Below are 57,671 nucleotides of genomic sequence, written 5' to 3' on the forward strand. Positions count from 1 at the left end.
ATCCGGCTAAGGAGAAGTGTACTTTGTATAATAGTAAAATCGGTGGTATGCCTTATTTGCCTATAGATTTTCCATATCCGACAGAGTCGTTGGAAGAGGAACAGGAGAGGCCTTTACGCCTTTTAGCCCAGGTCAATTTTGAAGAGATGCCTCCGTTAGAAGGTTTTCCCACGACGGGAATGTTGCAATTTTATATTAGTGACGGAGGAATGTACGGGTTAAACTTTGAGGAGTTGACCCTTCAAAAAGGATTTCGGGTTATTTATCATGAAAAGGTCGATAAAGAAGCGGAGTTGATTTCTGCACTTCCTTCAAATGAGGGGAAAGAGAATAAAGAAATGTTTCCGGTATCCGATGAGTTGAAATTAAATTTTGAGTTAAGCGAGATGCCTATGGGGGGCGGAGATTTTCGTTTTGATAAATTAGTCTTGGAGGCTTATAATGAAGTCCATCCCGCCAACCGTGTCTCTTCTTTAGAGCGGATATCCGAAGAGATTACGGATGGAGTATACGATCAGTTGGAAGGTGGCGGGCATCACATTGGCGGTTACCCGATGTTCACGCAAATAGATCCTCGAGAATACCATGAAAATTTACAAGGACATACCGTATTGTTGTTTCAATTGGATTCGGAAAAAACAAAAGATTATTCGATTCTTTGGGGAGATTCGGGGGTTTGTCATTTCTTCATAAAACCTGAAGATTTGGCCGGACATGATTTTTCTAATGTTTTATATAATTGGGATTGTTATTAAAAAAGTACCCCGGAAATGGTATCATTTCCGGGGTACTTTTTTAATAGGTAATAATGGAAGTTTGTTTTTTACCATCCATCCAGACGGTCAGCGGCTCTTTGAAACGAACTCGTCTGGCGTAGGTTAATTCGTGAATGACATCCTGTCGTTCGAGTATGTCGAAACGAATGAATGAATCGGGAGATTCGAAAGGAATAGCAAAATAACCGATATTCATGGAGGTAACATTATGAAAAAAGTGAGACCCTAAAGAAGCATCCAGCGGAAAATCAGGAAGCCCTTGTTCCACGATTACTTTGGCATTAGCGATATCGGACCATTGGACCGGAATTCCCGTGAGCGGATCTCGCGTACCCCAGCGTCCCGGACCGATCAGTATAAATTTTTCTTCTTCCCGTGCAATTTCGGCATTGAGTTGTTTTATCTCTTCTGCCATTTCCCGGGTTTTAAGTCTGTCAAATTTTTGGGGATCAACGTAGACAATATCCCGGATATACTGTAATTTTCCGTTTCCCATGCCTTTGTTGGCCTTGAGAAGAATCTTTTTCTGGTCGATATGGAGTGAATCTATATCGATAGAGTATTCGTTTTTAATGAGCGGTTTAATTTGCAATAAATAGAATACCGGTATACTTTCTTCTATATTTAAAGAAAATTCAATTTCAACAGGCGATCCCATGGCCTGCGAGAAAATGTCCAGCAGGATTTGTAGGGTTGAGGCTAATGGAATATAATCGTATTGTAGGATCTTGGCAAAATCAATGATTCGGGGACCTTTTTCATTCAGATCGAAGACGATGCGGTCGTTCATGAAATCGTAAACCGAGGCGCTATATTCCAAAGTACCGTCCTGTTCAGCCTCTTTTAAATCGTAGGCCTTAATTGCGGCATTTTCACCATCCCGGAGTAAATCGTATTCCTGGTGTTTCATGTCGATAGCGTAAAAATAATTTTGGGAACTACGAATTTTGTCCTGAGTGGAAGCTAATTGCAATTTTGGGAAAGCGGGAGAGAAGCGATGGGTCTTTTCGCCTCCGACCACGTAAGCTCCGAGTCCTATGGCTGTAACGGCAAAACCGTCTTCCGGTTGGATATAGGAAAAAGGATAGAAGTTATAGGATTGAGCTACTCCGCTGATATCTGGATAATAACGTCCGTTGTGTTCATTTCCGATGACCTCCTGTATGATGACACCCATCTTTTCTTCTTCTATCATGCTGTCAATGGCTTTAAAATATGCCCGCGATTCATCGGAAAAGACAGAGGCGTAAACTAATTTGATGGCATCTTCCAGCTCTTCCAACCTGCGTTCAAAATCCGGGTTATTATTGGGGATCAAATAAGTCGCGTATACACCGGCAAAAGGCTGGCTTAAAGAGTCCTCGAACAGACCGGAAGACCGGACGGCCAACGGCTTGGTCATGACTTGAAGATACTGGCGTAGTTTTTCTTTCAATGGTAAAGAGAGTGTTGCCTGTTGAAATGCCTTTTTCAGATGGTCGTATTCGTTGTCTATATAAGTTTCTTTATATAAATCGTTTAACTCTAAAAAATTATCAAATTCTTCCACTCCGATAATGGCTGTTTTGGGAATGGCGATTTTTAGGTTGGGAATTAATTTTTTAAGGTATACATTTTCTATAAAGTTGGATAAAAACGCTAATCCGCGTCCTTTACCTCCAAGGGAGCCGAGTCCGAGCCGGGTAATATACCGATTGGAATTAACTAATTCCGGCCGGAACGGAATAATACGCCCCCTTATTTTTTTTAGCTTGGAAGATTCAAAGACATTGGCAATGAATTGACGGATTTCGTCGGTGTTTTTGAAGTATTCAAAACTATACCGTCGCAATTTTTGGGCAAGATTGATTTCTCCCCTGGCCATTAACCACGTGGATATGCCGTTGCGAATGGAGTGATATTCTAAAGATTCATCCGGTATGGTGGTTAATTTTTTTCGAAACTCTTTGATTGAAGTAGCCTTATCTATCGGGTGACCGGATTTGTCGCGAAAAATGAAATTTCCGAACCCGAGTCGGGTTTTGATAAATGTTTTTATCTCTTGTGCCAGCGTGAGCGAATTTTTATTGATGAATTCCGCGTGAATTTTTTCCGCCCGTTTGGCGTTTTCCGCTTCGTGACTTTGAAGAAGGCAGGGAATCTTGTATCCTAATCGTTGAACGTATTTAATCAATTCAACACCTGCGTCTTCGTCTTCGATACCATTTTTGGCGTAACGAACATCCGAAATGACACCGATGATGTTATTTTTATATTTGTCAATGATCTCTATCGCGTCTTCATAAGTGCTGACTAAGATAACCTTGGGACGTACCCGAATCTTCAAAATAAGTCCCAGTTCGTCGTCCGATGGTTCATCCGCGATGATTTTTTGCGTCTGAGTCATGATTTCGGTATAGAGCAGGGGTAAATAACGAGAGTAATATTTAACGGAGTCCTCCACAACCAATATAACTCTAACATCCCCTAAACGGGTATCTGCCTCCAGATTTAATTTGTCTTCCAGATACTTTGCCATAGCCAGAAAGACTTTTGTCGAACCATTCCAAACAAATAACCGTTCGATGGATTCGTGTACCTCTTTTTCGATGCGATGAAAGTAAGCAAGGTCTCCGTTATTGTTGACCAGCATTAATTGTTTGATGTGTGGATGTGCTGTTTTAATGTTACGGCTGATTGCCAGTGGAGTTTGTTTATCCAGGCCGGCCATGATGATAATAAGATCGTAATGTCGTTCCGTTAACTTTTTTAAGGCCTCCGCCTCACTCGCTACAGAAGTGAAACGGGGAGCCGTAAATAAATTTAATTGCAGATATTCTCCGAATATTTTGTCTGAAAATTGTCCTTCCCGTTCGATTGTGTAGGCATCGTAATAATTTGCTACCAGTAAAATTTCTTTTACTTTAAAGGGCATAAGTTCTTGAAAAATATCTCTATCGTTTTTTTTGCGTTTATATATGCGATTTAAATCTATTTTCTCCATAGTAAATTTATTTTGTCTGCTTTTACGTTTAAGTAGACTTTTCTGTTTTTTTAATTGAGGCGCTAAATATAAAAAAAATTTTAGTAAATTGCAGCCGTTTATTATATCCGCTGTGTTGGGAGTTTATGAACAGAAGTTATTTTTGCTTTAAATGCATAGTATACTTTTCCAGGTGGAATCGTAAAGGGTATGCTATTTTTGCCTCTTTGAGAAAAGAGGTAAGGATTGCGATGTTATCGATAGAAATTTGCAAAATGGCATTAGAAAAATCTTCTTTGAAAGGGATCATTGTTGATTTATCCGAAGTCTCGAAGAAAATCATGATAAACGATCGGAGAGAGAATCCGGATGGCGGACCAGAACAGGTATACGAAATACTATCATCGCGTGTCGGGATAGAGTTTCCTGTAGAAAATAGGAATGAAAATTTAATATAGGTGGGTATGCTTGTTGTAAACAATAGGTATACCTTTTTTGTATATAGATATGTTAGTAGATAGGTTAAAAGAGAAAATTTTTAAAGGACAGTCGATTACCGGGGAAGAGGCGTTGGAGTTATCCCTGACAAAGGATAAAAAGATCCTGTATAAGGCTGCGGGAGAGATTCGGGATCGTTTTGTCGGAAATTATTTTGATACTTGTTCTATCATCAATGCGCGTTCTGGACGCTGTTCGGAAAATTGTAAGTGGTGTGCTCAATCGGCAGTTTTTCGGACAAAAGTGGATGAGTATGATTTAATTGATGAAAAGAGCTGTATCGAATTAGCTCGTTTGAATGCCACTTATCGGGTGAACAAATTTTCTTTTGTTACGAGTGGAAGGGCTCTTTCCGATAAAAATATAGATCGTTTGTGTGAGTATGCCAGAAAGATTAAGCAGGAGATGAATATTAATTTATGCGCCTCTATGGGATTGTTGAACAAGGCGCAATTACTTAAATTAAAAGAGGCAGGTATAGCACGTTACCATTGTAATCTGGAGTCTTCGCGTCGTTATTTTCAGCATTTGTGTTCTTCTCATACGACCGATGAAAAAATAGCGACCATTCGTGCGGCTCAAGAGGTGGGTATGGAAGTTTGTTCCGGAGGAATTATAGGGATGGGAGAGACAATGGAAGATCGCATCGATCTGGCTTTGATGATTCGGGATTTAGGGATTAAGTCAATTCCTATTAACGTGTTGAATCCTATTCCTGGAACTCCTTTGGAGAAAACAGCACCTTTGGAGGACGATGAAGTGTTAACAACGATAGCGGTATTTCGTTTTATTCATCCGGATGCCTTTTTGAGGTTTGCCGGTGGTAGAAATTTAATAGCACATATAGAAAAAGAAGCAATAGAAGCCGGAATTAATTCGGCAATTGTCGGGGACCTATTGACTACGGTGGGATCAAAGGTTATGGAAGATATGGAAAAAGTAGAGAAAATGGGGTTTATCACAAAAAAGTAAAATCAAAAAATGGAAGGTTATGGAAAATTTTATTGAGACAATGACGACGGAGGCGATGCTTCGCTTTGATCGGGAACATTTGTGGCATCCTTACACCTCTACGGTAAATCCGCTTCCGGTGTATCCGGTAAAACGAGCTGAGGGCGTGTACATTGAATTGGAAGACGGAACCCGGTTAATCGACGGTATGTCTTCTTGGTGGTGTGAGGTACACGGGTATAATCATCCGAGGATTAATGCTGCCATTGAAAAGCAGTTAAAAAATATGTCACATGTGATGTTTGGCGGTTTGACGCATCGTCCGGCCGTGGAGTTGGCTGCCAAATTAGTAAAACTAACCCCTTACGGGATAGAAAAGGTCTTTTTCTGTGATTCCGGTTCCGTGGCCGTAGAGGTAGCAATGAAGATGGCTCTTCAATATTGGTACGCTCAGGGACGGGAAGAGAAACGACATTTTTTGACTATTACCAAAGGATATCATGGAGATACATGGAATGCGATGTCTGTTTGTGATCCCGTTACGGGAATGCACAGTATATTCCGGGGAACTTTGCCCATTCATTATTTCGTCTCTTCTCCTCGTGTACGATACGGGCAACCTTGTCGTGATGCGGATATAGAAGAGTTCAAACAATGTTTACGAAATAATCACAATCGTATTGCGGCTGTGATTCTGGAGCCTATTGTACAGGGTGCCGGAGGTATGTGGTTTTACTCCGCCGAATACCTTTGGAAGGTCAAAGAGTTGTGTAAGCAATATGACGTACTTTTGATTTGCGATGAGATTGCGACCGGTTTCGGAAGGACCGGAAAAATGTGGGGATGTGATCACGCGGGTATCGTACCGGATATCATGTGTGTAGGGAAAGCGATCACCGGAGGATACATGAGTTTTGCTGCCACAATGACGACGGAAAAAGTGGCCACGGGCATATGCTCAAAAAATCCGGGAGTGTTTATGCATGGACCTACTTTTATGGGAAATCCTTTAGCTTGTGCCGCGGCCAATGCTTCTTTGGATTTGATCATGAGCTATGATATCGACACGATGATCGGTCTGATCGAGAGGCAGATGCGGACCGAATTGGCTCCGGCTGCATATTATAGCAATGTCGCCGATGTGAGAGTGTTGGGAGCCATAGGGGTTATCGAGTTAAGGGAGCCTGTGGATATGGCCTATATTCAATCTGCATTTGTACGGGAAGGTGTATGGGTACGTCCTTTCGGTAAATTGGTATATATTATGCCTCCTTACATCATTCGTCCGGAAGAACTTTCTCGTTTGACACAGGCTTTGTTACGGGTTCTTTCTAACTTAAAATGACATGAACAGGGAGCGTTATATTAATAAATTAAGTAAAATAAAAGAGTCCGGAAATTATCGGGAATTGAAAGAGATTCAGCATAACGGTTTTTTGATCCATCATGATGGACGTGAAATGTTGAATCTCTCCTCTAACGATTATTTGGGACTCTCTTCAGATCCGTATTTGTATGAAGAATTTCGTCAGGAGACAGATGTGAAATTATTATCGTACAGTGCCGTATCCTCCCGTTTGTTATCGGGTAATCACGAATACTACGGGTTATTGGAGAACGATTTACAGGAATTGTACGGTAAAGAGGCTGCATTGGTATTTAATTCCGGATATCATGCAAACATAGGAATATTACCGGCATTGGCTGGTAAAAAGGATTTAATTGTTGCCGACAAGCTCGTACACGCGAGTATTATTGACGGATTGCGGCTGAGTGAGGCGGAAATGTTGCGTTACCGGCATCTGGATTATGAACATTTACGAGAAATTCTGTTTAATCACAGGGAAAAATACGATAATGTATTTGTTGTGACGGAGTCCGTTTTCAGTATGGATGGAGATGTATGCGATTTACAGGAATTATGTGATTTGAAAAAAGAGTATGATGCTTTTTTATACGTTGACGAAGCTCATGCCGTGGGAGTTCGAGGAACAAATGGTTTGGGATGTTGCGAAGAACAGGGATGTATAGAAGATATTGACTTTATCGTCGGAACATTCGGTAAAGCTTTTGCTTCCTACGGTGCTTTTGTGGTTTGCGATGAACTTTTCCGTGAGTTTTTGATCAATACGCAGAGAAGTTTGATTTTTACGACGGCATTGCCGCCGATAAACGTGGCTTGGACCCGTTTTATTTTAAATCATATGCCTGATTTTTATTCCAGGCGTTTGAAGTTAATGACGATTTCGGAACGATTGAGAAATACCTTGAAAGACAGAGGATTTGAGACACGGGGAGATTCTCATATCGTACCTTTTTTGTGTGGAAGTAACGAGAATAGCGTTTATATGTCGGAGCAATTCCGGGATAATGGTTTCTTTGTATTACCGGTACGATATCCTACCGTACCCAAAAACGAAGCCCGGATACGATTTTCTTTAAATGCGGCTATTCCGGAGGAGGATTACGAGTGCTTATTTGAATTTATTGAAGTGAGTTGTTGAAGAATGCGGAGGATTTGGTTAAAAAAGAACAGCGGCAAGCGGATAATCCTTTTTTTTAGCGGATGGGGCTTGGACGAAAGGGCCGTGAACCATATGACCGGAGGTTCGGATGTGTTGATGTTTTACGATTACCGGAATATAAAGGATGAGGAAGCTCCGATCTTAGATAATTATGAAAGTATAGATGTGATTGCCTGGTCTATGGGCGTATGGGCTGCTTCAATCTTGCTTCCCTTGTGGAGTTTACCCGTGAGTAAAAGTACGGCAATAAACGGAACGGAACGGCCTGTAGATGATCTGTACGGTATCCCTTTTCATGTATATCGGCTCACGGAAAGGGGGATGGATGAACGGGGAAGGGACAAATTTTTTGTTCGAATGCTATCAGGAACAGAGGAACGTATACGGTTTAAACAACATCATCCGGATAGGGATTTGGAGGAACAATTGGACGAGTTGAAAGCCATCCGGGAACAATCAGATATATTAAAAGGAGAAATTTCCTGGAATAAGGTGTATATTTCGGAAAATGATATTATATTTCCGGTGACAAATCAAGAGAATTGGTGGGAAGGTCGAAGTGAGATAAAAAAAATAAAAGGGGGGCATTACCCTTTCTATGTATTTGAAAACTGGGATTTAATAATATAAATATGGCTGTAAATAAACACGAGGTTGAGCAACGTTTTCGTCGTAGCATGACTACTTATAACGCTAACGCAATGGTACAAAAGGCGATGGCGGTGCAATTAAACCGAATGGTTATGTCCAGTTTGGATTATATTCCCAAAAATATATTGGAGGTGGGGTGTGGAACGGGGTTGTTCACGGAAGAGTTAAGACGTTCCTTTAAGGAAGATGAGATCTATATTAACGATATAGTCGAGGAGGTTTGTTGCCGGACAGCTCGTTTGTATCAGGTCATATCTTCTCATTGTTTGCCGGGAGATATTGAGGAGATTCCATTGCCGGGACGATTTGATTTGATCGTTTCCGCTGCAACCTTTCAATGGTTGAACGAACCTAAAGCGACTTTCAGAAGATTGTCCGAACATTTAAGGGAGGACGGTTTGATGATTTTCAGTACTTTTGGGAAGTATAATTTACGGGAAATTCGATTGACAACGGGAGGCGGATTGAAATACCGGACACAGGAAGAGTTGATGGGACTTTTGGAGCCCTATTTTAAAATTGAACAAATCCGGGAAGAGTTCAGGTTGATGGAATTTGACGATCCCCTGGCCTTGTTACAGCACCTGAAGAAGACAGGAGTAAATGTATCCGGGGATAAGCGGGTGTGGACCAAGGGGAAAGTTCAGGAATTTATTGACGAATATAATGCCCGTTTCGCTATGGATGGGAAAGTTACCTTAACTTATCATCCTTTGTATCTGGTATGTAGAAAGAAACCGAGGATAATGAATACTTATGGCGTTGCCAGTTGGTAAATATAGATTCACGATATGATATATTTTGTAAGCGGTATTGATACGGATGCCGGAAAATCGATTGTAACGGGATTATTAGCCCGTTCGTTACAGAGAAGAGGAGTTCGGGTGGTAACCCAAAAGTTTATACAAACAGGTTGTATCGGAATTTCTGAAGATATTTTAAAACATCGGGAGATTATGGAAATTGATCCTCTCGATGTAGATCGGGACGGAACGACTTGTCCCTACGTGATGACTTATCCAGCTTCCCCTCATTTGGCGGCGGAGATTGATCATGTGATTCTGGATACGGATCGAATAGCGGAATCCTCCCGTAAATTGAGCGAGCTACACGATATCGTATTGTTGGAAGGGGCCGGAGGACTTTATGTTCCGGTTACCAGAGACTATTTTACCATTGATTATATTCAGGAAAAGAAGCTTCCTTTGATTTTGGTTGCTTCTTCCAAATTGGGCAGCATAAATCATACTTTGATGAGTTTGGAATTATGTCGTCAACGGGGGATAGAGCTTGCCATGTTGATATATAATCGATTTCCGAACGATAGCGAGTGGATTACGAATGATTCCATAACGATTTTTCAGCGTTATTTGCAGGATTTCTTCCCTTCTTGTAGCCTGGTGGAGGTTCCTGTTATACGTGGGAAAGAATATTCCGATATAGAGGTCGGTCCCTTACTGTCGAAATGAAAAAATTGGAACTTTTATCTCCCGCGAAAAATTTGGAGGTCGCTTTGGCGGCCATTCAAAATGGAGCCGATGCCGTATATATCGGAGGACCTGCTTTCGGGGCACGAAAGGCGGTTGGAAATTCTATTGAAGATATTACCCGGCTGGTCTCCATCGCTCATCGTTTTTATTGCCGGGTGTTTGTAACGATGAATACTATCCTCTATGATGAGGAGTTATTGGAGGCGGAGAAACTGATAAAGATATTATATCGGATAGGTGTAGATGCCATTATCGTGCAAGATCCCGGTATTTTGAAACTGGATATTCCTCCTATTGCTTTACACGCGAGTACCCAAATGCATAATTACGAGTTAGAACGAATTAAATTTTTGGATAAACTCGGATTTCAAAGAATCGTATTAGCCAGAGAGTTGTCGCTGGAAGAGATTAAAAAAATCAGGCAGGAGGTAAGAGCCGAATTGGAGTACTTCGTGCATGGCGCCTTGTGTGTCAGTTTGAGCGGCCAATGTTATATGTCGCATTATCTTTTGGGACGTTCCGCTAATCGGGGAGAATGTGCTCAAGCCTGTCGTATGAAGTGGAACGTGGAAGATGCTTCGGGCAAACTTTTGCTGAAAGAGAAACATGTGTTGTCTTTAAAAGATCTGAATCTTTCCGATCGATTAGTTGAGCTTGCCGAGGTTGGTATCGATTCGTTTAAAATAGAGGGGCGACTGAAAGATACCCCGTATGTTGCTAATGTGACAAACTACTACTCTTCGCTGTTAAATAAAATAGTAGAACGGAAAGAAGGTTATACCCGGGTGGGCTCCGGCAGGGTATCGGCTAATTTTGAGGCTGATCCGGAAAGAAGTTTCAACCGGGGATATTCGGAATATTTTTATACCGGGAGACAGACCGGTTTAGTTAATATGGATACGCCGAAATCCATGGGAAAAAAAGTGGCGGAAGTAAGATGTGCCAGGGGAAACCGATTGCAGGTAAACGCCTTCGAAGAGCTTCATAATGCTGATGGGGTGTGTTATTTGGAGAATGGAGAATTACGCGGTATTAAAATTAATACGGTAGAAGGAGAGTGGTTGAATTGTAATGAAAAAGTGAACGTTTCTCCCGGTACACAATTGTATCGTAATTATGATCATCAGTTTGTTGCCCGTTTGGAAAAAGGGAGTGCCGTTCGGAAGATAGGAGTAAGGATTGACGTGTACGCGGAAGATCGAAAACTGATTTTATCCGCTACGGATGAGGATCAGGTCCGTGTTACCCTAATAAGTAAAGAGCGTTTTGACGAAGCAAGGCAACCGCAGCAAGTTGAAAGAACTTGTCAACAATTGAAGAAGTGCGGAGATACTGATTTCCGATGCGATACGGTTGAATACCACGGAAAAGAGGTATTGTTTGTACCTTCTGCCGTGTTGAACGCTTATCGCCGTCAGTTGTTGGAGAATATGCAAGAGAAACGCGAGGAGTTAAGGGAGAAATGGGTGCAGGAACCTTTGGACGGCAAGTTAATATACACGGGGATATCTGATTGGAGATTGAATGTTGTCAATAAACTTTCGCTGGAATTTTACCGGGAACATGGGATAGAGATTCCGGAAAAGGGATTCGAGCTTCGAAAAGATTATCGCGGGAAAGAGGTAATGACCACCCGTTACTGCCTTCTATTTGAGTTGGGTTTATGTCGTAAAACGGATAGGGGCAAGGAGATAAAGTTTCCGTTATACCTTTCTAATAATTTAGGACGTTTCCAATTGGAATTTGATTGCCAATCATGTGTAATGAAGGTGATTGCCTTGAAATAAAAAGTCCTTTATTCTTTGGCGGAAAAGATGTTTTCAAATATTGAATCCATAACTTATTTATCTCTTATTCGACCTTGATTATAAGGTGTTTGGGGGTAAATGTTCTTGTTTTATGCAAGGGCTATTTTTTTCTTATTTTTTCCCTATATTTGTCCTGTAAAACTATTTTATGAAGACTTTGTTTATTCGAGGGATCATAGGTGTTGTCGTTTTCTTTTGTTTATGCGCTTGTCATGATGAAGAGATAAAGCCGCAAAGGGAGAGGACTGTTTTGGTATATATAGCCGGAGACAATAATCTTTCCTATTTCTCATCCCGGAATATGGAGGGGATGATGAAAGGAATGAAGGAAGATTACGGGAATCTGATAGTTTATTGGGATCAGCCGAATGTTACTCCTAAGTTGCTTGAATTGAAGGCGATGAAAAACGGTTCTGTGAATCAGCGGATAGTAAAGGAGTATGGGGAGGAAAATTCAGCCTCGCCGGCTGTTCTGGCACGGGTTATTCGTGAAACACAAAAATTGTTTCCGGCCAAATCATACGGACTGGTTCTTTGGTCACACGGAACAGGCTGGTTTCCAGAGAGTCCATCCGTGAAAGCTCGGAGTTTCGGAGAGGATCATGGTTCCGAAATGGATATTAAAGAGTTGGCAGCCGTTATTCCCGATAAGTTTTTTCATTATATCATTTTCGATGCTTGCCTGATGGGAGCCGTAGAAGTTTTTTATGAATTGAGAAATAAGGCGGATTATGTTATAGCTTCTCCGACATTAGTCCCAGCGGAAGGGCTCCCTTACGAACAGGTTGTTCCTTATTTTTGGGGAGACGATTCGGATTTGGAAAAAATTTGTAAAGCTTATTACGATTTCAATAATACCACGACAGAAACGGCTACGATCGCTTTAATAAAGACTTCCGAGTTAGATGCCTTATATCTCCTTTGCCAAGAGATTTTGCAGGGAAAATTATCTGAAATACAGGCAAAGGATAAAAGTAGCGTATACCAGCATTACGTACCACTTGCGGTTATAAATTATACTTTTTATGATTTCGCCGATTTTATCCGTCAGGTAGCTACTCCGGAAGAGATGGTTAAATTCAATGCCCAACTAAAAAAGGTGGTCCGTTATTGTGCGGCCACACCGTATTTCTGGGATTTGGTTCCCGTGGATAAGGACAAATTTAGTGGTATTAGTACCTATATTCCTTTTCCGGATTGGCCCGGGTTAAATAATTATTACTTCACCTTGTCATGGTCCGGAGTATACGGATTGTAATTCTATTTTTTATCCAGAACCTTTTGGGCAATCGAATAGAACATCCCGGCACCGGATTCGATGAGTTCATCCGGAAAGTCGTATTGTGGTGAGTGAAGTGGAGGACAATCTTTTCCTGCTCCTAACCCGAACATCGCTCCTTTATATTGCTGGGTAAAGAGACCGAAATCTTCTCCCCAGCTAAAAGGAACATTCATTTCCCGATAGGGTAATCCGTTGTTTGCTGCTGCTTTTCTTATGTGTTGAACGGCTTGCGGATCGTTTTCATTGGCGGAAAAAGATTCCAACCACTTTATATCCGAACTTAAACCTGGGGTCTCTGAAGCTTCTATTTCAACCAGTTTCTCTAATTTTTGCATGTGCTGACGGAGTTGCTGATCGGTTTTGGCACGCAAGGTTACCCGGATGACTCCCGTGCCGGCTGCGACCCCGTAAGCTTCCTCCCCGATATGGATCTCTACTAAGGTGGACAGGAAGTAATCCTCTTTCTCTATATCGTATCGATTCCATCCTGTAAGGGTTTCGATTATTTTAAAAGAGGCATTGACGGGGCTTATTGCTTTTAAAGGCTCTGCTGCATGAGCTGTTTTACCGGAGAGCGTGATGGCCGCACTAATAACCGAACAGGTGAAACTACCCGGTTTACATAATACGGTAGAGGTGGGAAATCCAGGAATATTGTGGAGAGCAAAGGCGTATTGAATATTGTATTGGGAAAGTACCAAATCGGCTAAAATAGCAGATGATCCGCTACCGGTTTCCTCCGCCGGTTGAAATAGAAGCAATACTCGTCCTTGTTTCATCGGTTTTTCGAAAAGCATTTGTGCCAATCGTAACAAAATGGCCGTATGGCCGTCGTGACCGCATTTGTGGGATACTCCGGTACGAAGCGAGCCGTAAGGAACAATATCGTTCGGTTCGTCAATAGCAACGGCATCTATATCGGCCCGAAACAAAAGGGTCGGTCCCTCTTCGGAAAAGAAGTATTCGGCCAGTAGTCCGTGTCCCCCGATGGAACGGATGATTTTGGTCGGATGAAACGGACGAAGGGAAGCTTCGATAAAACGAGCTGTTTCTCGTTCCTGACCGGATAATTCCGGGTGTTGATGTAATTGGTGCCGTATCGAATCAAAAGAGAGAGTCTGCATACATTTATTTATTTTATAAGTATAAATCAGTATCTGAAACCAAGCAATCAAATAGAGTTTTTATGATAGAATAAAGAATGATTTTATAACTGTAATATGCTTATTATCACTATATTAATGTGTTTAAAATAATTCTGCCCGCAAAGATAAATATAATATTATAAACCCAAAAACTATTCGGTGTTTTATCTTGTTCGGTTTGTTGCTAAAGGAGGATAATAGATTCCGAGGTAGAGTGGGTGTCTCCGTCGATGGAGAAATTGATTTGTCCGGAAAAATATTGAAACCGATTTACTCTGATTTGGATATATATTTTATAATTTTGAACTAAAATACCTAAGTATAAATATCATTTCAAATTCGATTGTTTTTAACCGGATGCGAATGTATAAATCGGATCGAATATGATTCAAAGAGATTATCTATTGCGACAAATGGAGACATTTTTCAAGGCACTCGATGAAAGATTCAGAGGGAAGAACAAGAATGAATATGAAGATATCTCTGTTATTTTAAATGAATTTTACTCTACCTATTTTAGTGTTGACCGGGAACAAATTATGGGGGAGGGTGAGCATGTTATTACGCGTTGTATTTTGCATGATCCTGTGGAAAAAGCAGAGATGCTTGCGGAATTGCTATTTAAAGATGCTGCTTTTACAATAGATCCTCGTCGGAAAAGATATCTGTTTCGGTTAGTATTGAAGCTTTATGACTCGATCGAATGCCGATCGAGAACCTATTCTTCTCAAAGAGAAAAGAAAAGAAAGGAGATAGTCGATTTTTTATCGGATGAATGAGCATGAATTTAAACGATCTTTGCAACGGATCGTTTTTTATTCGGTACGGGTTTATCGTTAGGTTATTGACATTTGTGTATATTTATGCTCTGAATGGAAGTATATACGAACGTTTTATAGGTAATTGTTATGGGATCATTGATCGCCTGGGGATATTGGGGACTGTTTATCGGTTCATTTTTAGCATCGACAATCATTCCGATGAGTGCGGATGTCTTGTTGGTAGGCGTACTTTCTTTGGGAGGGAATACATGGATCTGTTTGGTAATTGCCACTATCGGTAATTGGTTGGGAGGTTTAACGTCCTATTGGTTAGGGTGGCTTGGGCGTTGGGATTGGTTGGAACGCTGGTTTAAGGTAAAACGGGAGCAATTGGAGAAACAGAAGAAAAGGATTGATCGGTATGGGGTTTGGTTGGCTTTGTTCACGTGGCTTCCCATTGTGGGAGATCTTTTTGCTATCGCTCTTGGTTTTTATAGAATTCGCCCCAAAATGTCGGCTCTCTACATGCTGGTCGGGCGTTTTGTCCGCTTTCTTGTTTGGACTCTTTTATATATTCAATATGCCGACCGATTTATCGAGTGGATTCGATAATATAACTTCCTTCCTTTCACTTGCGTTATAACGTGAAAAAGAAATTTTCATGAATTCGCTTCTTGATTTAGGATATTTAGGCTTATTTATCGGTTCGTTCATTTCAGCTACGGTCATTCCTATGGGAGCGGATGCTCTATTGCTGGGAATGCTGGCAGCCGGGGGAAAGCCTTGGTGGTGTTTAGCTATTGCTACTGTCGGAAATTGGCTGGGAGGTACCTTAACTTATTGGCTGGGATATGCCGGAAAATGGAGGTGGATACAGCGTTGGTTCAAAGTAACTCCTGAAAAATTGGAACGGCAAAAAAACAGAATTGAAAAGTATAAAAGTGTTATGGCCCTTTTGGTATGGATTCCTGTTTTAGGAGATATTTTTGCGTTAGCTCTTGGTTTTTATCGTATTAATGCCGTAAAATCATTTATTTTTATGTTTTTCGGAAGGTTGATACGATTTTTGTTTTGGATGGTGTTATACTTGCTTTGGACAGATAAGTTCGTAAAATTCATTTCTCATTTATAAATATGGTACGATCTCCGGTGATGAGGATATTGATGAAATACAATTATAGATACGTAAATACAAAAACCGCCCCTATTTCAATGAATAAGGGCGGTTTTTGTTTTTCAATGATTGCTCTCAATTCTCAACACGAATCATATTGTAGTGATGAGATTCGTCTGCGGGCAAAATGAATCCGTTGAAGTGATGTGTCTGTGGAACGGAATTAACACCGCTTGCATTCACTCCGGTTGTTCCTTCGCTTACGGTAACACTTGCAACATTACTGTTTTTGTCCAGTATGACTGTTACCTCTGCTGCAAAAGGATGGTTCACGTAAAATTTATATATCCATTTCCCTTTTTTGTCTTGCTTTTTTTCAATTTTTTTAATCGGTCCGTCTTTTATGAGTTCTACGTAGTCGTTATCTACGCCGTAAGCTAAATTAGCTATTAATCTTTTACCGGACGAACCGACTACATTGGGGCGATTGCGTAAGGTTAAACGTTTCCCCTGAGAGTTGTATACCTCTTTCGTTTCGAAGGCCCAGTCGTTTTCTTCCAATGCTTTCAAAGCTTTGTCATGGGCATTTTTAGCTAATGCAGCTTCTGCTGCTTTTTTTTCTGCCCTGATTTCACGTTTACTCTTTTTCTGAGTTTGCGCTTCTGCCATTGTTGGTAATAGTACTGCAATAGCAATTAGGATAAAAAATAATTTTTTCATAATCATTGGTTTATAAATTACACATATATTATTCTACCAGCTCCCGCTGGCTCCACCTCCTCCAAAAGATCCTCCTCCGAATCCCCCAAAGGATCCACTTCCGCTGTTAAATGATCCGAAACCTCCGCTGTTGCTACCAAACGGGAGACCTCCGATAAAAAACGGCCCGGAAGAGTGTCCGGGAGAAAATCCTTTACGTCGTCGGATAAAAAGAAATAAAATAATAAAAAAGAAAAGGGGAATAAATACCAGAAACGAACCTTCCGATTGTCGCTCGTATTCTTCTGCCGTAAACTCTCCTTTTGTCAAATCCATCAATACATTGGTCGCTTTATTTATCCCCAGGTAATAATTTCCTTGTTGAAAGGAGGGGATTATTTCATTTCGGATAATACGTGAAGCCGTAACATCCGGGATGACTCCTTCTAACCCGTAACCGACGGATATGGCGACCTGTCCTTTTTCATTTCCTTTTCGGGGCTTAATCAGAATTAATACCCCGTTATCTTTTCCCTTCTGGCCAATTCCCCACTTCTCGGCTAAACGTGCCGCGTAATCATTGATATCGTATCCTTCCAATGACGAAATAGTTACCACGGCGATCTGGGTTGACGAGGATTTGTTGAAACCGGACAGTTTTTCTTCCAAAGAAGAGGTCTCTTTTTTGCTGAATAATCCCGTGTAATCATTTACCAACCTTTTGGGTTGCATGGGCTCCGGAAATTTTTGACTGTAACCGGAAACGGCACTCAGGCTGAGTATTATTAATATGATGAGTTTATGAATATTCATATAATTCCTTTTACTTTTCGGATGGATTGAACGAAATATCATCGGGGAGTTCGTTTACATCGTCTTGCTGGTATGGAAAAAATTCTTGTAGTTGTTTTCCGGCCTGAATGACGGCTTCACAAATTCCCTCTGTAATATATCCCTGTTTAAATCTTTCGATCATCCGGTTTTTTAATTCGTCCCAATATTCATTCGGAACTTTGACATTGATTCCGGCATCTCCTAAAATAGCCATTTTTTTATCGATTAGGGCGATATAAAACAGGATTCCGTTACGAAGGGCTGTTTTATGCATTTTTAGATTAGCAAACACGTCTGCGGCACGATCCAGAACTTCTTTTTTACAATGATTTTCGATATGAATACGAATTTCTCCGGATGTATTTTTCTCCGCTTCCCGAATAGCTGTCACCATTGCCTCTTTTTGCTCTTCTGTAAAGTATTTTTCTGGAGACATAATAGTTGTATTGAGATTCAAGATTAGAATTTAACCTCCGGAGCTTTTTCGGCTCCACTTACGGCTTCGAAATAGGGTTTAGGCGTAAAACCGAACATTCCAGCTAAAATGTTCTTGGGGAAAGAACGGATGTAAGCGTTATATCCTTTTACCTCTTCGTTGAATTTACGTCTTTCCACGGCAATTCGGTTTTCCGTTCCTTCCAGTTGTGCCTGGAGGTCTCTGAAATTCTCGTTCGCCTTTAAATTGGGATATTGCTCGGATATGGCCATTAGACGGGATAGGGCAGAGGATAGTTCTCCCTGCATATTGTTGAATTTCTGTAAAGTTTTCTCATCCAATTGATCGAAGTTGATTTGCATTTGCGTGGCTTTAGCCCGGGCTTCTACCACCTGAGTTAAGGTGTTTTGTTCGTGCTCCGCGTACCCCTTTACCGTGCTTACCAAATTGGGAATCAAATCCGACCGTCGTTGATATTGGTTTTCAACATTAGACCACTGGGAAGATATATTTTCACTTTTGGTTACCATTTGATTATAGCTTCCCTGAAACCAAGCGAAAATGCCGATAGCGATGATAATGATGATGGCTAATACAATATAACTCTTTTTCATTTTTGTTTTATGTAAAAACTATGGATCGTTTTTACAAAGATAGAAGAAAAATTCAAACTAAAAAATAAGGCCGCAGTACTGCGGCCTTATCTTTAGAAGGATTTCTTCTCGTTATTTCACCAAATTCATTGTATCTGTAGCAATTACCAATTCTTCGTCGGTTGTAATGCTCATAACAATTATTTTTGAATGGGATTTTGTCAATATTATATCTTTACCGCGAACTCCGTCATTTACCTTGGAATCGAAATCAATTCCCATGTATTCCATATGGGTACATACCTGTTGACGTACTTCGCAATCGTTTTCTCCGATACCTCCGGTGAATATAATCAAATCAGCCCCGTTTAGTACGGCGGCGTAACTACCCACGTATTTTTTTACATCATAAGCTAAAATGTCTAAAGCCAAACGGGCCTGAGCATTTCCTTTTGCAGCAGCAGCTTGTAACTCCCTGCAATCGGAAGAAACATCGGAAACTCCCATCAATCCCGATTTTTTGTTGATCAGATCGTTGGCTTGGGATACGTTTAACCCTTCTTTCTCACAGATGTAAAGTAATGCACCCAAATCCAGGTCTCCGGTACGGGTTCCCATGATAACGCCCGCATTCGGGGTAAATCCCATGGAGGTGTCTACCGACTTTCCACGGTCAATAGCCGTAATGGAAGAACCGTTCCCGAGGTGACAGGTGATGATTTTTTTCTCGTTTATGTTCCAGCCCAATATTTTACAGGCTTTTTCTGCAACAAATTTGTGTGAGGTTCCATGAAAGCCGTAACGACGAATTCCGTATTGTTCGTAGTATTTGTAGGGTAAACCGTATACATAGGCTTCTTTCGGAAGAGTCTGATGGAAAGAGGTATCAAAAACGGCTACTTGAGGTACTCCGGGAAGCAATTGTTCCATGGTTTCGATTCCTTTCAGGTTGGCCGGGTTATGAAGCGGTGCTAATTCACAACAAGCAGCGATTTTTTTCTTTACATCATCGTCGACCAAAACACTCTGGGAAAAATATTCTCCTCCGTGGGCTACACGGTGTCCTACAGCATTTATATCGTTTAAAGATTTGATTACGCCGTAAGCCGGATCAACGAGGGCTTTTAGAATAAGATTGATACCTGTGATGTGATCCGCTATGGGTTCCTCTATTTCGTATTTGTCTTTGCCAGCCGGTTTGTGGGTGAAGTTTCCTTTCGGAAGACCGATTTTTTCAACCAATCCTTTGGCTAATACAACCGGTTCCTGTTTCATATCCAAGATCTGATATTTGATGGATGAACTTCCGCAATTTAAAACTAATATATTCATGACATTCGATTTTACGTGGGGTGAATTATTTACTTGCGGCTTGGTTTACGGTAATGGCAACCAAGTTTACGATATCACTAACGGAACATCCTCGTGACAGGTCATTAATCGGGGCGGCCATTCCTTGAAGTACGGGTCCTACGGCCTCTATTCCGGCAATGCGTTGCACCAATTTATAGCTGATATTGCCTACTTCCAAACTGGGGAAGATTAAAACATTGGCTTTTCCGGCAACGGGACTACCCGGGGCCTTGCTGGAGCCCACGGAAGGAACCAAGGCGGCATCTGCCTGCATTTCGCCGTCGATCATTACATCGGGAGCCATCTGTTTGGCTAATTCGGTTGCTTTTACAACTTTGTCCACTAATTCATTTTTCGCGGAACCTTTCGTTGAGAAGCTTAACATGGCTACTCGCGGTTCTATCTTGGCAATGGCTTTAGCCGTACCGGCTGTAGCTACTGCGATTTGAGCCAACTCTTCGGCGGTCGGATTCGGAAGTACGGCACAGTCTGCACAAACGATTAATCCGTTTTCTCCGTATTCCGGTTTATTGGTTAAGAGGAGAAATGCTCCCGATACCACGGATATGCCCGGTAGTGTCTTTACGATCTGCAAAGCAGGCCTTAACACGTCGCCCGTTGCATTCTTGGCCCCGGCAACCTCTCCGTCCGCATCCCCGTTCTTAATCATCAAAGTCGCTAAATAGAGCGGATTTGTTACTAATTTAAGAGCCTCTTCTTTGGTCATACCCTTACTTTTGCGTAATTCGACGAGAATATCCGCGTAGGTTTCTTTTTTCGGATGGTTTTCAGGATCGATAATAATCGCTTTCCCGATGTTTTTCAATTCGAATTTATCCGCCAGCGTTTGTATCTCTGCCGGTTTACCGATCAAAATAATCTGGGCAATTCCCTCGTTCAGAAGAATATCGGCAGCCTTTAGCGTACGCTCCTCCGTTCCTTCCGGGAGTACAATCCTTTTGTTGTACTTTTTCGCGTTTTCTTTGATTTGTTCAAGAAGGTTCATAAGTATCTTTTTTGTAATAAGTTGTTGTTCATTTCTTTCGCGAAAGTAGAAATAATTTAATCAATAACGTAACTTTTTGTAAGCTATTGTTCGCAATTTTCAAGAATTTTGTCAAGCAGAGATTGCAAAAATGATAAATCACTCTTGAAGTAATTTAAAACGAATCCTTAATCTCTGGTCTTCCATATCATAAGAAATGATTTTGAAAGTACCGATTTCAGCCGTGTTAGTCACATGTTGACCGATACAGGCACAAGTATCGTAATTGCCGATACGTACAATCCGTAAGGTTTGACTGACATTCTCGGGTAATTTGCTGAGATCGATCTCCTCCGCTACCTGTTCTCTGTTCACAAATTCTACGGTTACCGGTATATGCATGCCGATGATTTCATTGACTTTACGTTCTATTTCGGCAATTTGTTCTTCCGAGGGAGATACGGACAAATAATAATCACATTTGGACTTTTTCTTTTCGATGTGCGTATTTTTTGACCTTTCGCAGCCAAACATCCGGACCATCGTTTGATTCAGGATATGTTCCGCCGTGTGCATGGGGGGATATTCCTGTTTGTTGTGATCGTTGAGCTGAGGTTGTTGTTCCATAGGTTATCTGATCTTTATAGGTATATATTTATTCGGATGACAAATTTAATATTATTTCCCGGTAAAGGATAAATTTATTTTTGTAGAGATATGATTTCAAATAGAGTTTCTTGAAAAAGATAAAACCGGATTACCAGAATTTTCATTTTTCAATTAATTGACTACTTTTGTCTTCCGTTAGGGTAAAAGGAGTAACAAGGTTTATTTCGATACCTAAGGTTTAATTTAGTTTTAAAAAAGCTATTAGTATGAGATTATTAGAAGGAAAAACGGCCATTATTACCGGAGCTTCAAGAGGTATCGGTAAAGCTGTGGCATTAGAATTTGCTAAGGAAGGTGCAAACATTGCTTTTACCGATTTGAGATACGATGAGATTGCTCAGGAAACGGAGAAAGAGATTGCCGCTTTGGGCGTAAAAGCGAAAATGTATGCTTCTAATGCCGCCGATTTTGCCGCAACAGCAGCAACGGTGGAAGAGATTGCCAAGGAGTTCGGACGCATCGATATTTTGGTGAATAATGCCGGAATCACAAAAGATACATTGTTAATGAGAATGAGTGAAGAACAATGGGATGCTGTTATTAACGTGAATTTGAAGTCTGTTTTCAATTTCACAAAAACAGTTTCAGCTATTATGTTGAGGCAGAAATCCGGTTCTATTATCAGTATGAGTTCTGTTGTCGGTGTTAGCGGAAATGCAGGACAGGCTAATTATGCCGCCTCCAAAGCCGGAATTATCGGTTTTACCAAGAGTGTTGCCAAAGAGTTGGGTTCCCGGAATATTAGGGCTAATGCAGTAGCTCCCGGTTTTATCATTACCGATATGACAGCGAAATTGTCAGAGGAAGTGAGAAACGAGTGGGCTCAAAAGATTCCATTAAAAAGAGGCGGTACTCCTGAAGACATTGCGAAGGTATGTGTGTTTTTAGCTTCGGACCTCTCTGCTTACGTCACGGGACAAACCATTCATGTATGTGGCGGTATGAATATGTAATTTCAAATCATGAAATATTTTTAATGCCTGGTCTTCGGAACAGGCATTTTGTTTTTGAATAAAGGTCGAATTTTATAAGTGATTTGATCTAAGTTCTTGTTTGCTTTCAAATATCTGCTTATCTTTACATGAAATGATTGTGGCTTACTTTTTGTTGTTTAGAATGAAGTAAAAAAACGTAATATGTACGAGAAAAAAGCTAAGATAATAGATCGATGTACGCGGGGAGTTATATTGTTTCTTGTGTTTTCTTGTTTGACTTCTTGTGTTGGTTATCGTTTACTCGATATCGATGTGTTGGAACCTGCCGATAGAGAGTTGAAACAAGGGGATATTAAAATTCTTTTTTTAGATCGTAAGTTGATTTATCGGTCCGATTCGCTGTCGCTTAGGGAGTTAAGAAATTTGTCAGGGTTGATCCGGGAAGACTTGGTGGAATGTTTTTACGACGGTTTTCAGGCCGGTATTCATAATAGTGCTAAAAAAGTAGTATTGGGACGTGCCATCGGTTTGAACAACAGATATATGAGTGATACAACTAATCCCGCCCCATTGACTCTTTCGGAGTTACAAACCGTTAACAAAGGATCGTACTCTTATGTCTTGGGGGTAGAATCTTGCATGTTCCGACTGTACGACAGATATAATGCGGTGGTAGACAATGCCTTGTTTTTAAGATTGTACGATACGGAGAGTAATCAACCCATAGATACCATGCATTCCAATATATTGAGGTCTGCCATAACGGCAGGAGAAGATATAAATGCCATATGCGATTTTTATTATCAGTTGGGAATAGAGTATGCTAAACATTTGGTACCGACCTGGCAGCCTGAAAAGAGGAGAATTTACCTGGGTAATAACACCTTGAAATTGGGATATTATTTCTTAAAGGATGAAAAATATGATCAGGCTTATGAAATATGGAGTGCGGCATTGCATATGCGTCCGCTCGTGGCCGTAAAGGCAACTGTGAATTTAGCCTGGCTGTATGAACGACAAGGTAATTTTCAGGGAGCAATCGATCTATTGAATGCAGCTTTAGAACATATGGAAAAATATAACGTAAAAAATAGCAATATATCGGAATACATAGAGAACTATATTCAAATACTGAATCAAAGAATAAAAGACGATCGTAAATTATTAAATCAGTTATAAAAGCAGTTTGTATGGAAAATTTTAATTATTATAATCCGGTAAAAATTCTTTTTGGAAAAGGGAAGATCAGTGAAATCGGAAAATGGATTCCAAAAGGATTTAAGATAATGATCACTTACGGTGGTGGTAGTATTAAAAAGAATGGCGTGTACGATCAGGTTATGTCCGCTCTTGAAGATTTCCATGTAATTGAATTCGGTGGAATTGAGCCTAACCCTCGTTATGAAACCCTGATGAAAGCGGTGGAGATGGCTAAAAATGAAAACGTGGGTTTTTTATTGGCAGTCGGGGGAGGATCGGTAATTGACGGTACGAAATTTATTGCAGCCGCTTCTTGTTTCGAAGGTGAAGATAAATGGAATATTCTGGCCAAGATGGCTCCTGTTCATGCGGCTTTGCCTTTGGCAACAGTTTTAACTTTACCGGCTACGGGGTCCGAAATGAATAGCGGAGCTGTAATTACCCGGCAGGAGACAGAGGAAAAATTGGCTTTCAGGTCACGTCACGTATTCCCGAAATTTTCCGTATTAGATCCCACGGTTACTTTCTCCTTACCGAAACGTCAAATTGCCAATGGTATAGTGGATGCTTTTGTACACGTGATGGAACAATATTACACAACGACTCAGAATGTTGAAATTCAGGATCGTTTCTCGGAAGGGATATTGAAAACGTTGATCGCCCTCGGCCCTGAGATGATGACGGCGGAGCAGCCGGATTATCAAACCCGGGCTAATTTTATGTGGGCAGCAACCATGGCGTTGAACGGATTGATCGCATGCGGAGTGACGGAAGATTGGTCGACGCATCATATTGGCCATGAATTGACGGCATTTCATGGTTTGGATCATGCGGTGACATTGGCTATAGTTCTACCGGGTGTAATGAAAGCTACAAAGATGTTGCGTCACGATAAGTTGCTTCAATATGCACAACGGGTATGGGATTTGGATATTTCTCAACCTGGAGCAGCCGATCAGGCCATTGCAAAAACAGAACAGTTTTTCAATGCTATGGGAATCAAAACCCGTTTGTCCGATTACGGCATAGGTCTTGAAACCATTGACCGTATCGAGAAACGTTTCCGGGATAGGGGAGAATTTGCATTGGGAGGAATTGATGATGTAAACGTGGATAACGTGAGAGTTATTCTGACATCCAGATTATAAGTGAAAAAAGGTGTCTCTTTTAACAGACACCTTCTTTTTTAATTTCGGTTTTAATGTCCAAATTGAAGATATACAGGGCTTCTGCCGGAGCGGGAAAGACTTTTGCCCTGACAATGGAATATTTTAAGATAGTCTTTGCTTCGCCTTTAGAATACAAGAATGTGCTGGCCGTCACTTTTACGAATAAGGCGACGGAAGAGATGAAATCCCGTATTATTCGGGAATTGAATAAATTGGCAGAAGGTGAAAAGAGTGATTACAGGGAGGCTTTAAAATCGACTTTACGTTTATCTGATGAACAGGTGAAAGAGCGGGCGGTTGTATTGCGTACGTTCATTCTACATGATTACGGTCGTTTGTCCGTAACTACCATAGATCGTTTTTTTCAACGAATCATTAAGGCATTTACGAAAGAGTTGGGAATATTTCCCGGTTATAACGTGGAATTGGATAGTGATTATGTGCTGTTAAGAGCGGTTGATCAGATTATGCAACGGATGAACGAGGATAAGGAACTGAGGGTTTGGATTACCGAGTTGATGAACAATAGCGTGGAAGAGGCTAAGTCGTGGAGTGTGAAAGGGAAGATTGCGGAATTGGGAAAAGAATTGTTCGGAGAAAATTACATGTTGTTTGACAAGACCGTTCAGCAAAAGTTCGGTAACCGGGATTTTTTGAAGGCTTATCGGTTGTTTTTGCAAAGTATTATAAAACGTTTTGAAAAACAATTGGAAGAGTATGGTAAGAGAGCATGCCATTTGATAGAGACAAAAGATTTGCGGGTAGAAGATTTTAAAAATGGGAAACGGGGAGTTATTAATCATTTCTATAAATTAAGGGACAAAAATTTGAGTAATATAACGGATTCTACCCGAAGAGCTGTCGATAATCCCGATGCATGGATAGCTAAAAAACAGTATCCGGAAATTCAGGTCAGAATAGAGGACCTTTATCCGACCCTAAATGACTGGTTGAAAGAGAGTATTCAATTTTATGACGAGTATATGGCGGATTACCATTCTGCCAGATTGCTACTCGATAATCTTTACCAGTTAGGTATATTGAATGATTTGTATCAGGAGATCCGAGCTTATTGCGAGGAGAAAGGTCTTATGTTACTAAGTGATACTACCCGGATATTAAACGTACTCATTGCCGCCAACGATACCTCTTTTTTATTTGAAAAAACAGGAAATTTCTATAAGCACGTCATGATTGACGAGTTTCAAGATACCTCTACCATGCAATGGTCCAATTTCCGGCCATTAATTGTAAATACGTTATCCGAAGGTGGAAAGGCTTTGGTAGTAGGGGATGTAAAACAGAGTATCTATCGATGGAGAAACGGCGACTGGCGTTTGTTAGCCTCCGGTGTGGAGAAAGATTTTAAGACGTTTGGGATTTGCAATGAGGTTTTGGAATACAATTGGCGAAGTGCGGGAGAAATCGTAATGTTCAATAACCTGCTGTTTTCTCAGGCGGCTTTACAATTAAAGGAGATGTATGACGAGGAAGAGGGAGATAACAATTACTCTTCTTCTATTTTGGAGGCTTATGCCTATTCGGAACAGAAAGTAAGACGTGATGAGCGAGGTTGTATTCAGATCAGATACGGGAAAGATAAACAAGAAGAAGGAAGTGCGGATGCTATTATGGAAGCCGTTGTCGAAGTCGTTCAAGATAATATGAGGAGAGGAGAAGAATTGAAAAATAGTGTAATCCTTGTGAGGAACGGTAAAGAGGGGGCTTTTGTTGCTGATTATATCATAGAGTATAATCGGGTACACCCGGAGACATCTATTCCTTTTATTTCAAATGATTCCTTATACGTGGCGGCTTCTCCGTATGTCGTTTTGATTGTTAGTGTGTTAAAATACGTCATGGCTCCTTACGATTTGGTGAACCGGGCTGTTTTGTTACACCACTATTTTACCTATGTCAGAAAAGAAGAATCCGTTGACCAGGATACGCTGTTTAAATCAGTCTCTGCTGAAGAGACTTTCCGGGCGTGTCTGGATATTCCTTTTTTGCGGGAGATAAACCGATTGACCACCGGATCTCTGTATGAAATGGTGGAAACCATTATCGAATCGATGGAACTGAGGGATCGGGCAGAGGAGCTGCCTTATTTGATTGCTTTTCAGGATATCCTGTTCGAATACGAAGAAAACAATACAAGCAGTATACCCGTGTTTTTGGAATGGTGGGAAAAAGAGAAGGATAAAAAAGTACTTTCCACTTCGGAAGAGACAAATTCTGTTCGGATATTGACCATTCATAAGTCCAAGGGTTTGGAATTTGATACGGTGATCATTCCTTTTTGTAACTGGGATTTGGATGATATGAGACATACCCGCCGCCTTTGGTGCGATAATAAGGAAGAGGGATTCAATGATTTAGAATACGCACCTCTGAATTACTCTTCAAAATTGTCGGATAGTCATTTTAAAGAGGCTTATCTGGAAGAGCATATGAAGACTTATGTCGATAATTTGAATCTTTTGTATGTTGCTTTGACGAGAGCGAAGAGAGTATTACATGTTTTTCCTTATGCTCCTAAGATCAGTAAGGAAGGGCGACCGGCGGATATCGGAGCCTTTTTGTATCAAGTATTGGAAAAGCTTGATGCGGCTCAGTTATTATCCGGATGGAATCGTGAGGAAAAACGATTAAGCATAGGAGAATATGGTATTTTGAGCGGGGGTGGAAAAGAGACGGGAAATAACAGAATTACATTAGAAGAGTATCCGGTTTTCGATTTGGAAGATCGAATTCGGGTGCGTTATAAATACGAAGATTACACGGATGTGGAAGAGAAGGGAAATTCGGCGGTAGACGAAGGAAAATTGTTACATGAACTTTTCCGGCGTATCGAGAAAACGACGGATATAGACCGGGCTGTAAATGAGGTATATCGTTCCGGGTTGATTCATTACGATGAAAAAGAGATTTACCGGGAAAAGTTACTCGGTTATTTAGATCGTGTTCCGGTAGCCTCTTGGTTCGATGGCAGTTATCGTGTCGTTACCGAGCGGGACATCCTTTTTACGAATGCAATAAAAGCTCGGCCCGACCGGGTCATGTTTGACGGTAATAAGGTCGTTATCGTAGATTATAAGTTCGGATATAAGGAGGAGGAGAATTACCAGAAACAAGTGGGGTTCTATTGTAAGACATTGAGACAAATGGGATATAAAGAGGTGAAAGGATATATTTGGTATGTTAACATGAATAAAATATATCCTGTCGGGTTCAACACTCAATTACAGCTGGACTTTTAGTTTTATTTGTAGCTGTCGATGGAGCTGATTTGCTCCGTATTTTTACGAATCTTGGGACGAATGGTCTGATCGGCTGGATGTCCGATAGGTATGATCAATTCAACTCTTTTATGCGATGGAATATGTAGTAAATCCTTTATCTTTTTTTCATTAAACCATCCCATGATGCAAGTTCCCAATCCTTCGGCGGTAGCTTGCAGACAAAACTGTATAGCCGCAATTCCGTTGTCGATTAAGGTAAAATCCTTGTCTTTTAACGTTTGACCGATACGGGAAGAGATGTTTGCCTTTTCTCTGACCATAACGACAATAACAGGAGCCTGTTTGGTAAAATGATTCATGGGGAGGATACCTCCCGATGTGGCATCTGCGACCTTATTCTTTAAGTCGGGGTCTTTAACGATAACGAATTTCCACGGTTGTGCATTACAGGCAGAAGGAGCCAGGCGTGCAGCTTCGATGCATCTCGATAAGCTCTCTTCCGGTATGGGCTCACGGGTATATTCTCTGACACTTTGTCGGTGTAAAAAGAGGTCTAATAATTCTTGGGGTTCCATATGATTTAAAAATAAAGGGTACTGATTTCAGTACCCTTTTGTAATTATTTTTTATGTTTATACCATTCCAAGTTTTCTGTTCCGTTCGAGGTTGCCCATCGGGTATACTGTGGGAACGCCTCATCGATACGTTGTCCCTCTCTCGGGAAATCAAAAGAGGTACCCACGATATGAATCGCGAACGGGAAATAGTTATTGGAGATGAAGTAGAGTCCTTTTGCCGGTTCGGAAAGATCGTGTCCGTAATGTAGGAGGCTCATATCCATCAAATCCGTCGGTTTGTGATTAGGCAGGTGTACCTCATGTCCTCTTTGCTTATCGGATTCAACGATAATAAATGGATTATAGGGAGGTAAACTTAGCTCACTGGATTTCATCCCGCTCAAAGTTATTTCCACGGTAAAAACCATATCTTTTCCGGTTTTAACCACGTCTTCTGCATCGTCAAACAGAATAACCGTTGCATTGGTTTGGTTGTTTTCCAAACCTTTGTTGTTCAAACTGAATCGGGTAGGAGTCGTATAATTGGACGTTATGTTCAGTGTCCGGATCATATTGGGTGACGTTCCGTATTGATATCCGAAACCGTTTGTATATTTGGCTCCGTCATTCTTTAAAGTCCATTCGTCTTTTACTTTAACGATTAAATTGCGGGCATTCAGGTAGTGTGTGGTATTGTATTCCATCACAACGTCGTTCATATCATAGTCTCCCTGATAAGGCCATATATCCTCAAAAGCAACCGTTCCGTTGTATTTTATGGTATAAGCTAACGAAGGATCATCCGGAAATTCGTCGTCTACATCTGGAACGCCGTCTCCGTCGCTATCCGTCATGTCTTTTCCGTCCGGTTTATCATCGTCATTGTATTCTACGTACGAGGGATCTGCGTCGATGCAGAATATGAAATCACGATAGTCTGCCTGATCAAAATTTTTATCTTCAAAACCGATATAGCGGATTTTCGTGTTGGGCTCGCGGATAATAATATTGTGTTTTCTTTGTAAATCGTTGAATTCCGTGTTCGAATAAGCATATACCCTCCAACTGTTCGATTCGGATATGGCATAATTCGTTGCGTCGTAACCTCCTACTAACATAAACCATCCGATGGTTATTCCTTTAGGGAATTGTTCGATCCAACTTTGAGTGGTTTCGTCCCAGTACTTCAATCGAACCTGATCCCCCAGTTGCAGGCCTGCCTTCGGGGCAAATGTTGCGTTAGGGAACAGTACAATTTTTTGGAAATCGTCAACAGAAGTTGGTGGATTCTGGGTATCATAATAATAGTATCCTACGGTGTTGGTTACCGTAATTCCACTATTGTGAACAACAACTAAGTCCACAACCGCCCCGTCTTTGACAATATTAATGTTGGCTTCTCCGCTTCCGGCTATATAATCCTCCAAATTGCTGTTATTCGTACCCAAGGTTGCGTTGATCATTTTTAAAGCACCAGCAGAAACTGCTTTGGGGGTACCTAAATAACTCGGAATACCTTTGGCATTCCACTTACCGTCGTTTACTATTTTCAATTCGCTCGGGTGGGTAGAATAGATATAATCCGTCTCTCCTGCCCGGGAGGCAACAGACTTAGATTTCGCTTGTGTTCCATCAAGTGAATATTTTGTTACAGAAGGAACACCTACCGCATTAGTATACAAGTATATCTCTTTTACGGATGCGGGAATCTGAACTAATTCCGAATAATTTCCGTCATTATCCGTCATTCCTTTGAATAAGTTTTTCAAACCCTCTTTTTTTACGGGTTCATTGTTTACAATCTCTATCGGATCTTCCGCATAAGCTTCAAACGTTAGGGCATATCCTTCCGGGACGGAATAAGCTACGTTTGCTGTTATGTTATTTGCTGTATGAAAGTCGAATGTATTTCCATCTCCCGGAGGAGTGGTTTTCGACATGTCTTTATCCGTACATCCCATGAATATAGCGGTAAAAACAATAATTCCCGTGGTCACAATTTTGGTTTTCATTTTAGTATCTATTTAGGTTACATTTTGCAAAGATAATGAATTAATTGTCAGTTGCAAAAAATACGTTGAATCCTGTGTATTAATAATATTTATCAAAACATAGATAATGTTTATTTTTTCTAAATAAAAAAAGAGAACCATTTGAATGATTCTCTTTAAGTTGTAGCGGGAGCCTGACTCGAACAGACGACCTTTGGGTTATGAGCCCAACGAGCTACCAACTGCTCCATCCCGCAATACAGGCAAAGACTTTCTGTTTTTGCGAGTGCAAAGATAGCTATTTAATTTTATGAATCCAAATATTCAGGTAAATAAATTAATCGTTTTATCAACTTCCCTATGTTTTGTTTTCCTATCTTTGCGGAAAGGTCGGTTTATGGAAACGTTTATTAGAAAAATAAGAGAGGTGTATCCGCTTTCCGATACGGTTTTGAATCTTTTTTTGGAGCAGATGGAATTCATCTCGTTACCTAAGGGGCATGTTTTGATTCGTGAAGGAACAATAGAAAAATACACTTATTTTATTGTAAAGGGCTTTGCCCGAGGTTTTTTCTATAAAGAGGGAAAAGAGGTAACCATCTGGTTTGCTTCGGAGGGTATGTCTCTATTATCTATGAATGCTTATCTATTTGATTCGGTCGGTTATGAGAATATCGAGTTGGTGGAGGAGTGTGCCCTGATGAAGATTTCCAATAAAAGGTTGAATGCGCTTTTCGAACAGGAAGTCGAATTGGCAAATTGGGGGAGGAGGATGTCTGACCGAGTGGTGTTGAAACTGGAGCAAATGTTTATGGAACGCTATTTCCTTTCTGCTGCTCGTCGATATCATCTGTTAGTGGACCGGGAGCCTGAAATTTTGCAGAAGGTTCCCCTTCGCCACATTGCTTCTTACCTGGGAGTTTCTCAGGTCTCTTTAAGCCGGATCCGAGCGGGGATACAGTAATTTTTTTACATATGTAAAACGGAAATCGCTTTATTTTATCGACATTCGCGTCCGAATCGGGATTTAACCGGTTACGTAAATTTGTATTGAGATGAAACAAGTAAGAGGTGTTATTCTGGCGATGATTTCTTCATCCACATTCGGTTTGATTCCTTTGTTCGCCCTTCCTGTTATCCGGGATGGGGTGGGATTGGATTCCGTGTTGTTTTACCGGTTTGCGATATCGGCGTTTGTTATCGGTTCCTATCTGTTTTTTAAACGGGAGAGTTTTCGAGTTTCAGGAAAAGAGCTAATGACTTTTTTTGTGTTGGGAGCTTTATATGCATCGACCGCACTTTTCCTGACAGCTTCTTATTTGTATATTCCGAGTGGGATAGCGACCACTATTCATTTTTTATATCCGGTGCTTGTCACGGGTATTATGATTGTATTTTTCAAAGATCGGGCTTCGTTACCCGTAATTATGGCCGCTTGTATGGCGATTGCCGGAGTTTATTTGTTAAGTAACGGAGAAGGGGGCGGGGTGATCAGTTATAAAGGATTGTTTATGGTTCTCTCTACGGTACTCACTTATGCGGTTTATATCGTGGGGATAAATAAATCTTGTGTTCGGAAGATGGATGGGCTGAAGATGACTTTTTTTATCCTTTTCGCTTCTGCGGTTGTTTTTTTATTGAATTTATTGGTAAAAGGAGAGGGGTTGGATAGGATTCCCGATTATTCGGCGGCAATACATCTGTTTTTATTGGCACTTATTCCAACTTTAATTTCCGATTTGACGTTAATATTGGCTATACAGCATATCGGTTCGACGACAACCGCTATTTTGGGATGTATGGAACCGTTGACGGCTGTTTGTATGGGAATTTTATTCTTGAATGAACGTTTCGGACCCGGACAATTATTAGGAGTAATCGTCGTGTTACTTGCGGTATTTATAGTGATTCTTGCTACGCGTCCGGAAGGGTTTTCCTTCAAGAGAATGCTTCCCGCTTTTTTGTTAAGCAGACATAAATAACAAAAGATATGATGAATTTGATTAGAATAACAAATCCTGACGATCGGAACCTGGATCGTTTGATTGCTCTTTACGAGGATGCTTTTCCGGTGGAAGAAAGACGAGATATCGGACAGTTGAAACGGATGATAAAACAGAAATCCGATATGTATTTTAATGCCATTGAATGTGACGGTGAATTATGTGGCTTTTTCGTGTATTGGGACATGAAGGATTTTTATTATCTGGAGCATCTTGCAGTATATCCTTCCATGCGGAACAAAAAACTCGGGCAAAAGGTACTGGATTACGCGGCGAATCATCTTAAAGGAGTCCGATTGCTGGAAGTTGAGCCGACAAGAGACGAGATGACTACCCGACGTGTTCGTTATTACCAACGGAACGGATATCAGGTACTGGACGAGGAATATATACAGCCATCTTATGACGGTGTCCGGGATTCTTGTCCGCTTTGGATTATGGGAAACCGACACTCGGAACGCTTACCCGAATTTATCGATACCGTAAAACGAGAAGTATATCTGGATAATTATGGTTTGATTGAAAAATAAACGATGTAAAGGATTGGAAGATTTACGATTTCGGATTTTAGATTGACGATTTAAAGATGACGGGATCAGAAGTTAATCATACATCTAAAATGAAAACCGTCCGAATGTTGTTTTCGAACGGTTTTTGATTTCGTAGCGGGAGCCTGACTCGAACAGACGACCTTTGGGTTATGAGCCCAACGAGCTACCAACTGCTCCATCCCGCAATATAGGCAAAGACTTTCTGTTTTTGCGTGTGCAAAGATAACGCTATATTTGGGATATACAAGATTTTTTTTTGTTTTTCCGTCATACAGATAAATCGGATTGGAGAGAATATACTTAATAAATAGAGGAAGCGGGAGGGACATAGACTTCTTTTTCTTGTGCGCTAAAAGTGTTTGGGTGTGCCCAATAAAAAGAAAAACGGGGATTATGCTATCCCCGTTTTTCCTATATTCCTTTAAAAAATTATTTTTTTAGCATTTCGCATACTTCGTTGTATACATATTCTCCGGTGAACCCGAACTTTTCGTCCAATACTTTTGCCGGGGCTGAATAGCCGAAGTGATTTACTCCATGAATTCGCCCGTTTACTCCGACGAGTCCTTCCAATGTAACGGAAAGGCCGGCTGTCAAGCCGTATTTAGGCTTATTTACAGGAATAACTTCTTCCTGGTATTTTGAGGATTGCTCACGGAATAATCCTTCGGAAATAACGGATACGACTTGGGAAGATATGCCTTTACGTTCTTTCAGTAGTTGAGCTCCTTCCAATAAGGTGGATACTTCCGAACCGGAAGCGACCAATACGATGTCAACATCTTCCGCGTTTTTGGTTACCACGTATGCTCCCTTTTCCGCTTGCAGGGCTTCGTCGTATCCTCCCGGAAGATCTTTGATGTTTTGCCGGGAAAGAATCAACGCCGTAGGGGTGGAAATATTTTCCATTGCCATTTTCCATGCTACTGATGTTTCGGCGGCATCTGCCGGACGAAGGGCTAACAGGCTCATTTTACCGGAGTGATTATGAAGTTTCTCCATTAACCTAAGCTGTGCTTCATGTTCAATAGGTTGATGGGTAGGTCCGTCTTCTCCCACCCGGAAAGCATCGTGCGACCAGATGAATTTCACGGGAATTTCCATTAATGCGGCTAAACGAACAGCCGGTTTCATATAGTCTGAGAACACGAAGAAGGTTCCACAAGCCACAAATATACCACCATGTAAAGCAATTCCGTTACAGATAACAGCCATGGTTAACTCGGCGACTCCGGCCTGGAAGAAAGCTCCGCTGAAATCTCCTTTTACCAGATTCCGGGCTCCGCCTTTGATGAATCCGTCGGTTTTATCTGAATTACTTAAATCGGCGGAACCGACAATCATATTTTCAACCTGTTTGGCTAATTCGACTAATACGTCTGCCGATGCGGCACGAGTTGCGATTCCGGGTTTATGTGCGATCGCCTTGTAGTCGATCTCGGGAGCTTTACCGGATAGAAATTGATGCCATTTGGCGGCTAATTCCGGATTGGCTTTTTCCCAGGCGGCTTGTTCTGCTTTTTTAGCTTTGGCGTAAGCTCTCTTCTGTTCTAATACCTTGCCGTAAAATTCTTTGACTTCGGGAAATACAACAAACGGGTGTTGAGGATCTCCTCCCAGGTTTTCAATGGTTTTCTCGATAGAGGCACCCGCACCGCTTAAAGGTTGTCCGTGGGTGGAAACCTTGTCGGAGAAATCTTCCCCATTAGCTCCCAAGGCCCCTTTGCCCATTAATGTTTTCCCGATAATAAGGGTAGGGCGTTCTTTTTCTTTGTTGGCAGCTTTCAGAGCCTCTATAATCTCTTTCGCGTTATTTCCGTTTATTGTAATGACGTTCCATCCCCATGCTTTGTATTTCATCGCCGTATCCTCGCATGTTACTTCATTGACGCGGGTCGAGAGTTGTACCTCGTTGGCATCGTAAAACATGATCAGATTAGATAATCCCAATGTTCCGGCAATACGCCCGGCCCCTTGGGAGATTTCTTCCTGAATACCTCCGTCGGAAATAAAAGCATAAGTTTTATGGGCCATCCATTCGCCGAATCGAGCCACTAAAAAGCGCTCCGCGATAGCAGCGCCTACGGCCATGGCATGTCCCTGTCCCAATGGTCCGGAGGTGTTTTCGACTCCTCGTTTTACATCTACTTCGGGATGTCCCGGGGTCACGCTTCCCCATTGACGAAAGTTCTGTAGATCTTCCATACTATAAGTTCCTACTAAGCTGAGTATGGAATATAGCATCGGAGACATGTGGCCCGGATCGAGGAAAAAACGATCTCTATTGGCCCAATTCATATCGTCCGGATCAAAATTTAAAAATTGGGAGTACAAAACATTTACAAAGTCGGCTCCACCCATGGCTCCGCCAGGGTGACCAGATTTTGCTTTTTCAACCATAGAGGCCGAAAGAATACGGATGTTGTCCGCTGCTCGATTTAGGATCTTATCCATGCCTATATATTTTGAGATATTGTTAAAATTTTTGCGCAAAGTTACGATTTTCCCATGGGAAAACAAGAAAATAAATAGTGGGTATTCGATAAAAATCAGGATTGATATAAAATCCTGATTTTTTATTAATTTACCATTCCGAATAAGGATGCTTGATTAGCATCGAATTGTAATATCTTTCTTTTCCGGTAACTTCTTCTCCTAACCATTCCGGTTTTGGAAAAGTTTCGTTTTCATCCTCCAGCTCGATTTCCGCTAAAATCAAACCTTCGTTTGTTCCGTGAAATTCGTCTATTTCGTACGTGAATTTATCTGCTTTTATGTAATAACGGGTTTTATCGATGATTCCGGGTTCACAAATGGACAATAGTTCTGTGGCCTCTTCGACGAGTATCTCTTTTTCCCATTCAAAACGACTCGCTCCGGTAGAGTTTCCTTTACCTTTTACGGTCAGGTATGCTTTATCTCCTTTTACTCGTACCCGCACGGAACGTTCCGGTACGGAAGAGAGATAACCCTGTATGACCCGTACCTTGTCATATGCATGGGATTTAAAATCTCCTTTTACCAGAAATTTACGCTCAATTTCCCGGAACATGATTACAAATTTTTATCTTTATACATATTTTCCCACCATGCCGGCTGGTTTTTCAAATATTTGGCAAAATAGGATAGGATGGTATTATTCCATATGATTCGTTGATTGTAATCGACCACCGTGTGGTCGGCATTTTTGATCAATACCAAATCCACCTCTTTACCTAATAGTTTCAATGCCGTGTAGAATTGAATACTCTCTCCTGTCGGTACGTTCACATCGGCAGTTCCGTGTAGTAACAAGATCGGTTTTTTCACTTTGTCCGCGTTGAATAGGGGACTTTGATTGACGTATATATCTTTTCGGTTCCAGGGAAAGGAGTGGGCTGCTGCCTGGGTGCTGTAACTGTATCCCCAATACCCTTCTCCCCAATAGCTGGAAATAGAAGAGATTCCGGCATGGGAAATCGCACAGGCGAATATGTCGGTGCGGGTTTGTAAAAGCATGGTTGTAAATCCGCCGTAAGAGGCTCCCATGCAGCCTACCTTCTGGGGATCGACGAACGGATGTGCTTTTAAGAAGGCTTTCGTGCAAGCGATGATCTCGTCTGCCGTGATGATTCCCCAGTTGTTTTGATGACGTGCGGAAAACTCCTGCCCGAACCCCGTGGTACCAGAGGGTTGCATAACATACACGACATACCCGTTCGCCGCGTATAGATTAAACGGCCAACGTCCTCCGAATGTTCTTTCGACAGGGGAAGTTCCTCCGTAATAATAGACAATCATCGGATATTTTTTAGTCGGATCGAAATTGGCCGGAAGATAGTAACGTCCGTCAATAGTGGTATTTTTCTTGTATTGGTAATCCCAATCCCTGACCTCTCCGAAAACAACATCTTTGTACTGCTCTTCAGCCGGGTTATCCCATAATTGTGTATTCAGGTTCGTGAGATTTAACGTGTATACCCGAGCGGGATAACTTTGATCGGAAGCCGTGTAAACGGCCCAGTCTCCCTGCTCCGATAAAGAAAGTCTTTGGACGATGTCTCCCGGGCAATTGACCTGTTCTATTTTTCCGTTTTGGTAACGAAACAGATGGATATAATCCGTGTCTCCTGCGATGATGTAAATAGAGCCGTCTTTATGCCAATAGGAACCGGAGACGGAAGGATTAAAATATTTGGTAATCGGATTTACCCGATGAGTTGCTAGATCGTAGATAAACAGTTGGGTATCGTATTCGTTTACAATCTGTCCTTTACGGATGTTAACACCTGTATTTCCAAAGGCGTTAGCTCCTCCGCTCACGAGTAACTGTTTGTCGTCGGGAGAAAAAGAGCAATAAATATCGACCAGGCGGTCTTGCCATAGGGTGTCGGTTTTGTTTGACGGTATATCCATCAGGTAAATGGATTGTTTGCTATACGGGTATTCGTTGTAATCCGGACGGTTTGTGGCAATAATAACTTTTTTGCCGTCATGGCTGATATCCATGATTGACGTGGTTTGGTTTCCCCATGTTAAACGGGTGTGGAGTCCGTTTTTGAAATCGTATTTATAAAGGAAATAACGGGTACGGAAATGAGGTTGCCTATCCATCATACCTTCAACTTTACGTAATTCCCACTCTTTCTCGCTATACTCTTCCGGTTGGTAATAGAGCAGATACGTGCGATCGGGAGACCATACGTATCCTGAAATCGAGTGATCGGCTTTGACGAGGCATTTTTGGTACCGGGTTTCCGGATCATAGGTATAAAGCGAGTGTCCTTTCCCTTCCTGTATTAAAAAGGAGAGTTTGTCTTGTCCCGGGACCCAAGTGATATCGCTTGCCTCTTTTCCGTAAAAAGAGTAAATAATTTCTTTATCGGAAAGCCGATAGAGATAGGTTATTCGGTTACTTTTACCTTTTATGATTTCTGTTTTACTCAAAAGCAGGTATTTACCTGAAGGGGAGGTTTGTATGTTTTCAACGCGGGTTCCGTTCAATACATCGTAAATAGTTTTTCCCCTCATGGGTGAAAGGGTAAACTCTACGGGAATATTTTTGAAATCATCTCCTGCTTTGAACGACGCCGAAAATAAGGTTTGCGGGGTGTGCGAGAGTACAAGACTTTTTACGATTACCGTATGTTTACCCGGAATCCAATTTCTATTTATCTCTTTTGAAATGGTCTTTTCTTTTTCATTATAAGTGTCGAAAGTGAGTACTTTTTCACCGTCTATAAACACTTCTGCATTGGTATTGAAATAAAAGGTCATACTGCCATTCATCCATTCTGTATTGGCCATATAAACGGCGTTATAGACGACAGAAGGGGTTTTCTCTTGAGAGGAGTAACGGACCTCCCCGTCGGCCATATCTGAATATTTCCATTGGAGACCTTCCGTTTCTTGTTCGGACCTCCCCGGTGCAGGAGATAGGTTTTCAACGGATAACGTCGAAAATTTTAAAAGTGAAACGGGGGTGAAAAGTAGGTTGTTCACATTTTTTTGGTCATGAAAGGCGGGCATTTCTACCGGAATGGGAGGGAGACTCATCCATTCCCGGATTACTTGTCCTTGCACTTGTAAGGAAAATATAATCCATACGAAAAGGAATAGTTTCTTCATACTTCTTTTGTTTATGGTATAATTTGTTTATTTGTCCTTTTTAAACGAACAAAGTTAATTCTAAAACGTAGATTGTTCGAAAATTCTGAATAAAATTTATTATGATGTGATTTTTATCATTAATTTTGTTCTGCGTAAATAAGAAATTGATAACATTTAAAGAAGGGAAAAATGAAAAGTATTGTACTAATAATTATGTTGGCTGTCGTTGCAGCCAGTTGCGGAACGAATAAAAAAGTATATGCTCCGCCTTTTGAAGAAGAGGAAGACGTGGTAGTCGTAGACGAACAATCTGTCCCGACGACACAAACACAGGAAAAGAAAACAAATAATAAACCTGTTGTATCTAAAGAGGAAAAGGTGACTATGACTCACGGTGATGTTATGAAGAAGTATAATGTTATTGTAGGAAGTTTCTCCAATGAAGATAATGCTGTCAGATTACGGAACCGTTTGATCGGTGAAGGGTATAATAGTATCATTATGAAAAATGATGCCGGAATGAACCGGGTAAGTATTGCCGGTTTTGACGAAGAAGCTCCGGCAAGAGCCGAATTGATACGGGTAAGGGAAAAATATCCAGAATTTTCGGATGCTTGGCTGTTGATCACGAAAGATAAATAACAAAGTCTGGTAAAATCGTAATACCGCTTATGATCGTTTTTAACCTCATGAGCGGTATTTTAATTATCAATTTACGCGATACCTTTTCTGTCGCTATAACAAAGCCGCTATGAGATTGAATGTTAAATTGTCGATTATATCAGATAGCGATTACTTGCCGATCGGTTGTTTCTTATATTAATTCGATTCCTACCGTATCGTTCGGGTCATTTTCTTTTTTATCTGTCTGTTTTCCTTCTGATAGAGAGGTGTATCCGCTTTTTTCTCCCTCCATGCTTTCCGGTTCTGTCGGCATTTGTTCGGATTCCAAGGATTCCATAACATCTTCTTCCACGGGAATATTTTCAACCGTGTTTATAACGTTCTCTGTCGTTGGAGTCTCGTTTTCCAAATTCCGAGCTAAAACCTCCGGGTTACTTTCCACTATATTTTCTATCTCTTCTTCGCTTAATGGCGGGTTCTCTGCTACAATGTCAGAAAAAGAGTGATCTTCAAAGATGGCGCCGTTTTCACATCGGAAAACCCGTCCGGGAAATTTGGTGATCAGATCGTACTGGTGGGTTGCTATGATAACCGTTTTTCCGCTGTCACAAATGTCTTTCAGTAGTTCGATCAAGTGGTAGGAAGTTTCCGGGTCTATATTTCCGGTCGGTTCGTCTGCCAGGATAATGGGAGGGGCGTTTAATAAAGCCCGAGCCAGTACAATACGTTGTTGCTCACCTCCGGAGAGCTGGTGTGGAAATTTATCTTTTTTATCCGGCATCTCCACTTTTTCGAGTACTTCATCTATCCGTTCCCGGATCGCTTTTTTGTCTTTCCATCCTGTTGCCCGCAATACAAATTCCAAGTTGGCGTAAACATTTCTATCCGTAAGTAGTTTGAAGTCTTGAAATACAATACCGCATTTCCGTCGCAATAGGGCAATATGGGATTTTTTGATCTTACCTAACTTATATCCGGCAACTTCCGCCTTTCCGTACTCCAAAGGTATTTCCGCGTATAATGTTTTTAATAGAGACGTTTTTCCGCTACCTACTCTTCCGATGATGTAGACAAATTCGCCCTCTGTAATCTCCAGGTTAACATTTTTCAATACCGTGTTTTTTTGTTGACGGATAGCTGCTTGCTCCAGTTTGATAATAGTTCCCATAGACATAAGCGTATCGTTTTACTATTTGTTTTTCCACTCTTTCGACCGGCGGATTATAAATTTTTTAGTCCTTCTATATTTTTTTTCGGATCCGGAGAGTTGAATACGAAACTCCCCGCTACCAATGCATCGGCTCCGGCTTCCACAAGACGACGCCCTGTCTCGAAATTCACACCGCCATCGACTTCTATACAGGCGGAGGATGTCGTTTCTTTTATCAGTTGTTTGAGTTTTGTAACTTTCTGTAATGTACTTTCTATAAAAGACTGTCCTCCGAATCCGGGATTGACACTCATCAGCAAAACCACATCTATGTCTTGAATGATATCGTCTAAGTCGTGTACCGGAGTATGCGGATTGAGTGCTACCCCGGCTTTCATTCCCAGCGATTTGATCTGTTGTAAAGTCCGATGTAAATGTGTGCACGCTTCGTAATGAACCGTCAATATATCGGCTCCCGCTTTGTGAAAAGCTTCCACGTAACGTTCGGGTTGAATGATCATCAAATGCACATCCAATGGTTTTCGGGCCGCCTTCTTTATTTGAGATACGAGTGGTAAACCGTAAGATATGTTCGGAACGAAGACCCCGTCCATGATATCCAAATGAAACCAGTCTGCCGGACTCTCGTTAACCATTTCTATATCTTTGGCTAAATGAAGGAAATCGGCAGATAGCAGGGAAGGAGAGACTATGATACTCATTTTATTAACAGACGATTAATTTATAACAGGTTATTTTTATATTATTTATACCAGCTTGCATACATGGAATAGGAGTTCACGATGCGTTCCACCTCGTCACGAAGTAATTCCGGTCCCATCTCTTTCAGCTTTTTGGCCGGGGCTCCGGCATATACCCAGCCGGATTCGACCACGGTACCTTTGGTTACCACACTTCCTGCAGCAACAATAGAATTGCTTTCTATAACGGCATTATCCAGTACGATGGCTCCCATACCGATCAGTACATTATCGTGAATCGTGCATCCGTGAACGACCGCATTATGTGCAATAGATACATTATTACCTATATTCGTGGGTGACTTTTTATAGGTAGCGTGGATTGTCGCATTATCCTGAATATTTACATTATTGCCTATCTTTATATAATGTACATCTCCTCGTAATACGGCACCGTACCAAATACTACAATTATCACCCGTTTCTACTTCTCCGATGATCGCTGCATTTTCAGCAATAAAACAATTTTCTCCGAATTTAGGAGTATGTCCGTTTAATTCTCTAATAATTGCCATAATAAAATCATAATTATTTTCAGGATTCGAAATTACGAAATATGCATCAGAAAACAATTTCCTTTTGAGATTTTATATATTCTTTTTGAAACACTCTGAAATTTCTTACGTATAAGACGATGTACAATTAAACGAAACGATCACTTTTAATGAAGGAGGATAAATTATGAGTATAGTGAAAAGAAATAGTGATTTAAGGCCGTTTTATTCTAATCTTTTGGATGATTTTTTTGATACATGGCCCAAGACAGTTAACGAACAAAGAGGTATTCCGGCCTTGAATGTGAAAGAAGACGATAAGAACCTGACCTTGGAACTTCAAGTTCCGGGAATGAAAAAAGAAGATATTAAGTTAGAGTATAAAGATGGTTTTCTGACTATATCCGGAGAACAAAAAGAGGAGAAGGAGGAGCAAGATAGTAAGCAAAAATTTTTGAGGAGAGAATTTACTTCCGTCTCTTTTCATCGTACGATAGAGTTACCGGAAGATAAATACGATGTCGGTAAGGCGGAAGCAGTTTATAAAGACGGTATTTTGGATATTACGATGCCCAAAAATGAAGAGAGAGCTAAGTTAAATAAGACGATACAGGTAAAGTAGGTGGTTTTATTTTGAGTGATCGGTCGATTTTGAAAAAAATCGGCCGATTTTTTGTTCTTTTTTGAAAAAGAATTTACTTTGTGCAGGCACAATAAAAGGCATAAAGATGCCATTTCAGAAGCGTTATTTGATATATTTGCGAAAATAGCTCAGTTGGTAGAGCATAACCTTGCCCGAAGCGAAGCGTCATTGACACAACCTTGGCGAGGTTTGAAGATACCAGAAGCGTATTTGATATATTTGCGAAAATAGCTCAGTTGGTAGAGCATAACCTTGCCAAGGTTAGGGTCGCGGGTTCGAGTCCCGTTTTTCGCTCTTGTAGAACGTAGTTCGATCTTCATTCGGACGACGTTTTTTTTTATTTCTATAGAAAAAATCTTTATATTAATAATATAGCAACTATTTTTTTGTTTTTTACATACTAAATATTTAGTTTTACGAAAATTAAATATGTATAAAAATAATGAGGATAGTTAGCTATCCGGACGGTAAATTCAAAATTTCCGTTAGGTCTGCCGACATTAATGAAGGGAATCAGATCAGATATTATTTACCATTTTAACTAAATGATTTATGAAGATGCGTCGTGTGTTCCATATAGCCGTTTACGAGGCGAAACAACAAAGCCGGGGATGGATGTTCTCGCTGTTCGTTGTTTTTTCTTTGATGAGTATTACTTTATGGCAATTGTTTTTGCAGGGAGACGGGTATTGTGAGAGTTGGAAGTTGGTAGCTCTTCCTTCCTCTGTACCCTTAGTAAACGCCTATCTTTTTAGTGTCGTGCAATCGTTGTTCGTGATTGTCATTATGACTGATTTTCCCCGGCGGGAGGGAATGGGTGAAACTCTTGAACCGATATACGCCCGTCCCATGGATAATGCGGACTACACGTGGGGACGAATCGTGGGAAATATTATATTATTTTCCATTGTGAATATGGTCGTTATGTTGGCCTGTATCTTTTTTGTTAATTTAAATAGCCTGGCCCTGCTAAATCCGTGGTATTACCTGTTTTATTTTTTCACGTTGAATATTCCTTCCTTAATCTTTATGATGGGGTTAAGTCTTTGGTTCGTCCGGGTTGTGCGCTTTCGTTACTTGGCACTCTTGCTCTTATTCGGTTGGCTGGGCATATCGATCGTGTGGTTACCTTATTTATGGCATGGTACATTGGATTTTTTAGCTACCGGAGTGCCTAATTTATTTTCAGACGTGACGGGACACTTGGGTTTGGAATATTATCTATTGCATCGATTGAGTTTTTTATTGTTAGGTATAGGATTTATATTTTGCAGTATAAAAGGAATGAAACGTTTACCGAGTACTAAGGGGCGTGTAGCTTTTTATACCTATGGAGGAGGAATCTTTATTTTATTGGGTATCGCGTGTGGTATTTTGCTTGAAGCCAGTTATTGGCCCGATCGGAGTGCCCGTGAGGGATATCGTGAGAGTTTCCGTGGTTACTGGAAGGGACAACTATGCCATGTGGAGCGTCATTCGATAAGAATGGAACAACGGGGAAATCGGCTTTTCATGGAAAGTGACCTGACGTTGTGTAACCTGACAAAAGAGAAGATTAATCAACCTCTTCTTTTCCTGAACCCGGGATTACGGGTCGAAGAGATGGAAGAGGAGGGAAACCCCGTACGTTTCAAACGAGAGGGGCAGATTATTATATTGGATCGTCCGCTGTACGGGGGGGATTCCTTGCGTTTACGTATGCGTTACACGGGTAAAATCGATGAGAGTTTCACGAATTTGCAGTTATCAGATCAGGATTACGAGAATCCTTTCAATAACGATCGATTTTTTCCCACGGGACGACATAGTGCTTTCGTGGAAGATGATTACTTATTATTGACTCCCGCGTGCGGGTGGTATCCGACGGCATTAGCCCCGGTACACCCGTTTTCCCCGATGAGTACGGGGAAAGACATGACTCTTTATCACTTGAAGGTGGTGGCTCCCCGTCAGGCCTCTCTCTTCTCCCAGGGAATACCTTCTGATCGGGGTGATACGCTGTTTTTTGCTTCTTCCGGCTATTTGCCGGGTATCTCCGTTTGTGGCGGAAAATTTAAAACGAGGCAATTGGATGTGGATAGCTTGATAAGGCTTTCCTTAAATACCATCGTGGAGCCCAAGGCTTTTTTGGAACATTTTGCCCCCATGAAAGCGAAAGATGTGAAATTATTTTTTTACAAGAATCCATTGTTCCCGTGTGGGATGAACTTTACGGATTTAAGCTGGAGAGACGGAACGACAACTCATTTGAATTTTATAGAGACCCCGTTATCGTTTCGGATAGAATCCAATGAAGGTGGGACTCTTGGCGGGCAAATCGAGCCGGGATTCGTCTTTTTACCGGAACGGGGTTTTGGTATAGAGTTAACGAGTATTTTTAAGCAACCTTTTGGCGATGGAAAACCTATTGCTGTGGATATAGGGGAAGGACGGGTTTATATGCAGGAGGCACAAAATCCTACTTTGGAACAGTGTATTAATCTTTGGCTCTGTTTAAATGCGGACTGGATTCAGAAAATGAATAGCCATCCCTTGCTAAGGCAGAACGACTATGGGTCGGAGATAGCCAAATTCAATCCATTGTATATAGAGCCTTTACTGACGGACCGTCGTTTATCGATTTACTCGGCACAATACCCGTTTGTCAATATAATGTTAGAGAGGTTTTATATGGAGAAAGAATTTTTTGTGAAGGGAAACGGCAGATTTGGAGTCGGGGATATGAATACAGCTCGTGATTATACCCGGAATCACAGTCTTAACGAGGCCATATCGGATGAAAATATCAGTCAGACGACACGATACAACGTGGTGTTGTGGAGTTTACGCGATTTGATGGATCATATCGGGTTGAAGGTTTCCGTGGATACATTCTTTCATGTGATAGATGATATTTACCACACGCGTCAGGGAATGATTCGTTTTGAAGATTTTTGTGAAGAACTAAAGAATCGAACGGGAGGAGATATCGAAAGTGTGTTTGAGAAATGGTTAAACGTTCGTCATAATCAATATTTTAAAATAAAAGATTTAATCTCTTATCGGTATCTGAATAATAGGGGTTATGGACCGGAGGGATGGGTTGAATTGGAAGGGAAGGTCAAGAATTGCGGAAAAGAGGGTGGCTTTATCGTGGTAAATGTGGCAAAGGATGGGATGACTCAACGTTATAGTTGTTACTTGAATCCCGGAGAGGCAAAATCGTTTTACATAGCCTATTATGCGAAAATGCAATTGAGCCGGGAATTGATTACCGGTATGTCTTCCAATCGTCCGAATTTGTATAGAGAATGGGAAGAAGGAAGCCGGAAAAAGTCGGAAAAATTGGAAGCGACTCATGTTTGGACCAATATAGATCCTTCCGTTTTTGATCCGGACCCGCGGGAAACGATAGTGGATAACTTGGATCCCGGTTTTTCATTTGATGATAAGGTAAACCAGACCATACTGCAAAAATGGTTCGGGGTAAAAAACAGAGAGGATTGGAATATCCGAAAAGAGGGAGAATCCGCACGATTATGGAAGAGTCGTATTGGTGAGAATTACTATGGAGATTCTGTGCGGAGTTGTTATTACAAGAGTTTTGGTACGGGGAATTGTACGGCTACTTGGAAAACCCGATTGAAAGAAGCGGGAAAATATAGAATTATGGCAAAGGCCGGGTATGTACCTTTTGAAAGATTTGGTAAGTTTGATGAAGGATATTTATCCGATATCATTCTTTACTATACGATAAAAAGCGGAGGAAAAGAGGAAAATGTTGAAGTAGAGGGAAAAGATTCGGATAGATATCCCGATTGGGTTTCTGTTGGCGAGTTCGACTTTCCGGAAGGGGAGGTTTCCGTTACTCTTTCGGATAAAGACGAAAAGGGGAGAAAAGACTTAGCGATTGTTGTCGATGCTATAAAATGGGTAAAAATAGATTGAAAAAAGAGATCAGGGAGATGGATGATAGTAGAGAGGGAAGATAAAATAGAACTCTGTTTTTCGCAATGGATCTTTTTTCCGGACGTGAATGGCAGAGTACTCTTTTTATCGAATGAATAACTTTTTGAAGTACTTACCGGACACCCCAGACTATCCTAAGACGATCTCATCCCGATCGAATAGCATGGTAGAGCCTGGTAGGAGGGCTTTTTTGGTATAAAAATTTAAAATAAAAATTTGCGGGTTGGAATTAATTATATACCTTTGTCCTGTTCTTAAAATAAGTACGAAAGTAGCTCAGTTGGTAGAGCACAACCTTCCCCTGAAAGCGAAGCGTGTAGACGCAACCTTGGGGAGGTTTGAAGAAGCCAACATGTTGTTTGATAATTATGCGAAAGTAGCTCAGTTGGTAGAGCACAACCTTCCCAAGGTTGGGGTCGCGGGTTCGAGTCCCGTTTTTCGCTCTGAGGGATAAGCGGTGATGTTCTATCACCGCTTTTTTTTGTATAAAACCGGGGTAATGAAATCAGTAAAATTTGTTTTGTCTTGTTATGTAGTAGGTTATGAGAATAATAAATTAATAAATGCGGGAAAGAATTGCTTTTGGGAAAAAATAAAATTATTTTTGGAGAAGTTGGTGTAATGGATTAACCCGGTAAAAATCCAGTGAGCCTATGTTGTAAAAATCCAAAATATAAAGTGATATGACCGACCAAAAGAATACTGCAAAGAATAAAGGTAAAGAAACGAATCCAGAAGATGAATTTAAGTTCAAGAGTATCCGGATAAGTAATCGTAATGTTATCGATTATGCCGGGCATAAGCGTTACCGTACGGTCTATCGTTTGAATGAAGTAGAGACATTTTATATCGATATGGAATGGATAAACAAACGGTATGACGAAACTCCGTGGAATGCTTCGGTTATTGTCGGTTTATTCTTTGTAGATGGGGATAATCCTGTTTTAGTGGCCAAGAAAGAGGACGTAGTGGTTATTCCTAAAGATATGAGTGTTTTTAGCCATCATATTGCGTTTGCTTTAGCGGATTTGAATGGATTTACTTTCCGGGAAGGAGTATACCGGATACAGGTGGTAGTCAATGGTATGGCAGCGTTATCGGATGAGATTCATTTGTTGGAGGCTCGTGCCGATGTAGCGGATTATTTTAAAGTTGTCGATGCCGGATTTGATAAATGTTGTGAGGAAGATCCCAACACGGAGCGTCCGCACTCTTTTCGTATGTTGAACGGGAATAACCTGAAAGATGTACGTTTTTATCTTGTGGCGGAGAATCGATTGCAAAAAGAGTGGACTTACGAATTTCTCGTTAACATTATGGATCATAACGGAATGCCGAAAGCGACCCGGGTGGTGAAAGGAAAGTATTATGTGTCCGATTCAAAGGGGAAACGATTGCTCTGCTTTGCCGTGGATTTGGGAGGAAATCTGGAGCATTTTTGGGAAATAGGAAGTTATACGGTGGAGTTGCTTTGTTTTGATCAAGTCGTGCTTGTATTGGATTTGGAAATAGGAACGGAAGACGTACCGTATCGTTTTGACGAAGAGATCGCATCCCAGGAGCGAGTCGAAACGAATCATCCGGAACGTGACGAAAAAATAACGGATAAAGAAGATGCTTTGGAGCAACTGTATCAGTTGGTGGGATTAAGGAACGTGAAAGAGGAGATTACCCGTGTGAGCGAATTGGTCGAGTTTGTAAAAATGAGACAGGAAAATGGATTTGATGATGTGTTTCCTCCTATGAATATGTTGTTTATGGGAAATCCGGGAACAGGAAAGAGTACAGTAGCTCGACTTGTGGGAAAAATATTTTATAAAGAAGGCATATTAAGTAATGGGAAACTTCATCGCTATCGTCGGGAGCATTTAACGAGTCCCGGTCAGGCGGTAGAAGAAGAATTGATTCGGGAGGCCTTGTCCAAGAGCGAAGGCGGTATATTATTGATAGAAGATGCGGATGAGCTGTATCCGACAAATAGCCCGAACGATCCGGCTATTCGGATATGGAATATATTATTGAACATTCTGGACAATGAATCTCCTCGTGTATTGGTTATATTGGCCGGCAGCAAGAATGAATTATTGGCTATAGCGGAGGGTATTCCGGAAATGAAACGTTGTTTCCCCACTCAATTGATTTTTGAAGATTATTCTCCGGAAGAGCTTATGGAGATCACGCGTCGGATGCTAACCTTACGTCAGTATAAATTTACTTCAAAAGCAGAAGAAAAATTTGCCAAGCTTTTAAAAGATTATTGTACACTTAAAAATGACGGATTTGAAAACGGGCATTTTATAGAAGATCGCTTGGATTCGGCCGCTTCTAAATTGGCTAAGCGTTTGATGGCTAATCATTCCGGTAGTTACACGAAAGAAGAGATGATGTTGATCCGGGAAGAGGATATCGATGCCTGCGAGCAACCGAGCCCCGAAGAATCATTGAAGAAGTTGAATGAGATGATTGGGTCTAATGAGTTGAAAAGCAGTATAATTAACTATATAAATTATGTCTATTTTATCCGGGAAAGACAACGACACGGGTTTACGGATATTCTTCCTCCGTTGAATATGGTTTTTATGGGTAATCCCGGTACCGGAAAAATTACGGTCGCCCGAATGTTAGGGGAGATTTTTAATACCGCAGGAGTGTTGGAAAGTTCTGTGGTGACGGTAAGAACTCGTGGAGAATTGATAGGAGACGGAAGTGTATCTCCTCAACAAATGGCATTCTATGTTTATGAACAGGCCCGAGGTGGAATTCTTTATCTTGAGAATGCCCATACTCTTTTTCAGGAGGTCACGGGTATGACGGCTTTGGGAATGATTTTAAATCAGTTGTCCGAAACAGAAAGCGGTGATACTGTTGTAGTATTGGGAGGAGATACCGAAGAGATGGAAAAGATCCTGGCCGCTAATCCTAAATTGAAATTGCTTTTCCCATACTCTTTCTATTTTGAAGATTACACGCCTGAAGAGTTATTGGATATTGCCGTTCAGAAAGTGAAAGAAAAAAATTATACTTTACATCCTAAAGCCAAAGAGGCTTTTAAGCTTTTGGTTTCTAAGGTATGTAATGAACACGATAAACATTTTGGAAATGCTCTTTTCGTGGAAAAAATGGTCGATCAGGCCATTCGGAATCTTTCCGCACGAACGATGAAGATCCGGAAAGAACGTGAGTTAACCCGGAAGGAGGTTACTACTCTGATGGCTGTAGATATTCCCGATATAACTTCTCAATTGCCCAATTCATGTAAGGACCGGTTTGATGAAAAAGAGATTGCGGCAGCCTTGAAAGATTTGGATCATATGGTCGGTCAGGTCAAATTAAAAAAGCAAATTCACGATTTTGTGGATTTGGCTCGACACTACAACCAACAAGGGATAAAATTAAATACCCGTCTCTCTTTACAATGGTGCTTTACGGGTAATTCCGGCATGGGCAAGGGAACGGTAGCTCGAATCATTGCCCGTCTTTATAAGGCTATGGGAATTATCGACAAAGGGGAGGTCAAGCGTTTTCGGGTAGAAAAGTTGATCGGACAGACGGAGGAGGAGGCTATGCAGAACATTGGCAACGCATTGCTTCAGTCGAAAGGTGGGCTTTTCTTCTTCGATGAAGATTCCAGCCGTCTGAATGATATTCCGGGACTGAAAGAGAGGGTACGTGCCATATTGGTAAATCAGTTGGCGGAAAAACCCGGAGCTTACACGATTATATATGCAAAACAAAATCCTCCGCGAGTCATGTTGAACGATGATGTTGAAAAAGTTTCCGATATGATTAATGTTTTGGTGTTTGAAGATTACACGAAAGAGGAGTTGTTGGAAATTTTGAAGCGGGACTTGGCTACCGAAAAATCCAGAATGACCCGTACGGCTCAACGGCAAATAATATCTTTCATATCTCATTTGGTTGACAACAAGAAAAAGAATCACGCCAGCGCTCGCCTGATTAAATTGGTAGCGGAGATGATGATGCGAAATCGGACTCAGCGGGTAGCTAAAACCGGTGTTAAAGAGAACAAAAGTAAAATGTATTCGATTACAAAACAGGACGTGGAACAATTCACTCCCGAATTCCTTGCCAGTATGGTCAGGGAACGAAACACGATCGGGTATAAGATGTAAGTTCAGATGATAGAAGGAATAAAAACGAATTGTTGCGTAAAGGTTGAGTCATGATAGAGACGGAGCGATTAGAGTTGATACCTTTACGTCACGAATACCTGCGATTGTGGGTTGAAAATATTTCTGAATTAGAAAAGAAACTTGTTTGTTTCTACAAGGCAGAACCGATAGAGGGTCTTTTTCTTGACATCGTGAAAGGTCAACTTGAAAAAACCGTAAAGGATTCTAAGCATTATTATTGGCATAGCTTCTGGTTTTTGATCCGAAAAAGCGATAGAATTGTCGTCGGTTCCGCTGATTTCAAAGGTCTACCCAATAGCGACGGAGAAGTTGAAATAGGTTATGGATTAGGGAAAAAGTATGAACATAACGGTTATATGACGGAAGCCGTTATGGCAATGTGTCATTGGGCATTACGACAAGACGGAGTTACAAGAGTGATTGCAGAAACGGAATTGGAGGGGACTGCTTCGCAGAAAATATTAGAACGTTGCGGTTTTGTGAAATACAGACAAGGAAACACTCTCTGGTGGAGGTTATAAAATACTTGTCGGTACGGAGTGTCTTCTATGAAGTTTTTGGAGTGGGAATCGAGATATCATCCGATTATTGTAGGATGTATTTATCGGTATTTTTGTCATTCCGTTAATTCTGTTTTATTTTATGTTCAAATCCTGTTTTTAGAGAAAGATCCCTCGTTTTTTATTATATTCGCGGGTGAAACGTGGAATTCAAAATAAACAGATATAACGCATGGCAATAGTTTTCTACCAAAAAGATGAAACGGTATATGCCGTTCACTATCAAAATTCGGAAAATCCTTTGGATGTTAGTAAATTAGAGTGGTTGTTTAGCGGGGCGAAAAAAGTTCATGAAGAGACGATGAGGGGGTATTTCGTGGGACCTCGTCGGGAAATGGTAACTCCTTGGAGTACTAATGCTGTAGAGATCACTCAAAATATGGGAATTTCAGGGATCCTTAGGATTGAAGAATTTACCGGTTGTGATGAAAAGGCAGCATACGATCCTATGCTTCAGGCATTTTACGAAGGACTGGATCAATCTGTTTTTACGATCGATAAGAAACCGGATCCTATCGTGTATATCGAAGACATCCGAGCCTATAACCGGCAAGAGGGACTTGCTTTAAACGAGGAGGAAGTTGCTTATTTGGAAAACTTAAGTAAGAAATTAAGACGAAAATTGACAGACTCGGAAGTATTCGGTTTTTCTCAGGTAAACTCGGAACATTGCCGTCATAAAATTTTTAACGGAACGTTTATTATAGACGGAGAAGCCAAAGAAGAATCTCTTTTTTCGATGATAAAAAAGACTTCAAAGACAAATCCGAATCGGATCGTGTCTGCTTATAAAGACAATTGTGCTTTTTTAGAGGGACCGAAAGTGGTCCAATTTGCGCCTCGTACTCAGGATAAACCGGATTTTTTTGAAACGAAAGAGATCGATACGGTCATATCCTTGAAAGCAGAGACTCATAATTTTCCGACTACGGTGGAGCCTTTTAACGGTGCAGCCACGGGTACGGGAGGCGAGATCCGGGATCGGATTGCCGGAGGTCAGGCATCTCTTCCCGTTGCGGGTACGGCCGTGTATATGACATCTTATCCGCGCTTGGAAGCCGATCGTCCGTGGGAGGAGCACATCGATCCCCGGAAGTGGTTGTATCAGACTCCGGAAGATATTCTAATAAAGGCTTCCAATGGAGCATCCGATTTTGGAAATAAATTCGGTCAGCCGTTGATCGTGGGATCTTTATTGACGTTTGAACACGAAGAGAACGACAGGACGTACGGTTACGATAAAGTCATCATGCAAGCGGGCGGTATCGGTTTCGGAAACCGTAAGCAGGCCATGAAACATACTCCGGAGGCAGGAGATCAGGTTGTATTATTAGGAGGAGACAATTACAGGATCGGTATGGGAGGAGGAGCCGTTTCCTCCGTGGATACGGGTGTATATGCCGGTGCTATTGAGTTGAATGCCGTACAACGTTCCAATCCTGAGATGCAAAAACGGGTATGTAACGCGATTCGGGCCATGGCCGAATGTGATGAAAATCCGATCGTTTCCATTCATGACCATGGTGCCGGCGGTCATTTGAATTGCTTGTCGGAGTTGGTAGAAGAAACAGGGGGATTAATTCATCTTGAAAAATTACCCGTGGGGGATCCGACCCTTTCCGACAAAGAGATCGTTGGAAACGAGTCACAAGAACGCATGGGACTGGTGATGAAAGAAAAAGACGTGGCTACCTTACAACGTGTCGCAGATCGGGAAAGAGCCCCGATGTATGTGATCGGAGAGGCCACGGGAGATCATCGTTTTACTTTTGTCGATGCAAAAACAGGGGAAAAACCCATAGATCTGGAGATGAAAGATATGTTCGGTAATCCGCCGAAAACAATTATGGAAGATAAGAACGTGAAAGAACATTTCACGGATGTCGAGTATGATATAAATAAAGTTGAAGAGTATATCGAACAGGTATTACAGATAGAGGCAGTAGCTTGTAAAGATTGGTTGACCAACAAGGTAGACCGTTCTGTAAGTGGTCGTATTGCTTTTCAGCAATGTGCCGGACCTCTGCAATTACCCTTGAATGATCTGGGGGCTATCGCTTTGGATTATAAGGGGAAGAAAGGGATCGCCACCTCTATAGGTCATGCTCCGGTTGCCGCTATGATTGATCCGACAAAAGGGTCGCGTCTGGCAATAGCAGAAGCGTTGACTAATTTGGTTTGGGCTCCCGTAGAGCAAGGGTTACGGGGAATTTCTTTATCTGCTAACTGGATGTGGCCCTGTAAAAATCCGGGCGAGGATGCTCGTTTATACAGGGCAGTAGAGGCCGCAAGTGAATTTGCCATTCAATTGGGTGTAAACATTCCTACGGGAAAAGATTCTCTTTCCATGACACAGAAATATGGAGACAGAAAAGTCTATGCCCCTGGAACAGTCATTATTTCTACGGTAGGAGAGGTTAAGGATATAAGAAAAATAGTTTCTCCTGTTTTGAAAGCCGACTCGGAAACGGAAATCATATATATTGATTTTTCATTCGACAAGTTGAAGTTGGGTGGTTCCAGTTTTGCTCAGGTATTGGATAAGATCGGAAAGGATGCTCCGGATGTAAAAGATGCGGAATATTTTGCCAATGCGTTTACCGTTCTACAACAATTAGTGGAAGAGGGGTATGTATTGGCAGGTCACGATATTTCGGCCGGGGGTATGATTACGGCCTTACTGGAGATGTGTTTTGCCGACAATCGTTTGGGATTGAAAATCGATTTCTCTTACTTGGCCGAAAAAGATATCGTGAAGATTTTATTTGCTGAAAATCCAGGAGTGCTTATACAGGTAAAGGATTGCAAACAGGTGGCTCGTATTCTGGATGGGGCAGGTATTGCCTATAATTTCCTCGGAGGTCTGTCTCAGGCCGGTCGTTTGGTGATCAAAAAGGATGACGCGCAATGGAATCTGGATATCCGTTCTTTAAGAGATTTGTGGTTTAAAACCTCTTATTTGTTGGATCGTCGTCAAAGTGGAGCCGGGTTGGCTTTAGAGAGGTACAAAAATTACAAGCAGAATGAATTGAAATATAAATTTCCGTCTTCTTTTACCGGAAAATTAGCTGCATGGGGGTTAGATTTGAATCGTTCGACTCCGTCGGGTATAAAAGCTGCTATTATCCGCGAAAAAGGGTGTCAATGCGACCGGGAAATGGCTTGGGTGCTGTATTTGGCAGGATTCGATGTTAAGGATGTCCATATGACGGATTTGATTTCCGGTCGGGAAAACCTGGAAGACGTGAATATGATTGTTTTTGTGGGAGGATTTTCCAATTCAGATGTTTTAGGTTCGGCAAAAGGATGGGCCGGTGCATTCAAATACAACGAAAAAGCTCGCATCGCTCTGGAGAATTTCTATAAACGGGAAGATACTTTAAGTTTGGGTGTTTGTAATGGATGCCAATTAATGGTGGAGTTGGATTTGGTTTATCCGGAGCATGGAGAGAAAGCTAAAATGTTGCATAACGATTCTCACAAGCTCGAATCTGCTTTCATTAACGTGGATATCGTGGAGAATAACTCGGTTATGTTGAAAACATTAGCCGGATCTCGTTTGGGAATCTGGATTGCTCACGGAGAAGGGAAGTTCTATTTACCTTATAAACAGGAAGAGTATCATATCCCCGTTAGGTACAGTTACGATCGTTATCCGGCTAATCCGAACGGTTCTCCCGCGGCAACGGCTGCTATTTGCAGCAAGGACGGTCGTCACTTGGCTATGATGCCTCACCTGGAACGCTCTATGGCTCCCTGGAACTGGGCGTATTATCCGGAAGACCGAAAAGAGGATGAAGTGAGTCCCTGGATTGAAGCATTTGTAAATGCCAGAAAATGGATAGAAACACGGAAATGAACATTGTTTGATGTTAAATAAAAAAGCAGTCCGCAAGACTGCTTTTTTATTTAACAATTATACAATTTGGAAAGGATGAATTGTATAACAAGAGATTTTTATACTTTTGTGGAGTGCGTAAAATAGATAAATATAAGACGTATGGAGTTATTAAAAAGAAGGATTCTGCAAGATGGTCGATGTTTTGAGGGAGGAATCTTAAAAGTGGATAGTTTTATAAATCATCAAATGGATCCCATTTTGATGAAGTCTATCGGGGTTGAATTTGTTCGTCGGTTTGCCAACCAGAATTTCAACAAGGTAATGACGATCGAGGCTAGTGGAATAGCTCCGGCAATCATGGTAGGGTATTTACTGGAGTTACCGGTCGTCTTCGCCAAAAAAAAGCAGCCCAAAACGATGGAAAACATGATTTCGACGACGATACGTTCTTTTACAAAAGACAGGGAATACAACGTATGTATCAGTAAAGATTTTTTGGGAAAGGGAGACCGGATTCTTTTCATTGACGATTTTTTGGCCAATGGTAATGCCGCCAATGGTATCATTGATTTGATAAAGCAAGCGGGAGCGGAGTTAGTCGGAATGGGGTTTATCATAGAGAAGGCATTTCAGCACGGGGGAGATTTGTTAAGAAGTAGAAATATTCCGGTCGAATCTCTGGCGATCATCGATAGCCTGGATAATTGTCAGATTAAAATACGAGAGTAAACACGATCATTAGAGGAGATATGACCATGGAGAACAAACAGGAGCGTTCGGCCTTGATCTATGGAATTGAAGATCGGCCGCCTTTTAAGGAGGCCTTTTTTGCGGCATTACAGCATTTACTGGCTATTTTTGTTGCCATTGTAACTCCGCCGCTTATTATAGCCGGAGCGTTGGAATTGGACGTGGAGACTACCGGATTTTTAGTTTCTATGGCTCTTTTTGCTTCCGGAATCTCTACATTTATTCAATGTAAACGAATAGGAAGTATCGGAACGGGTTTGCTGTGTGTACAAGGAACAAGTTTTTCTTTTATCGGTCCGATTATCTCTACCGGATTAACAGGGGGATTACCTTTGATCTTCGGTGTCTGCATGGCTGGTTCTTGTATCGAGATGTTGATTAGCCGACTATTGAAGTATGCCAGAAAGGTGATTACTCCTCTGGTCTCCGGAATTGTTGTTACATTGATTGGCATGAGCTTGATCAAAGTGGGTATTACTGCCTGCGGGGGAGGAGCTTTAGCCAAGGCCAACGGGACATTCGGCAGTTTTGAATATTTGGAATTGGCAGCTTTGGTTTTGGTACTGATTATTTTCTTTAACCGGAGCGGGAATAAATACCTTCGGATGAGTTCTATCGTTATCGGATTAGGAGCCGGATACATCGTTGCTTATTTTATGGGGATGATCGATTTTTCTTCTGTTCAGAATTACGGTGGAATCAATATCCCTATTCCTTTTAAATACGGATTGTCTTTCGAATGGTCTTCTTTTATTGCCATAGGATTAATTTATACCATTACCGCCATCGAGGCTTACGGAGATATCACGGCTAATTCCATGATATCCGGAGAACCCGTGGAGGGAGACAAGTTTATAAAGCGGGCCGCGGGAGGAATTATGGCCGATGGGTTTAATTCTTTTATAGCGAGCGTATTCAATTCTTTTCCGAATTCAATATTTGCCCAGAATAACGGAATGATACAATTAACGGGAGTTGCCAGTCGGTATGTCGGATATTATATTTCCGCCTTTTTAATGCTTCTGGGACTTTTTCCGGCTGTGGGGTTGGTGTTTTCCTTAATGCCGGAACCGGTTTTAGGAGGAGCTACTTTATTGATGTTTGGAACGGTGGCCGCAGCCGGTATACGAATTATTGCTTCTCAAAATATAGATCGTAAAGCGACCTTGGTGATGGCTCTCAGTTTTTCTTTCGGGCTGAGTGTGGAGCTGCTTCCTGAAATTTTAATGCATTTCCCGGATGCGATAAAGAACATTTTTTCTTCCGGAATCACAGCCGGAGGGTTAACTGCCATTGTTTCAAACGCTTTGATTCGAATTAAAGAGTAATTATGAAAACAGAAGATATCTATTCGTTAGCCATAGCCTACAGGCGTTATTTCCATCGGCATCCGGAATTTGCCATGCAAGAATTCAATACCCAGGAGTATATTGTAAAAATACTGGAAGATCATCATATTGCTTATCAAAAGATCGGCACGGGTATTATTGCCTATGTGGGCGGAGGGAAACGTTGTGTTGCCCTGCGGGCGGATATGGATGCTTTGAAGGTAAAAGAAGAAACCGGATTGGCATATTGTTCCGAAAATGAAGGAATGATGCATGCTTGCGGACATGATATGCATATGGCTATGGTTTTAGGGGCGACTCTTTTTTTGAAATCGAGGGAAAAGGAGTTGGAGGGGACCGTTAAAATACTTTTTCAGCCGAGTGAAGAGAAACGGCCGGGAGGAGCTCGTCTGCTTTTACCGGAAGTACTGAAGGAACCTGTGCCTCAGGCCATTTTCGCTCAACATATTTTTCCGGGATTGAAAACCGGTAGTATCGGTATACGTGCCGGAGCTTTTTTTGCTTCTTCGGATAATATTATTTTCTCCGTGGAAGGCAAAGGAACACATGCTGCCATGCCACAAATGGGGTCGGATCCGATACTGGCCGTCGCTCATCTGATACAGTTTTACCAAACTCTGATGACTAA

The 57,671-nt window shown here is 41.3% G+C and carries 45 protein-coding genes, 4 tRNA genes and 1 pseudogene (2 of these 50 only partly in view); 31 read left to right on the top strand and 19 right to left on the bottom strand.

The genetic code is table 11. From position 1 onward, the window contains the following. On the top strand, positions 1-755 hold the 3' portion of the coding sequence (locus tag QZR76_RS00645) for a YwqG family protein (protein WP_294139454.1). It extends 115 nt beyond the left edge of the window; the window shows 755 of its 870 coding nt (coding positions 116-870); the start codon falls outside the window, past its left edge; the stop codon is at positions 753-755. Positions 756-795: 40 nt separating this feature from the next. Here the strand turns inward: QZR76_RS00645 and QZR76_RS00650 are convergent, their stop codons facing one another. Then, the gene (locus tag QZR76_RS00650) at positions 796-3,759 is read right to left on the bottom strand and encodes a PEP/pyruvate-binding domain-containing protein (protein ID WP_294139455.1); all 2,964 of its coding nucleotides are present in this window, start codon (positions 3,757-3,759) and stop codon (positions 796-798) included. Positions 3,760-4,013: 254 nt separating this feature from the next. On the opposite strand from QZR76_RS00650, the gene QZR76_RS00655 reads away from it, so the two are divergent. From QZR76_RS00655 to QZR76_RS00695, 9 genes are all read left to right on the top strand, one after another. Then, entirely contained in the window at positions 4,014-4,196 is a 183-nt protein-coding gene (locus QZR76_RS00655) for a hypothetical protein (protein WP_294139456.1), read from the top strand. Positions 4,197-4,245: 49 nt separating this feature from the next. After that, positions 4,246-5,208, top strand: a complete 963-nt coding sequence (gene bioB / locus QZR76_RS00660) for a biotin synthase BioB (RefSeq protein ID WP_294139457.1) — start codon at positions 4,246-4,248, stop codon at positions 5,206-5,208. A gap of 55 nt (positions 5,209-5,263) precedes the next feature. Next, positions 5,264-6,532, top strand: coding sequence for an adenosylmethionine--8-amino-7-oxononanoate transaminase (bioA, locus tag QZR76_RS00665; RefSeq protein ID WP_294139601.1), 1,269 nt, complete (start codon positions 5,264-5,266; stop codon positions 6,530-6,532). Position 6,533: 1 nt separating this feature from the next. Next, positions 6,534-7,691, top strand: a complete 1,158-nt coding sequence (locus tag QZR76_RS00670; protein ID WP_294139458.1) for an 8-amino-7-oxononanoate synthase — start codon at positions 6,534-6,536, stop codon at positions 7,689-7,691. Between the two features lie 3 nt (positions 7,692-7,694). After that, a complete protein-coding gene (locus QZR76_RS00675; protein ID WP_294139460.1) occupies positions 7,695-8,342 on the top strand; it encodes a pimeloyl-ACP methyl esterase BioG family protein in 648 nt (215 codons plus the stop codon). A 2-nt stretch (positions 8,343-8,344) separates the two neighbouring features. Beyond that, entirely contained in the window at positions 8,345-9,139 is a 795-nt protein-coding gene (gene bioC, locus QZR76_RS00680) for a malonyl-ACP O-methyltransferase BioC (protein ID WP_294139463.1), read from the top strand. Between the two features lie 15 nt (positions 9,140-9,154). Continuing rightward, positions 9,155-9,832, top strand: a complete 678-nt coding sequence (gene bioD, locus QZR76_RS00685; protein WP_294139465.1) for a dethiobiotin synthase — start codon at positions 9,155-9,157, stop codon at positions 9,830-9,832. After that, entirely contained in the window at positions 9,829-11,640 is a 1,812-nt protein-coding gene (locus tag QZR76_RS00690; RefSeq protein WP_294139467.1) for a U32 family peptidase, read from the top strand. Before bioD ends, QZR76_RS00690 begins: the two co-directional genes overlap by 4 nt. A 169-nt stretch (positions 11,641-11,809) precedes the next feature. Then, entirely contained in the window at positions 11,810-12,919 is a 1,110-nt protein-coding gene (locus QZR76_RS00695) for a clostripain-related cysteine peptidase (protein WP_294139469.1), read from the top strand. A gap of 2 nt (positions 12,920-12,921) precedes the next feature. On the opposite strand, the gene QZR76_RS00700 is transcribed toward QZR76_RS00695, so the two are convergent. After that, positions 12,922-14,067, bottom strand: a complete 1,146-nt coding sequence (locus QZR76_RS00700; RefSeq protein WP_294139470.1) for an amidohydrolase — start codon at positions 14,065-14,067, stop codon at positions 12,922-12,924. A gap of 404 nt (positions 14,068-14,471) precedes the next feature. Between QZR76_RS00700 and QZR76_RS00705 the strand changes: the two genes are divergently transcribed. The 3 genes from QZR76_RS00705 (at position 14,472) to QZR76_RS00715 (ending at position 15,981) form a co-directional block, all read left to right on the top strand. Continuing rightward, entirely contained in the window at positions 14,472-14,867 is a 396-nt protein-coding gene (locus QZR76_RS00705) for a hypothetical protein (RefSeq protein WP_294139471.1), read from the top strand. 129 nt (positions 14,868-14,996) lie between these two features. Then, positions 14,997-15,461, top strand: a complete 465-nt coding sequence (locus QZR76_RS00710; RefSeq protein ID WP_294139473.1) for a YqaA family protein — start codon at positions 14,997-14,999, stop codon at positions 15,459-15,461. Between the two features lie 49 nt (positions 15,462-15,510). Next, complete coding sequence (locus QZR76_RS00715) at positions 15,511-15,981, top strand: YqaA family protein (protein WP_294139476.1); 471 nt, start codon at positions 15,511-15,513, stop codon at positions 15,979-15,981. A gap of 117 nt (positions 15,982-16,098) precedes the next feature. Here QZR76_RS00715 and QZR76_RS00720 read toward each other — a convergent pair whose 3' ends face one another. The 7 genes from QZR76_RS00720 to QZR76_RS00750 form a co-directional block, all read right to left on the bottom strand. Continuing rightward, the gene (locus tag QZR76_RS00720; RefSeq protein WP_294139478.1) at positions 16,099-16,683 is read right to left on the bottom strand and encodes a DUF4251 domain-containing protein; all 585 of its coding nucleotides are present in this window, start codon (positions 16,681-16,683) and stop codon (positions 16,099-16,101) included. A 33-nt stretch (positions 16,684-16,716) separates the two neighbouring features. Continuing rightward, positions 16,717-17,475, bottom strand: a complete 759-nt coding sequence (locus QZR76_RS00725; RefSeq protein WP_294139479.1) for a TPM domain-containing protein — start codon at positions 17,473-17,475, stop codon at positions 16,717-16,719. Between the two features lie 10 nt (positions 17,476-17,485). Next, the gene (locus QZR76_RS00730; protein ID WP_294139484.1) at positions 17,486-17,932 is read right to left on the bottom strand and encodes a TPM domain-containing protein; all 447 of its coding nucleotides are present in this window, start codon (positions 17,930-17,932) and stop codon (positions 17,486-17,488) included. A gap of 23 nt (positions 17,933-17,955) precedes the next feature. Continuing rightward, positions 17,956-18,546: a LemA family protein gene (locus QZR76_RS00735; RefSeq protein WP_294139486.1), complete on the bottom strand. Its 591-nt coding sequence runs from the start codon at positions 18,544-18,546 to the stop codon at positions 17,956-17,958. Between the two features lie 111 nt (positions 18,547-18,657). Continuing rightward, complete coding sequence (locus tag QZR76_RS00740) at positions 18,658-19,857, bottom strand: acetate kinase (RefSeq protein WP_294139488.1); 1,200 nt, start codon at positions 19,855-19,857, stop codon at positions 18,658-18,660. A 25-nt stretch (positions 19,858-19,882) separates the two neighbouring features. Further along, positions 19,883-20,884 carry a phosphate acetyltransferase gene (gene pta, locus QZR76_RS00745; protein ID WP_294139490.1) on the bottom strand — a complete coding sequence of 334 codons (1,002 nt, stop codon included), beginning with the start codon at positions 20,882-20,884 and terminating at the stop codon, positions 19,883-19,885. Positions 20,885-21,022: 138 nt separating this feature from the next. After that, positions 21,023-21,490, bottom strand: a complete 468-nt coding sequence (locus QZR76_RS00750; RefSeq protein WP_294139492.1) for a hypothetical protein — start codon at positions 21,488-21,490, stop codon at positions 21,023-21,025. A 248-nt stretch (positions 21,491-21,738) separates the two neighbouring features. On the opposite strand from QZR76_RS00750, the gene fabG reads away from it, so the two are divergent. The 4 genes from fabG (at position 21,739) to QZR76_RS00770 (ending at position 28,096) form a co-directional block, all read left to right on the top strand. Further along, positions 21,739-22,485 (top strand): 3-oxoacyl-[acyl-carrier-protein] reductase, encoded by a 747-nt coding sequence (fabG, locus tag QZR76_RS00755; RefSeq protein ID WP_294139494.1) that lies wholly within the window; start codon positions 21,739-21,741, stop codon positions 22,483-22,485. Positions 22,486-22,668: 183 nt separating this feature from the next. Then, a complete protein-coding gene (locus QZR76_RS00760; protein ID WP_294139496.1) occupies positions 22,669-23,646 on the top strand; it encodes a DUF6340 family protein in 978 nt (325 codons plus the stop codon). An 11-nt stretch (positions 23,647-23,657) separates the two neighbouring features. Next, entirely contained in the window at positions 23,658-24,815 is a 1,158-nt protein-coding gene (locus QZR76_RS00765) for an iron-containing alcohol dehydrogenase (RefSeq protein WP_294139497.1), read from the top strand. A 53-nt stretch (positions 24,816-24,868) separates the two neighbouring features. Next, on the top strand, positions 24,869-28,096 hold the full coding sequence (locus tag QZR76_RS00770; protein ID WP_294139501.1) for a UvrD-helicase domain-containing protein: 3,228 nt from the start codon (positions 24,869-24,871) through the stop codon (positions 28,094-28,096). A 2-nt stretch (positions 28,097-28,098) separates the two neighbouring features. Here QZR76_RS00770 and QZR76_RS00775 read toward each other — a convergent pair whose 3' ends face one another. The 3 genes from QZR76_RS00775 to QZR76_RS00785 form a co-directional block, all read right to left on the bottom strand. Beyond that, entirely contained in the window at positions 28,099-28,653 is a 555-nt protein-coding gene (locus QZR76_RS00775; RefSeq protein ID WP_294139503.1) for a nitroreductase family protein, read from the bottom strand. A 44-nt stretch (positions 28,654-28,697) separates the two neighbouring features. Next, entirely contained in the window at positions 28,698-30,647 is a 1,950-nt protein-coding gene (locus QZR76_RS00780) for an LruC domain-containing protein (RefSeq protein WP_294139506.1), read from the bottom strand. A gap of 163 nt (positions 30,648-30,810) precedes the next feature. Then, positions 30,811-30,883, bottom strand: a tRNA-Met gene (locus QZR76_RS00785). Between the two features lie 140 nt (positions 30,884-31,023). Here QZR76_RS00785 and QZR76_RS00790 point away from each other — a divergent pair. The 3 genes from QZR76_RS00790 (at position 31,024) to QZR76_RS00800 (ending at position 33,159) form a co-directional block, all read left to right on the top strand. Continuing rightward, the gene (locus QZR76_RS00790) at positions 31,024-31,590 is read left to right on the top strand and encodes a Crp/Fnr family transcriptional regulator (RefSeq protein WP_294139508.1); all 567 of its coding nucleotides are present in this window, start codon (positions 31,024-31,026) and stop codon (positions 31,588-31,590) included. Positions 31,591-31,681: 91 nt separating this feature from the next. Next, a complete protein-coding gene (locus tag QZR76_RS00795; RefSeq protein ID WP_294139511.1) occupies positions 31,682-32,608 on the top strand; it encodes a DMT family transporter in 927 nt (308 codons plus the stop codon). An 8-nt stretch (positions 32,609-32,616) separates the two neighbouring features. Continuing rightward, on the top strand, positions 32,617-33,159 hold the full coding sequence (locus QZR76_RS00800; RefSeq protein ID WP_294139515.1) for a GNAT family N-acetyltransferase: 543 nt from the start codon (positions 32,617-32,619) through the stop codon (positions 33,157-33,159). 133 nt (positions 33,160-33,292) lie between these two features. On the opposite strand, the gene QZR76_RS00805 is transcribed toward QZR76_RS00800, so the two are convergent. From QZR76_RS00805 to QZR76_RS00820, 4 genes are all read right to left on the bottom strand, one after another. Beyond that, a tRNA-Met gene (locus QZR76_RS00805) sits at positions 33,293-33,365 on the bottom strand. Positions 33,366-33,609: 244 nt separating this feature from the next. After that, a complete protein-coding gene (locus tag QZR76_RS00810) occupies positions 33,610-35,640 on the bottom strand; it encodes a transketolase (RefSeq protein WP_294139603.1) in 2,031 nt (676 codons plus the stop codon). Between the two features lie 124 nt (positions 35,641-35,764). Continuing rightward, positions 35,765-36,232, bottom strand: coding sequence for a CYTH domain-containing protein (locus QZR76_RS00815; protein ID WP_294139517.1), 468 nt, complete (start codon positions 36,230-36,232; stop codon positions 35,765-35,767). 2 nt (positions 36,233-36,234) lie between these two features. Next, positions 36,235-38,787, bottom strand: a complete 2,553-nt coding sequence (locus tag QZR76_RS00820) for a prolyl oligopeptidase family serine peptidase (protein WP_294139520.1) — start codon at positions 38,785-38,787, stop codon at positions 36,235-36,237. A gap of 171 nt (positions 38,788-38,958) precedes the next feature. Between QZR76_RS00820 and QZR76_RS00825 the strand changes: the two genes are divergently transcribed. Further along, positions 38,959-39,411 carry an SPOR domain-containing protein gene (locus tag QZR76_RS00825; RefSeq protein ID WP_294139522.1) on the top strand — a complete coding sequence of 151 codons (453 nt, stop codon included), beginning with the start codon at positions 38,959-38,961 and terminating at the stop codon, positions 39,409-39,411. A 511-nt stretch (positions 39,412-39,922) separates the two neighbouring features. On the opposite strand, the pseudogene QZR76_RS00830 reads toward QZR76_RS00825, so the two are convergent. The 3 genes and pseudogenes from QZR76_RS00830 to QZR76_RS00840 all read right to left on the bottom strand — a co-directional run. Beyond that, positions 39,923-40,567: pseudogene (locus QZR76_RS00830) on the bottom strand (ATP-binding cassette domain-containing protein); the annotation flags it as partial. 47 nt (positions 40,568-40,614) lie between these two features. Further along, complete coding sequence (rpe, locus tag QZR76_RS00835; protein ID WP_294139524.1) at positions 40,615-41,265, bottom strand: ribulose-phosphate 3-epimerase; 651 nt, start codon at positions 41,263-41,265, stop codon at positions 40,615-40,617. 41 nt (positions 41,266-41,306) lie between these two features. Beyond that, on the bottom strand, positions 41,307-41,819 hold the full coding sequence (locus tag QZR76_RS00840; protein ID WP_294139525.1) for a gamma carbonic anhydrase family protein: 513 nt from the start codon (positions 41,817-41,819) through the stop codon (positions 41,307-41,309). 166 nt (positions 41,820-41,985) lie between these two features. Between QZR76_RS00840 and QZR76_RS00845 the strand changes: the two genes are divergently transcribed. The 10 genes from QZR76_RS00845 to QZR76_RS00890 all read left to right on the top strand — a co-directional run. Next, a complete protein-coding gene (locus QZR76_RS00845; protein WP_294139527.1) occupies positions 41,986-42,420 on the top strand; it encodes an Hsp20/alpha crystallin family protein in 435 nt (144 codons plus the stop codon). A gap of 242 nt (positions 42,421-42,662) precedes the next feature. Beyond that, a tRNA-Gly gene (locus tag QZR76_RS00850) sits at positions 42,663-42,735 on the top strand. A gap of 258 nt (positions 42,736-42,993) precedes the next feature. After that, a complete protein-coding gene (locus QZR76_RS00855) occupies positions 42,994-46,368 on the top strand; it encodes a hypothetical protein (protein WP_294139529.1) in 3,375 nt (1,124 codons plus the stop codon). A gap of 391 nt (positions 46,369-46,759) precedes the next feature. After that, positions 46,760-46,832, top strand: a tRNA-Gly gene (locus QZR76_RS00860). A 240-nt stretch (positions 46,833-47,072) separates the two neighbouring features. Next, positions 47,073-50,522: an AAA family ATPase gene (locus QZR76_RS00865; RefSeq protein WP_294139531.1), complete on the top strand. Its 3,450-nt coding sequence runs from the start codon at positions 47,073-47,075 to the stop codon at positions 50,520-50,522. Between the two features lie 50 nt (positions 50,523-50,572). After that, entirely contained in the window at positions 50,573-51,064 is a 492-nt protein-coding gene (locus tag QZR76_RS00870) for a GNAT family N-acetyltransferase (protein ID WP_294139533.1), read from the top strand. A gap of 211 nt (positions 51,065-51,275) precedes the next feature. Further along, the gene (purL, locus tag QZR76_RS00875) at positions 51,276-54,962 is read left to right on the top strand and encodes a phosphoribosylformylglycinamidine synthase (RefSeq protein WP_294139535.1); all 3,687 of its coding nucleotides are present in this window, start codon (positions 51,276-51,278) and stop codon (positions 54,960-54,962) included. A gap of 141 nt (positions 54,963-55,103) precedes the next feature. Next, positions 55,104-55,673, top strand: coding sequence for a xanthine phosphoribosyltransferase (gene xpt, locus QZR76_RS00880; protein WP_294139537.1), 570 nt, complete (start codon positions 55,104-55,106; stop codon positions 55,671-55,673). A 26-nt stretch (positions 55,674-55,699) separates the two neighbouring features. After that, complete coding sequence (locus tag QZR76_RS00885) at positions 55,700-57,022, top strand: nucleobase:cation symporter-2 family protein (protein ID WP_294139605.1); 1,323 nt, start codon at positions 55,700-55,702, stop codon at positions 57,020-57,022. Positions 57,023-57,024: 2 nt separating this feature from the next. Beyond that, a protein-coding gene (locus QZR76_RS00890; protein ID WP_294139540.1) for a M20 family metallopeptidase crosses the window boundary here: on the top strand, positions 57,025-57,671 show its 5' portion. 508 nt of this gene lie beyond the right edge of the window; 647 of the gene's 1,155 nt are visible here — the first part of the coding sequence; it begins with the start codon at positions 57,025-57,027; the stop codon falls past the right edge of the window.

Origin of the sequence: uncultured Sanguibacteroides sp., from assembly GCF_900543425.1 — a bacterium.
In the GTDB taxonomy this organism is placed as follows: Bacteria; Bacteroidota; Bacteroidia; order Bacteroidales; family Marinifilaceae; genus Gabonibacter.

Bases quoted from the DNA above. Each gene is read 5' to 3' on its own strand.
- QZR76_RS00720 (WP_294139478.1), bottom strand. From the start codon at position 16,683: ATGAAAAAATTATTTTTTATCCTAATTGCTATTGCAGTACTATTACCA.
- QZR76_RS00800 (WP_294139515.1), top strand. From the start codon at position 32,617: ATGATGAATTTGATTAGAATAACAAATCCTGACGATCGGAACCTGGAT.
- QZR76_RS00705 (WP_294139471.1), top strand. From the start codon at position 14,472: ATGATTCAAAGAGATTATCTATTGCGACAAATGGAGACATTTTTCAAG.
- QZR76_RS00780 (WP_294139506.1), bottom strand. From the start codon at position 30,647: ATGAAAACCAAAATTGTGACCACGGGAATTATTGTTTTTACCGCTATA.
- QZR76_RS00820 (WP_294139520.1), bottom strand. From the start codon at position 38,787: ATGAAGAAACTATTCCTTTTCGTATGGATTATATTTTCCTTACAAGTG.
- QZR76_RS00770 (WP_294139501.1), top strand. From the start codon at position 24,869: ATGTCCAAATTGAAGATATACAGGGCTTCTGCCGGAGCGGGAAAGACT.
- fabG (WP_294139494.1), top strand. From the start codon at position 21,739: ATGAGATTATTAGAAGGAAAAACGGCCATTATTACCGGAGCTTCAAGA.
- QZR76_RS00775 (WP_294139503.1), bottom strand. From the start codon at position 28,653: ATGGAACCCCAAGAATTATTAGACCTCTTTTTACACCGACAAAGTGTC.
- QZR76_RS00695 (WP_294139469.1), top strand. From the start codon at position 11,810: ATGAAGACTTTGTTTATTCGAGGGATCATAGGTGTTGTCGTTTTCTTT.
- QZR76_RS00815 (WP_294139517.1), bottom strand. From the start codon at position 36,232: ATGTTCCGGGAAATTGAGCGTAAATTTCTGGTAAAAGGAGATTTTAAA.
- QZR76_RS00740 (WP_294139488.1), bottom strand. From the start codon at position 19,857: ATGAATATATTAGTTTTAAATTGCGGAAGTTCATCCATCAAATATCAG.
- pta (WP_294139490.1), bottom strand. From the start codon at position 20,884: ATGAACCTTCTTGAACAAATCAAAGAAAACGCGAAAAAGTACAACAAA.
- QZR76_RS00700 (WP_294139470.1), bottom strand. From the start codon at position 14,067: ATGCAGACTCTCTCTTTTGATTCGATACGGCACCAATTACATCAACAC.
- QZR76_RS00885 (WP_294139605.1), top strand. From the start codon at position 55,700: ATGGAGAACAAACAGGAGCGTTCGGCCTTGATCTATGGAATTGAAGAT.
- QZR76_RS00845 (WP_294139527.1), top strand. From the start codon at position 41,986: ATGAGTATAGTGAAAAGAAATAGTGATTTAAGGCCGTTTTATTCTAAT.
- QZR76_RS00865 (WP_294139531.1), top strand. From the start codon at position 47,073: ATGACCGACCAAAAGAATACTGCAAAGAATAAAGGTAAAGAAACGAAT.
- bioA (WP_294139601.1), top strand. From the start codon at position 5,264: ATGCTTCGCTTTGATCGGGAACATTTGTGGCATCCTTACACCTCTACG.
- xpt (WP_294139537.1), top strand. From the start codon at position 55,104: ATGGAGTTATTAAAAAGAAGGATTCTGCAAGATGGTCGATGTTTTGAG.
- bioB (WP_294139457.1), top strand. From the start codon at position 4,246: ATGTTAGTAGATAGGTTAAAAGAGAAAATTTTTAAAGGACAGTCGATT.
- QZR76_RS00710 (WP_294139473.1), top strand. From the start codon at position 14,997: ATGGGATCATTGATCGCCTGGGGATATTGGGGACTGTTTATCGGTTCA.
- QZR76_RS00655 (WP_294139456.1), top strand. From the start codon at position 4,014: ATGGCATTAGAAAAATCTTCTTTGAAAGGGATCATTGTTGATTTATCC.
- QZR76_RS00715 (WP_294139476.1), top strand. From the start codon at position 15,511: ATGAATTCGCTTCTTGATTTAGGATATTTAGGCTTATTTATCGGTTCG.
- QZR76_RS00760 (WP_294139496.1), top strand. From the start codon at position 22,669: ATGTACGAGAAAAAAGCTAAGATAATAGATCGATGTACGCGGGGAGTT.
- rpe (WP_294139524.1), bottom strand. From the start codon at position 41,265: ATGAGTATCATAGTCTCTCCTTCCCTGCTATCTGCCGATTTCCTTCAT.
- QZR76_RS00670 (WP_294139458.1), top strand. From the start codon at position 6,534: ATGAACAGGGAGCGTTATATTAATAAATTAAGTAAAATAAAAGAGTCC.
- QZR76_RS00855 (WP_294139529.1), top strand. From the start codon at position 42,994: ATGAAGATGCGTCGTGTGTTCCATATAGCCGTTTACGAGGCGAAACAA.
- QZR76_RS00765 (WP_294139497.1), top strand. From the start codon at position 23,658: ATGGAAAATTTTAATTATTATAATCCGGTAAAAATTCTTTTTGGAAAA.
- QZR76_RS00840 (WP_294139525.1), bottom strand. From the start codon at position 41,819: ATGGCAATTATTAGAGAATTAAACGGACATACTCCTAAATTCGGAGAA.
- QZR76_RS00650 (WP_294139455.1), bottom strand. From the start codon at position 3,759: ATGGAGAAAATAGATTTAAATCGCATATATAAACGCAAAAAAAACGAT.
- QZR76_RS00725 (WP_294139479.1), bottom strand. From the start codon at position 17,475: ATGAATATTCATAAACTCATCATATTAATAATACTCAGCCTGAGTGCC.
- purL (WP_294139535.1), top strand. From the start codon at position 51,276: ATGGCAATAGTTTTCTACCAAAAAGATGAAACGGTATATGCCGTTCAC.
- bioD (WP_294139465.1), top strand. From the start codon at position 9,155: ATGATATATTTTGTAAGCGGTATTGATACGGATGCCGGAAAATCGATT.
- QZR76_RS00730 (WP_294139484.1), bottom strand. From the start codon at position 17,932: ATGTCTCCAGAAAAATACTTTACAGAAGAGCAAAAAGAGGCAATGGTG.
- QZR76_RS00675 (WP_294139460.1), top strand. From the start codon at position 7,695: ATGCGGAGGATTTGGTTAAAAAAGAACAGCGGCAAGCGGATAATCCTT.
- QZR76_RS00690 (WP_294139467.1), top strand. From the start codon at position 9,829: ATGAAAAAATTGGAACTTTTATCTCCCGCGAAAAATTTGGAGGTCGCT.
- bioC (WP_294139463.1), top strand. From the start codon at position 8,345: ATGGCTGTAAATAAACACGAGGTTGAGCAACGTTTTCGTCGTAGCATG.
- QZR76_RS00795 (WP_294139511.1), top strand. From the start codon at position 31,682: ATGAAACAAGTAAGAGGTGTTATTCTGGCGATGATTTCTTCATCCACA.
- QZR76_RS00870 (WP_294139533.1), top strand. From the start codon at position 50,573: ATGATAGAGACGGAGCGATTAGAGTTGATACCTTTACGTCACGAATAC.
- QZR76_RS00735 (WP_294139486.1), bottom strand. From the start codon at position 18,546: ATGAAAAAGAGTTATATTGTATTAGCCATCATCATTATCATCGCTATC.
- QZR76_RS00750 (WP_294139492.1), bottom strand. From the start codon at position 21,490: ATGGAACAACAACCTCAGCTCAACGATCACAACAAACAGGAATATCCC.
- QZR76_RS00825 (WP_294139522.1), top strand. From the start codon at position 38,959: ATGAAAAGTATTGTACTAATAATTATGTTGGCTGTCGTTGCAGCCAGT.
- QZR76_RS00790 (WP_294139508.1), top strand. From the start codon at position 31,024: ATGGAAACGTTTATTAGAAAAATAAGAGAGGTGTATCCGCTTTCCGAT.